This is a genomic window from Burkholderia sp. AW49-1, from assembly GCF_053427845.1.
The window spans coordinates 226,476-273,435 of sequence record NZ_JBSAXF010000007.1; the positions used below are offsets into that span (position 1 = coordinate 226,476).

Consider the following 46,960-nt stretch of genomic DNA (forward strand, 5'->3'; position numbering starts at 1 on the left):
GCGCGAGCGAATTGCTCGGCAACAATGCCGTCAGCGCGCAATTGCTCGGCGCGGTCGTGCCGTCGAAGCGGTTGTAGCGCCAGGGCGGCATCCCGGCTACCCACGACGCGATCGCGCCCGCATGGTTGTGCGCGGGATCGACCGGCACGCCGCCCTCGGCCGCGCCGACGAGTTGCTTGCTGATGTCCGGCGCATAGCTCGGTGCGAGTTGCGCGGCCCAGTTCGTCGCGATCGCACCGCCGGAATAGCCGATCATCGCGACCGTGCTGGACGGCACGAGGCCCGTCGACGGCGTGTTGAGCGCCGCGCGGGTCGAATCAGGCGTCGTCATCCCGTATTCGGCACGACGAAGGCGTGCCGGCCGAAGACAGCCTGCGCGGCATTGTTCACCATCTGTCCGGACCGGCGCGCACGGAGCAGGGATGGCGCGTGAACGCGGATCTCGGTTCGGCGTCGGGCGCGGCCGTCGAGGACCTGCTGTTCCGGCTCGTCGACGCGGGCGCAACGCGGATCACCGTCGGCTGAATTGCCTTCCATCCACAACTCACACGCAAACATGAAAAAGACACTTGCTGCGTTGCTGCTGTGCATCGCATTGCCTGCATCGGCCGAAGTCAGCACCGAGGTGCTGTGCTTCAGGACGACCGGCGACGAACCCGTGCGCTTCGAGTTGCGCACGTATTACGACGACGTGGCGAAGTGGCAAGGTGGCGTCGTCCGCTACGCGAAATCGAAGACGGCGATTCCCCTTCTGTTCAAGCACGTGGATCAGGAGGTACTCGCGGAAGGCCGCCCGTACCAGTTCACGACGACGTGGTGGGAAATGGTCGGCGGCAGGATCAACGGCGAATACGAGATGATGAGCCAGGGTGCGATCGTCTATTCGATGACGTACACCAATGCGCGCACCGGCAAGAAGACCGATTTCGCGTGGGCGCAGGACGTCGATGCGTCCGAGAAGACGGGATGCCGCTGGTAGCGCGGATTCGAGCGGTGTCGGGAGGCGAGCCCGTCACCCGGCGCGCCCTCATCCGCGCCGGTGTCGAGTTGGCTCGGGCGGGCGGTCAGCCTGCGTCGCCTGGGGTATCGACGTCGATCCCGAGTTCGGTCGCCATCCGCTGAACGAGCGCGTTCAGCCGGGCCACTTCATCCGCAAGCCGCTTCTGTTCGGCCTTCAGCGCCTCGAACTCGGACGGCGGAACGGAATCCGCACCGCCGCCCGCATCCGAGCCGGCGAATTCGGCGACGTTCACCTCGCCGCACATCAGATGCATCCAGCGATTCTCGCGCGCACCGGGCGCGCGCGGCAGCCGGACGACGAGCGGCTGCGCACGCGCCGCGAGTTCGTCGAGGAATGCCTCGACCGACGAGATGTCCGCGAAGCCGTGCAGGCGCGCGCTGTTCAGGCGCAGTTCGGCGGCCGTCTGCGGGCCGCGCAGCAGCAGGATCGTCAGCAGCGCGATCGCCTGGCTCGGAATCCCGAGCACACGGTTCATGTTGTGCTCGAAACGCGGCACGCGGCTGCTGCTTCCTTCCATCACGAGGCTCAGGTGCTTGAGCCCGTCGAGCGCGGTCGTGACTTCGTCCTCGCTGACGTTCATCACCGGCGAGCGCGCGGTTTTCTGGTTGCAGCCCGAGGTCAGCGCATTCAGCGAGAGCGGATAGGTGTCGGGCACGGTGTGCTGCTTCTCCACGAGCACCCCGAGAATGCGGGCCTCGAGAGGCGTGAGTTCGCGCAGGGCGCGTGGCGTGGGCATGTCCGGCGTGGTGTTCATGGATGCGTCGCAGCGTGCAGCAAGTGAAAGGAAGCGGTCGCGAATCCGTCCGGCGTCGCGAACGGGCGAGCCATATGATAGCTCGCGACGCGGGGCACCGCGCCACGCGCGGCGATGGCGTGCGGACTTGCCGCAGTCCGCTTTCGTCCAACGTATCGGCCGCACGGCGGCACCCCGCGTTTGCGCGTCGCGCGGGCCGGCGCTACGATACGCGTTCACTTTTGGACATGCCGCGCCGCACGCGGCCGACTTCGCCCGCCACGCCAGCGCCGCGCATCGCCCGCCCCGCACGCCGTGCCGCGGCGCATGCGCGCCACGCGTCAACACGCTTCATCCGTTCACTCATTCACCGCCATGACCGCATCCATTTCAGCGCCACACGTGCGCGCCATCGTCACCGGACACACGCGCGGCCTCGGCGCGTCGCTCGCCGAACAATTGCTGCAGGAAGGCATCGCCGTGCTTGGCGTGTCGCGCCGCCGTCATCCGTCGCTCGCCGCGCAGGCCGGCGACCGCTTCGCCGAAATCGAGCTCGACCTGTCGGACACCTCGGCCGTCGCGGCCTGGCTCGCCGTCGACACGCTGCGCCGCTTCGTCGACGGCGCGTCGATCGTGCTGCTCTTCAACAACGCGGGCATCGTCGATCCGATCGGCTCGCTCGACGCGCAGGACCCGGCGCTCGTCGCGCGCGCGATCGGCCTGAACGTCGCGGCGCCGCTGATGCTGTCGGCCGCGCTCGTGCAGTCGGCGGTGGCGCCGACCGAATGCCGGATCCTGCACGTATCGAGCGGCGCCGCGCGCAACGCGTATGCGGGCTGGAGCATCTACTGCGCGACCAAGGCGGCGCTCGACCATCACGCGCGCGCCGTCACGCTCGACGCGAACCGCGCGCTGCGGATCTGCAGCGTCGCGCCGGGCGTCGTCGATACGGGCATGCAGGCGACGATCCGCTCGACCAGCGAAGCGAACTTCCCGATGCGCGAGAAATTCGACCAGTTGAAGTCGAGCGGCGCGCTGTCGACGCCCGAGGCGGCCGCACGGCAATTGATCGGCTATGCACTGAGCGACGCGTTCGGTTCGGTGCCGACGGCCGACATTCGCGAACTGCCCGCAACCTGATCCGGGATAGAATTTCGCGGTCGCCTTTCCCCGAGGGTCCCCCGATGGTCACGAAGACCACCGCTCCGTTCCAGCAGATCAAGACGCTCGTCCGCCAGAATGTCGACGCGGGGGACTGGCGCCCGGGGGATCGCATTCCGTCCGAACTCGATCTTGCCGCGCGATTCGGCGTCGCGCGCATGACGGTCAACCGCGCGCTGCGCGAGCTGACCGAGGAAGGCGTGCTGAAACGCATCGCGGGCGTCGGCACGTTCGTCGCCGAGGTGAAGCCGCAGTCGAACCTGCTGATGATTGCGCACATCCGCGACGAGATCCGCGCGCGCGGCCACGAGTATCGCTGCCGCGTGCTCAGCCAGTCGCGCGAGCCCGCGTCGTTCGACGTCGCAGCCGCGTTCGGGCTGGCGGTCAACACGCCGGTCTTTCACGTGGTGTGCGTGCACGAGGAAAACGGCCGCCCGATCCAGTTGGAGGATCGCTACGTGAACCCGGCCGCCGCACCCGAATTCATCGATCAGGATTTTCAGGCCGAGCCGCCGTCCGAATACCTGTTCAACAACGTGTCGCACTACGAACTGGAAATCGAGCACGTAGTCGACGCGTCGCTGCCGACCGGCGAACAGGCGCGGCTGCTCGACATGCGCGCCGACGAGCCGTGCCTCACGCTCACGCGCCGCACCTGGACGAACGGACTGCCCGTCACGTTCGTGCACTTCCTGCATCCGGGCAACCGCTACCGCCTCGGCTCGCGCTTCAAGCCGGGCGCCGGGCGGCACCAGACCTGAACCTTCCCCGCCCCTCGAAAACGACCACGCGCGGCGACCGCTTCATCGCGAAACAGTCGCCGCGCGCGTGATGTCACTTGATGTCGTCGCTATCCGCCGCTTACGCTCGGATCGCCCCGACCTGCCCCGCGCCGCGCGACCACACGACCGGAAACAGCGGATGCTCGAGCGGCGCGCCGTCGGGCAGTTCGTCCGCGAGCCCCGGGAAATCGGGCGACGTCTTCCAGCGGCGCGGCGCATGACGGATGTCGTCGCCGACGAAGCGGATCGAAAACGCGCGCCGGCGGTTCTGCGTTCCCCCCGACGCGTGCAGCGTCAGCATCCGGAAGCACACCATGTCGCCGGGCTCGAGCGCCCAGTGGCGGATCGGAAAAGCCGAACGGTCGGCCTCGATGTCGGGCAGGTCGGCGAGGCTGCCTTCCGGGAACCACTTCGCCTCCTTGTCCATGAACGTGCGCGGCATCAGCCACGGCCCTCGGTGCGAACCCGCGACGAATTCCAGCGTCGATTCGAGCGGCACCGGATCGACCGGAATCCACATGCTGACGTTGTCGTCGCCTTCGATGTTGTAGTAGGGCTGATCCTGATGCCACGGCGTGCGCTGCCGCGTGCCGGGCTCCTTCACCAGAAGATGGTCGTGATGCAGCCGCACCGCCCGCGTGCCCATCAGCGCGGCGGCCACCGACGGCGCGGGCGAGCGCACGATGAAGTCGCGGTACGCGTCGTTGTGCTGCCAGTTGCAGAAGTCCTCGAAGAACCAGCCCGGGTCGTCGGGCCGGCTCGCGACCTTCGCGCGCTCGCTGGGCTGCGCGAGGTTCGCATCGATGCCGGCGCGCAGCGCGGCCACTTCGTCGGGCGAGAAGATGCCCTTGATGCAGACCGCGCCTTCTTCACGGAAGGCGGCGATCAGTTCGGGCGTCACGGCTGTTGCGACGCGGTCCTGGATGCTCGTCATGGCTTGCCTGTCGATTGAATGAGTCACGGGGTCACGGTGCGGCGGTCAGCTGCTGCTTCGCGCCGTAGATGTCGAAGTCGAAATATTTCGCGGCGATCTTCTGGTACGTGCCGTTCGCGCGGATCGCGGCGATCGCGTCGTTGAGCCGCTTTTTCATCTCGGCATCGCCCTTGCGCACGCCCATCGCGACGCCGTAGCCCGTGATGCGCACGTCGGTCACGTCGGGGCCGGCGAACGCGTAGCCCTTGCCGCGCGGTGTCTTCAGGAACGAATAGCCGGCCTGCGTCTTGTCCTGGAACGTCGCGTCGAGACGGCCGTTCACCAGATCCTGATACACCTGGTCCTGGTTCTGGTACGACACGATCGTCACGCCCCTGGTCGCCCATTCGGCCTTCGCGTACGCCTCCTGCGTCGTGCCCTGGTCGATCCCGACGCGCTTGCCGGCGAGCGACGCGGCGGTCGGCAGCAGCTTCGAGCCGGCCGGCGCGACGAGCGCGCCCGGCGACGCGTACAGCTTGATCGAGAAGTCGATCTGCTTGAGGCGCTCGTCGGTGGCCGTCATCGCGGACATGATCACGTCGAACTTGCGCGCGCGCAGCGCCGGAATCATCCCGTCGAAGCCCTGCTCGACCCACACGCATTTCGCGCGCAACTGCTCGCAGATCGCGTTGCGCAGGTCGATGTCGAAGCCGGCGAGCGAGCCGTCGGGCTGCTTCGCCTCGAACGGCGGATAGGTGGGATCGATGCCCCAGCGGATCGTCGCCGTGTCCTGCGCGACCGAGACGAGCGGCGCGAACGCCAGCGCGGAAACGACGAGCTTTGCAGTGCGGTTCATGGTGTGTCCTTGTGGTCTCGACGCGGCGGGTGAGCGCCGGGCGTCCGTTGGGGAGCGTCGTGCCGGCAGGCCCGGCGCGGTACGCGAAAGACTGGGACTTCGATGAAACTGCGATGCAGTCTAGACCGCTCGATTTTCGAGCGCAAGCCGAAGGAATGAAGGTGGAGTGGACGGGCGGGAATGACGCGGAGAAATCGCGCAAAAAGAGCGATCTAACCCATCAAATATAGAAACTTGCCTGGAGTTTGCGCGTGTTCAGGCGTTTACCCGGTAATGCGCACAGCCAACGAAGAGCGTATTCGATCGAATATCCACAAGCCGGGACGACCGGAAATCGCCGGCAAATCGGAACGCCGCCCTTCGCGAGTTGCCTGGACCGCGCTTCTGACCTATACCGCATCGATGCTGCGGTCGAAGCGACTCACGTGATCGGCGTTCATACCCACCCGCGGCGCTTCCACATCATCGCCGCCGTGCACCGCAATCAGCCGCGCCGCGCAGCCGGTCCCCCGGGCGCCGGGTCCGGCGAAACCGCGATTGCCCACGGACTCGGGCCATGTTAAAAATCGTCGCGCGTATTTGAAAATGAAATGCTGCAAGCCGAAAAAGTGCCGATATGAATAGACCTTTGTTCGACCTCGACCTGTTGCGCGCGCTCGTGATGGTCGCTGACTGCGGCAGCTTCACGACCGCGTCCGCGCGTCTGCATTCGACGCAGTCGACGGTCAGCCAAAAGGTGCGGCGGCTGGAGGAGATCGCCGGGCATCGCCTGCTCGACCGCGGCACGCGCGACGTGCGGCCGACCGACGCCGGCGTGACGGTGCTCAGCTACGCACGGCGCATGATCGCGCTGAACGACGAGATGCTGGAAGCGCTGTCGGGCGCGACCGTCGCGCTGACGATCCGGCTCGGCGTGCCCGACGATTTCGCGGCGGGCCGCACGACGCATGCGCTCGCCGCGTTCAAGCGCGATCATCCGCAGGTGAAGCTCGAGGTGATGTGCGGGCTGAGCCGCGACATCTGCGCGGCCTACGATCGCGGCGAGCTCGATCTGGTGCTGATCAAGCAGCGGCGTGACAGCCGCGAGGCGGTGGTGCGCTGGCCGGAGAAGCTGCGCTGGATCGACAGTGCGCAACATCCGACGCTCGAGCTCGATCCGGTGCCGATCGTCGTGTTTCCGCCGCGCGGGCTCTATCGCGACGACATGATCAAGGCGATCGAGGAACGCGGCCGCCGCTGGCGGATCAGCTTCACGACGTCGAGCCTGAGCGGCATCCAGGCGGCCGTCGCGGACGGGCTCGGCATCAGCGTACTGCCCGCGCGCGTGGTGACCGACGACCACGTGGTGCTGACCGAGGAACACGGCGGCTTCGCGCCGATCGAGAACATGGACATCGCGATCCTGCATCGGCCGACGGCCGATCCGATGGTCAGCGAACTGACGAAGGCGCTCGCGGCGATGCTGGAGCACGAAGAGGATTGAGCGCGGCGATGCGGGTCGGTATTGACCGAGCAACCGCGTAACCGGGGATTGCACGCGCGTCAGAACATCGTGTTCCCGTTCGCCGCCTGCTCCGGCACCGGCTGGTTCACGTCCCAGTGCTCGACGATCTTGCCGTGCTCCAGCCGGAAGATGTCCATGATCGCGCTGCCGCGCGTGCCGGGTTCGCGCACCGCGTGCACGTGCAGGATCACGTAGTCGCCGTCGACGAACGACCGCTTGATCTCGCTGTGCGACTGCGGATACTTGTCGCGCAGAAACGCGACGAACTTGCGGAAGCCGTCGCGACCATCGGCCGCGTTCGGATTGTGCTGCACGTATCGGTCGCCGACATAGGCGAGCGCGGCATCCGCATCCTTGTCGTTCAGGCCTTTCTCGTAAAACGCGAGCACTGTGCGCCGATTCGCCTCCTGCCGCGCGTCATCAGGGCCGGCCGCCATCGCATGCGCGGCGGTCGCCGCGAACGTTGCCGCGGCCATCCATCTGGCGGCGCGTGCCGCCCTCGTGCGAGTGCATCGCATCGTCATCTCCCCGGAGATCAGGCTGAAGAAGGTCCGATCATACCGGCACGATGCGGCGCTCGGCTCAGACCAGCACGCCGTTGCGCGCGACGATCTTCCCCGACGACACGACAAGCCGCCGCGTCGGCCGCGCGACGACGGCCTCCGCGAACGTCAGCGCATCGACGAGCACGACGTCCGCACGCTTGCCCGCCTCCAGGCCGTAGTCGGCAAAGCCGCAGCCGCGTGCCGCGCCGTACGTCACGCAATCGAGCGCGACTTCGAGCGCGTCGTCGCGGCGGAAATCGTTGCGCATGCCGATCAGCATCGCGCGTTCGAGCATGTCGGGCGAACCGTACGGTGTCCACGTATCGCGCACGCCGTCGTTGCCGCCGATCACGGTCACGCCGGCCGCGCGGCACGCGGCGACCGGCGGCACCGGCACCGCTGCCGGCGCGGTCGTGACGATCGCGACGCCAAGTTCGGCCATCCGCGCGAGCAGCGCGTCGCGCTCGCGCTCGGGGATGTCGCCGAGGCAGAAGCCGTGGCTGATCGTGACCTTGCCGTGCATGCCGAGCGCGGCGGTGCGCTGCAGGATCAGGTCGAGCGAGTACGCGCCCATCGACCCGCGCTCGTGCAGGTGCAGGTCGAGCCCGCGGCCGTGACGCTCGGCGATCCCGAACAGCACGTCCACCGCCTCGACCGGATCGCCTTCGATCGCACACGGGTCGAGCCCGCCGAGCAGGTCGGCGCCCACGCCGAGCGCGTCGGACAGCAGCGCGGCGGTGCCGGGTCGCTTCAGCACGCCCGACTGCGGAAACGCGACGATCTGGATCTCCACCTGGCCGCGCAGCGTCTCGCGCGTCGCGAGCACGCCGTGCAGATGCCGCAGCCCGGCCTCGGTGTCGATGTCCACGTGCGTGCGGATGCGCGTCGTGCCGGCCGCGAGGAACGCGCGCGACAGCGCGAGCGATGCGGCGCCGGCATCATGGCCGCTCGTCGCGCGGTAGTTGCGTTCGTTCTCGATGCGGTCGACGAGGCGCGGCCCCATCGCGTTGCGATACCACGGCATCCCCCAGTGGGTCTTGTCGAGGTGCGTGTGGCCTTCGACGAGGCCGGGCAGCGCGAGTGCGCGCGCGCCGTCCTCGATCGCACAGCCGGCGGGCGCGTCGAGCGACGGCCCGACGCGCGCGATGCGCTCGCCTTCGATCAGGATGTCGCGCACTTCGTCGGCGCGCGTGCGGACGTTGCGGATCAGCAGGTTCGTCATGTCGGTTCCGGTGTGGTCGGTCAGTGCAAGGCCGTCACGATGCACGCACCGCGACGGCAGTCAGGTCGTTATCGCGTGAAACGCTGTGCCGGCGCGAACGGCGCCCCGGTATCGCTTTCGCCACGTCGGAACACCCAGCGTTCGGCCGGCACGCCGGCGACGGCGGCCGCCGCATTCGGCGCGCGCACCGCGACGAAGCTCGCGTCGCAGCCGACCGCGATGCCGTAGTCGGCCTTGCCGATCGCGCGCGCGCCGGCATGCGTCGCCATGTCGAGCGCGATGCCGAGCGCCTCGTCGGTGTAGAAACCGGAGCGGTAGCCGACCATCATCGCGCGCTGCAGCATGTCGCCGTTGCCGTACGGCCACCACGCATCGCGGATGTTGTCGTTGCCGGCGAACACGTGCACGCCCGCATCGCGCAGTTGCCGCACCGGCGGAAATGCGCAGTCGCCCGGCGCGTTGGTCAGGATCGACACGCCGGCGTCGGCGAGTGCCGCGGCCGCATGCTCGACGTCGCCATGATCGACCTGGCCGAGCGCATACGCGTGGCTCACGTTCACGCGGCCGCCGAGCCCCGCCGCGCGCGTGCGCGCCGCGATCCGCAACAATTGCGCGATGCCGGTTTCGCCCGGTTCGTGCAGGTGGATGTCGATCTTCGCGCCGCGCTTCTCGGCGATGCCGAACACGATGTCGAGCTGGCCGTCCGCGTCGCCGTCGAGCGTCGTCGGGTCGATCCCGCCGACCACGTCCGCGCCTTCGCGCACGGCCGCATCGAGGATCGCGGCGGTGCCCGGGCACGTCACCACGCCGGCCTGCGGAAACGCGACCAGTTCGATGTCGACGATCCCGCGCCATTGTTCGCGCGCGGCCATCACGGCCTGCAGGTTCGACAGGCCCGTCGTCGCGTCGACGTCGACGTGGCTGCGCATCGCGATCGTGCCGAACGCGGCGGCCTGCGCGATCAGCGCATTCGCGCGTTCGACGATCGGCGGCGCGGCCGCAAGCTGGCGCTTCTCGACCGCGAGCCGCTCGCGCAGCGAGCCGACCGGTTCGTGCGGCACCCAGCGGTCGCCGACGAAGCTCTTGTCGAGATGGATGTGGCCGTCGACGAAGCCTGGCAGCACGACGCGCCCGCCGAGGTCGATCGTTTCCGCGCCGGGCGCGGCCGTGCAATCGGCCCCGATCGCGACGAAGCGGCCGTCATGGACGGCGAGATTGACGGGCTGGCCGCCGGCATCGACGGCGTTGGTGAAGAAGCGATCGGTCATGACTCGGAATGTGTGGGGCGGTCGCTGCGCGACGCCGGCGCGGACGGCGGAAGAACCGCGGCGGCACGGCCCGACCGTTGGCAGGGAATGCGGTCACGATATCGGACAGGGCGGCCAGTGGCCAATTAAATGTCGCGATACGGCGCATTCGATTTCGCGATGCGCGGACGGGCGGCCGTCGGGCCTGGCGCGGCGATGGGGTGCGATCATCGGGGCGGCACCCGCATTGCCGATAAGCGTGCGCCGGCGCGGGCGCGGCCGGGCGTATCGCGCCGCCGCGCCCGGCCGCGATTTGCGCGGCAACAGACTTTACACGTTGTTACCCGGCCGCACCGGACGCGCATCCGCCCTTTCCTTATACTCACGCCGAGTTCGCCACCCGTCCCGGAATTCGTCGGCGAACACGTTGCCGATGCAGGAAACATCATGATGCGCATGCCTTCCACGAAGACCGTTCTGTTCACATCGCTCGTCGCCGTGGCGGCGCTTCCGCTGACCGCCTGTGTCGCGCCGGGCTACTACGGCGCGCAACCGGGCTATCCGCAGCAGCAATACGCAACGCCCGGTTACGCGCAGCCCGCGTATTCGCAACCCGGCTACGTGCAGCAGCCGGCGTATCCGAGCCAGGCGCCGCAGTACGACCAATACGGCAACCCGCAGTCTTATGGCGGCCAGTACGGCAACGGCTACGGCACGCAATACGGCACCGTTGCGAACATCCAGCCGATCAGCGGCTCGATCGGCACGTCGGGCGTCGCCGGCACCGTCGTCGGTGCGCTGGTCGGCGGCCTGGTGGGCAACCAGTTCGGCCGCGGCCACGGCCGCGATGCAGCCACCGTGATCGGCGCGCTCGGCGGCGCAGTCGCCGGCAACCAGATCGGCCAGCAGATGGGCGCGGCCCAACCGCCAAGCAGCTATCGGATCGACGTGCAGGTCAGCGACGGCTCGACGCGCTCGTTCGACGTACAGTCGCCGGGCAACCTGCGCCCGGGCGATCGCGTCCAGATCAACGGCAATCAGCTGTCGCGGTATTGACGTGGGGCGCATGCGCCTGAGCTGATCGGGCGCATCGCAGACGCCTCACGTCGCGTCGGTATTTCGCGCGTCCGACACCGTGCGCCGCTTCGGCGCAGCGCACGGGCGCGCATCGCTTCATCCCGTTCCTTCCGTCAGCACGGCATGCTTGTCGCGCACGGCACGGCGTCGTCACGCTCGTCACGTCGCGCGGCGCCCGCGGTCGGCCTCGCATCGAATGCAGCGGCCGGTACGTCCGCATCCGGCTCGTTTCCGCTAGCATTCGTGCGGCGCCGCGTGCGCGATTGCCTGCAGACACCGCGAACGCTCATCGATTCTCCACCCGTCATCTCCACCGCCCTTCGCACATCGATGCGGTGTTGCTTCGCGCATGCCGCTGCGGCACGTCGATCGCACAAGCAACTGCACGCGTTTCCGCTTAGCATTGCCGATGCCCAGCCGCGCGTCGCGCCGCAGATTCCGATATCCCGGCACACCAACGACAATCCCGACCGATGATCACGATCCGCCTGCTCGACGCCGCCGACGCGGCGCAATTCCAGTCCGTCCGCCTCCGCGCGGTCGACACGTCGCCGACCTCGTTCCTGCCGACCCGCGACGAAGAAGCAGGCGTCCCGATCGACGAATTCGCGGCGCGCATCACCCCGACCCACGAGCGCGCCGTGTTCGGCGCGTTCGACGACGCAACGCTCGTCGGCATCACGGGCGTGCGCCGCGACGCGCGCGCCAAGGTCGCGCACAAGGCGACGATCTGGGGCGTGTTCGTCGACGCCGCGTATCGCGGGCGCGGCATCGCGCAATCGCTGCTCGACAGCGCGACCGCGCACGCAGCGCAAGCGTGGCAGTGCACGCAACTGGTCCTGTGCGTGAACGAGATCAACGGCACCGCGGAACGGCTGTACGCGTCGCAGGGGTTCGTCCGGTTCGGCACGGAACCGCGTTCGCTGTTCGTCGACGGCCGCTTCTACGACGAACACCACATGGTCAAGACGCTGGCATGACGCGTCGCGTTCGCGCGCACCGGCAGGCGGCGCGCGAACGCTCTTCCACGCCGTTACGACACCGCTCGTCGGTGATCGTCGTGTTGATCGCCTGCCCGGCGGATGTCGGCGGCATGCCGTTGTAGTCGAACGCGACGATGCCGCCCTGCGCGGCCGACGGATTGCCGGCCGCCTGCGTGACGAAGACGAGCGGCACGCGCACGTTGATCGAGCCGTCCGCGCGCAGCGCGCTGCCGTAGAGGCCGCCCTTCAGATTCATGCCTTTCGGCAGTGTGATGTCTTTCACGGGCGAGTCCTTCACGTCGCTGCGGCACGCTCCGACTTATACGTCGTCATACTACGTTGCGTGATCCAGACGCGGCCGAAATCAGGGAAAATTCTGCCTCCAGTTTAATTTCACATATGTGAGCGCACACTCACACAGAAGCAGAGAGATACGTTGTCGTATATTTATGCGCACAAACTTCGATTGAAAGTCCCTGCCCGATCACGCCTGACCGCGGCACGGTCTTCCTCGCCGATGTCGGATAAGCAGCTCGACCAGCAACGATGCCTTCCAGCGGACCGCATGCGCCACGGCATACCACTACGATAGGCGCGAAACCTCATACCCGAAATTCGCCGCGAACATGCCGCATTCACATGCGCATCGGTTTCGGTGATTCCGCGTCTGTTCACCCCCCGTTCGCCACGCTATCGTTTCCCCATCTTCACAGCCCAGGAGTTGCCTTTGCCTTCCCGCCACGGAGTCGACCTCATCCGCGCCCGCGCACTGTTCGATCGCGAGCGCCGTGCATTCACCGAAGCCATGCCGATCTCCCGCGCGTTGTCCGCGGAAGCGTCCGAGCATTTGCTGTTCGGCGTGCCGTTGCACTGGATGCAGGACTGGTCGACGCCGTTCTCGCTGGTCGTGAAGGAGGCGCGCGGCGCGACGTTCATCGACGTCGACGGTCATCGTTACGCGGACTTCTGTCTCGGCGACACCGGCGCGATGTTCGGCCATGCGCCCGAGCCGGTCGCGCGCGCACTTGCCGAGCAGGCGACGCGCGGCTACACGACGATGCTGCCGAGCGAGGACGCCGCGTGGGTCTCGCGCGAACTCGCGCGCCGCTTCAAGCTGCCGGTCTGGCAATTCGCGCTGAGCGCGAGCGACGCGAACCGCTTCGTGCTGCGCTGGGCGCGCGCGGCCACCGGCCGCAATACGATCGTCGTGTTCAACGGCTGCTATCACGGCACGGTCGACGACGTATTCGTCGATCTCGTCGACGGCCGCCCGGTGCAGCGCGACAGCCTGCTCGGGCAGTCCTACGACCTGCTCGCGAACACGCGCGTCGTCGAGTTCAACGATCTCGACGCGCTCGAAACGGCGCTGAAGGACGGCGACGTCGCGTGCGTGCTCGCCGAGCCGGCGATGACGAACATCGGGATGGTGCTGCCCGATCCGGGCTTCTGGGAAGCCGCACGCGAACTGACGCGCCGCTACGGCACGCTGCTCGTGATCGACGAAACGCACACGATCAGCAGCGGCCCCGGCGGCTACGCGGCCGCGCACGGTCTCGAACCGGACGCGCTGGTGGTCGGCAAGCCGATCGCGGGCGGCGTACCGTGCGCGGTCTACGGGTTCAGCGCCGAATTCGCGGCCCGCGCAAAAGAGGCGAAGTTGAACGCGCCGCCCGGCCATTCCGGGATCGGCACGACGCTCACCGCGAACATGTTGGCCATGCATGCAATGCGCGCGACGCTCGCCGAAGTCGCGACCGATGCCGCGTATGCGTACATGTTCGAACTGGCCGCGCGACTCGCGACCGGGCTCGAACGGGCGATCGCGAAACACGGGCTGCCGTGGTGCGTGACGCGCATCGGCGCGCGCACCGAGTTCCAGTTCACGCCCGTGCCGCCGCGCAACGGCACGATCGCGGGCGAACAGCTCGACAGCGAGCTCGAGCACATCGTGCATCTGTACCTGCTGAACCGCGGCGTGCTGATCACCCCGTTCCACAACATGATGCTCGTGTGCCCGCAAACGACGGCCGACGACGTCGATACGCTCGTCGCGCAGTTCGACGCATGCCTGGGCGAACTGGCGTGACGTGATGCAGCGTGCGTTCGGCTCGCCCGCGGCGGCAAGCCGAACGCACGCCCGGTGCTACTTCGGCAGATCCGTCGGATCGACCTGCGTGCCGGGCACGCCTGCGGTGCGCGCGCTCGCTTCAAGCTCGTCGCGCAGCGCCGCACGCGTGCCGCTGCCGCCGGAATCCTGCCCCGACGCACTGCCACCATCGAGTGCCGGCAGGATGTAGCCATTCACCATCCGGCGGAACAGCTTCACGTTCTCCGCGTCGCGCAGGCCGCCGTCCACCGGCAGCACGCCGGTCATCACGATCACTGCATTGCGCTTCGGCAGCACCGTGATGAATTGCCCCTTGAAGCCCATCGCGTCGAATTCGGGCTCGCTCGCGACGATGTTGTTGATCCACCAGTAGTAGCCGAAATGCGGCGACACGCGCGGCGACGTCATCTGCGCGATCCACACCTGCGGCACGACCTGACGCCCCTGCCAGCGCCCGCCGTCGAGCACGAGCATGCCGATCTTCGCCATGTCGACCGCGCGCAGCCGCAGCCCCCAGCCGGCCGATACGAGCCCCGTGCGGTCCGCGCGCTCCCATGCGGCGCGCTTCATGTCGAGCGGGCCGAACAGATGCGCCTGCGCATAGCGCTCGACGGGTTCGCCGGCCGCCGCGCTCAGCATCGCCGACGCGAGGATCGGATTCACGTCGGTGTACTCGAACGTGGTGCCGGGCGCGACCTTCGGTGCCGCCGACGCGGCGAGCTTCAGCCGGTCCGGCGCGGTGTAGTAGATCGGGTCGTCCTTCGGGCTGAAGTCGTAATGCAGGCCGCTCGACATCGACAGCACGTGCTTCAGCTCGATGCCGCGCTTGTCCGCGAGCGCGTCGCCGAGATCGGGGCGCCATGCGGCGAGCCGCGCGGCCACCGGCTCGTCGAGATGCACGGCACCGCGACCGACCAGGATGCCCGCGACGAGCGACGTCACGGCCTTCGTCACCGAATACAGTTCGTAGGTCGAATCGCGCGACGCGTTCGCCCCGTAGCGCTCGAAGATCAGCTTGCCGTCCTTCACGACGAGCAGGCTGTACACGTCGAGCTTCTGCTCCCGAATCCAGCGCGACAGCTCGACGAGCTTGCGCGACTCCACGCCGACGTCTTCGGGCGCGGCCGCCGCAAGGCCGGCTTCATGCAGCGGCGGCAGCGCATCGTCCGCATGCACCACGGACGGCACCGGCGCCGACGCCAGCACGCCGCCGCCGATCAGCAGCGCCGCCACCCGCGCGAGCAGCCGTCGCATGAAAGGCGCCGCGGGACACCGCCCATCGCGACGCCACGTGGACGAAGGGTCAATTACATGTGCAATCCTCATCAAATCTCCGGCGCATCGTTGAACGCGGCGGCGGTGCCGGGCACCCCCTTCGTCCGACGGCTGCGCGCGAGTTCGTCGCGCAGCGCCTGCGTGGTTTCCGCGCGCTCGACCGGCGGCTGCGCGGGCGTGAGCGCCGGCAGGATGTAATCGCCGACCATCCGTCGATACAGGTTCAGATAAGTCGCGTCGCGCAGGCTGCCGTCAGTCGGCAGCAGGCTCGTCATCACGACGACCGCGCGTTGCGCGGGCAGCACCGTGATGAACTGCCCCTTGAAGCCCATCGCGCCGAATTCCGGCGTGCCGTGTTCGACGACGTGGCTGATCCAGCAGTAATAGCCGTAGTCGGCCGCGGCCGGCGACGGCGTCGTCATCTGCCGGACCCAGCCGGCCGGCACGATCTGCTTGCCGTCCCAGCGGCCGTTGTCGAGCAGCAGCATGCCGATCTTCGCCATGTCGACGGCGCGCAATCGCAGGCCCCACCCGCCCGCCACCGCGCCGGTGCCGTCGGCGCCGCTCCAGCGGTAATGCGCGAAGCCGAGCGGCTCGAACAGACGCTTGCGCGCGAAGTCGTCCTCGCGTTCCCGCGCGGCGATCGACACGGCCGTGCCGACCAGCACCGGGTTCACGTCGATGTAGTCGAAATGCGTGCCGGGCGCCTGCGCGGCCCGGCTCGTCACCGCGACGCGCAGCCGGTCGGGCGCGTCGTAGTACAGCGGATCGGTGCCTTCGCGCGTCGTGTAGCGCAGGCCGCTCGACATCGACATCAGATGCCGCAGTTCGATGTCCTGCTTGTCCGCGAGTTCGCTCGCGAGATCGGGCCGCACGGCCGCGATCAGCGGCGCGACCTTCGTCGACGGGCCGAGCTTGCCCTCGCCGTCGAGAATGCCGGCGAGCAGCGCGGTGATCGTCTTCGTCACCGAATACAGCTCGTAGTTGTTGTCGCGCGTGAGGCCGTCGCCGTAGCGCTCGAACACGATCTTGCCGTCCTTCACGACGACGAGGCTGCGCACGTCCATCCGGTCGCGGCGCAGCCATTCGGACATCCGCACGAGCGGCGCCGAATCGACGCCGGCCGCTTCGGGCACGACGCTCGGCAGGTCCTGTGGCGCGCCGCCCGCAGCCAGCACCGGGCCGCCGCACGATCCGGCGACGATCGCGGCGGCCGCGATGCCGCGCATTGCGAGGGAAACGCTCATCCTTGCTCCTGTTGAAACGCGCGCCCGCCGCATCCGGCGGGCCGTTGCGTCGAATCCCGCGAAGTCAGTCGAGACACGGCTTGCCGGCCGGCAGGAACCGCCCGCGCCCCGGCTCCGCCGCGAGCAGCCGGCCGTCCTCGACGAGCAGCTCGCCGCGCGCCAGGCAATGACGCGGCCAGCCCGTCACCTCGATCCCCTCATAAGGCGTGTAGTCGACCGCATGATGCAGCGACGCATTCGCGATCCGCACGCGCTTGTCCGGATCCCACACGACGATATCCGCATCGGCGCCGACCGCGATCGTCCCCTTGCGCGGATACAGCCCGTACAGCTTCGCGGGCCGCAGCGACGTCAACTCGACGAACTGATGCAGCGACAGATGCCCCTTGCGCACGCCGTCGAACAGCAATGGCAGGCGCGTCTCCAGGCCCGGGATTCCGTTCGGGATATGGTCGAACGACACAGCCTGCCCGCCCGGATGCTTGCCACACGGGTCGTCGTAGTTGAACGGCGCGTGATCGGACGAGAATACCGAGAATACGCCCTGCTTCAGCGCCTTCCACACGGCCTGCTGGTTGGCCGGGTCGCGCGGCGGCGGGCTGCATACGCATTTCGCGCCTTCGTAGCCTTCGTGACCGTGATGACCGAGGTCGGCTGCCGTCAGATACAGGTACTGCGGGCAGGTTTCGGCAAGGATCGGCAACCCGCGCGACTGCCCCCAGCGGATCTGCTCGATCGCCTCGGCGCCCGACACGTGCACGATCAGGATCGGCACATCGACGAGTTCCGCGAACGCGATCGCGCGATGCGTCGCCTCGCGCTCGACCACCGCCGGCCGTGCATGCGCATGGAAATGCGGCGCGACGTGGCCGTCGCCGAGCAGCCGCTCGGTCAGCCAGCCGATGCAGTCCGAGTTTTCCGCATGCACCATCACGAGCGCGCCGTGCTCGCGCGCGACCGACAGCACGTCGAGCATCTGCCGGTCGTTCAGCTTCAGGTCGTCGTAGGTCATGTACACCTTGAACGACGTGTAGCCGTTCGCGATCAGCCGCGGCAACTCCTCGGCCAGCACGTGCGGCGTCGGATCGGCGACGATCAGGTGAAAGCCGTAGTCGATCAGCGCGCGCCCTTCCGCGCGCCGGTGATAGTCGTCGACGGCCGCCTGCAGCGACTGCCCCTTCGCCTGCGCGGCGAACGGCACGACGGTGGTCGTGCCGCCGCACAGCGCGGAGCGCGTGCCGGACAGGAAGTCGTCGGCCATCTTCAGCCCGTCGGGCATCGGCTGGTCGAGATGGCAGTGCGCATCGACGCCGCCCGGCATCACCAGCATCCCGGTTGCATCGAGCTCGCGCGGCGCGCGCGGGAGCCCGTGGCCGAGCATGGCCACGCGCCCCGCGCGGATGCCGATGTCGCACGAGAACCGGTCCGCCGCCGTCACGACATCCGCGTGACGGATCACGAAATCGAGATCGTTCGACATGGCGCGCGCCTCAGATCACGTCGCTGAAGAGACGCCCCCAGCCCTTCACCTGCCGCGTGTCGTAGTCGGCGAGCTGCAGCGACTTCCACACCACGGTCGAGATGGTGTCGTAGATCGGAATGCCCGTCTCTTCCTCGAGCGCCGGCACCAGGTGCGCGGCGTTCAGGTTCGTGCAGAAGATCGAGATCGCGCGCGGGCCGGCCTTCGCGACTTCGCGCACCATCCCGCCGATCTGGTCGCCCGTCACTTCGGAGAACGAGAAATTGACCTTCAGGTTCAGATGGCGCTCGGCGATGCAGTTCAGCCCCGAGCGGCGGTAGTTGTCGACGATCTTCGTCTGCACGTCGTCCAGATACGGCGTGACGAGGCCGAACTCGTGCGCGCTGGTCTTCTTCAGGATCTCGTTGAGCGCGAGCACGGAGGTCGTGGCCGGAATGCCGGTCGCTGCGGTGATGCGCTGGCACAGCCGCTCGTCCGCCTCGAAGCCGAGCCAGCCGGACGACGTGCCGTTCCACGCGATCACGTCGACCTTCGCGTCGGCGAGCAGCATCGCGGCCTGGATGATCTTGTCGTCGTCGAACTGGCCAAGCGCGTGGCCCGTCAGCGAAATCTCGGTGACGGGAAAGCGCGCGAAGTGCGCGGACACGCCCGGCAGGCCGGCGACCATCGCGCTCGTCAGCGGTTCGAGCGACGTGTTGGACGACGGGGTAAGCATGCCGAGCAGGGTACGTTTCTTCATGATGGGTTTCTCTCTACCAGTGAATGCAGTCGATGCAGTGAAAGGGGTCGGTCAGACCGGGAGCTTGTTTTCGTAGTCGATCGCGCTGGAGCACACGAGCAGGCCGACGCCGGCCGCCGCGAACACCATCAGCGCAAGGAAATAGGAACCGGTGAACTGCACGATCGCGCCGACGACGATCGGCACGGTGATGCCGCCGATGTTGCCGCCGAGGTTCATGAAGCCGCCGAGGAAGCCAATCTTGTTGCGCGTGCCGAGCGACGACGGAATGCACCAGTACAGCCCGCACCAGCGCAGGAAGAACAGCGTCGACGACAGCAGCGCGACGCACACGACCGGGCTCTTCACGTAGGCGACGGAAAAGATCGACACGGTCGCGATCACGGCCGCGATGCCGAACAGCGTGCGCATCACGACGTTCGGACGGCCGCCTGCGGCCTTCCACTTGTCGGCGATCCAGCCGCCGAGCAGCTCGCCGACGAAGCCGCAGAAAAAGATGATGAAGGTCGAGCCGCCCATCTGCTTGATGTCGAAGCCGTGCACCTTGTGCAGGTAGTTCGGCATCCACGTGAGCAGCCCGTAGAACACGCTGTTGAAGCACATCCAGCCGAAGAACATGCACCACACCGAGCGGTACTTGAAGAAGTCGCGGGAGCGGCCCGACGCATCGGCCGGCTCGGCCGCGAGATCGCTCGCGTGCGACGCCTCGATGTAGTCGGCTTCGAGATCGTTGACGCCCGGATGTTCGCGCGGCGTGTTGCGGATGTAGTACCACGCGAGGAAACCGGCCAGCACGGTGCCGACACCGGCTACCGCGAACGCGAGCCGCCACGAGCCCAGCAGCGCGATCAGCCCGGCGATCAGCACCGCGCCCAGGGCCGCGCCGAGCGGCGCGCCGCCGTCGAGCAGCGTGGCGCCGCGGCCGCGCTCGGTCTGCGTCATCCAGATCGCGTTGAGCTTGCCGCCGGCCGGATAGATCGGCGCTTCGGACGCGCCGAGGCCGAGGCGCGTGAGCAGCAGCGCCGGCGCGCTCGTGCACAGCGCGGCGATCGCCTGGAAGAAGCCCCAGAACACGGTCGCCGTCGCGATCACGATGCGCGGCTTGAACCGGTCGGCCAGCATCCCGCCCGGGATCTGCATCACCGCATAGGTCCAGAAGAACGAGCTGAGGATCAGACCCTCCATCGCCGGCCCGATGTTGAACTCCTGCGAGATGTAAGGCATGGCGACGGACAGCGACGCGCGATCGACGTAATTGATCGCAATGAGGCTCAGCATGACGACGAATATCTTCCAGCGGACGGCGGATTTGCCGACCGTCAGGGCGGCGACACCGGAGGTTGAAGACATGGACGGACTCCAGGAGTGAACGAGGATGGTCAGGACGTCGCGCAACGTGGAACCGAGTATAGGATTAGAAATTTATAATTACCGTTAGCGTAAACACTTGGTTTCATTGAATTTGTTCAATCACTACGATGGTGCAGGGTAAGCCCCGATATCGTGATAAGCTTGCCCCATCATGAGCCAGACACCCCGCAATCCCCTGCTTCTGCGCACCCGCGGCATGGCCGCGGAGATCGCCGCGCGCCTGCGCGTGATGATCGATGAAGGCGAATTGCCGCCCGGCGCGCGGATCGACGAAAAGGAACTGAGCCTCGCGTTCGACGTGTCGAAGACGCCGCTGCGCGAAGCGCTGAAGGTGCTCGTCGCGGAAGGCGCCGTCACGCATCGCCAGTACATCGGCTACCGCGTCGCCCCGATCGACGTCGCCGACCTCGTGTCGACGTTCGAGCTGCTGCACGGGCTCGAGGCGATGGCGGGAGAATTGCTGCACAAGCGCATCGCCGCGTCGACGCTCGCCGCGTTGCAGGCGAAGCACCGGCGGATGGTCGAGTGCCACGAGGCCGGCAAGCGCGTCGAATATTTCCGGCTGAACCAGCAGATTCATCAGATGATCGTCGACGCGGCGGGCAACCCGGTGCTGTCGGGCATCTATGCGTCGCTGATGTCGAAAGTGCACCGCGCACGCGGCGCCGCGAATGCGGACACGCTGCGTTGGGCCGAATCGCTGCACGAGCACGAAGCCATCATGGCCGCGCTCGCCGATCCCGAGCACACGCAGCTGCCGCAGGTGCTGCGCAGCCATTCGGAAAACACCGCGCGCGAAGTGCTGGCGATCCTCGATCGCACGAGCACGGCCGACGCGCCGGGCAAGCGGGCGGCCGAAGCGTAAAGCCGGCTGCGCGCAGGCCGCCCTGCTCCGGCGGCCTCGTCGGTCGTCAAGTCGTTCGGTCCGCTCAGGCCATCGCCGTCGCATGGCTCAGCCAGTCGCGCTGGCGCGCGAGCACCGCGTCGGCCGTGTCGCCGACGCACTGCCGGTAAACCGACGGCGCGGTCGCGCCTTCCGTGTTGATCGCGAGCACGCGCGCGTTCGCGTCGAGCCCCGTCTGCCGCGCCAGCGCCGGATCGCGCATCAGCACGGTCAGCCCCGCGATTCCCGCCGCGCCCGACTCGCCGGACACGAACGGCACGTCGCGTTCGCTGCCGGCAGCAAGCCCGCGCATCGCCTGCACCGCATCGTCGTCGTCGATCAGTCCGATCCTGGCCGTGCGCAACATGGATCAGTACAACGCGCTCACGCACGAGCTGTTCTTCTCGAACGACAACGTGAAGCGGTTCAAGACGCTGGTGAGCATGAGCCGCGTGAAGGTCGGGCTCGCGGTGCCGGTGGAGATCGGCGAGTGACGACCGGCGTCAGCGCCGGTCGGCGGCCAGTGAACCGAAAAACGTCGCGACCCTGGCCTTGCTCGTCGTCTGCAATCGCGACATGAGTCCGTGATCGACTTGTCTCAGCCCGTAAGTCTCGCCGATGTCGCGCTGCATCCGGCACCACAGATGGCTCGCGATCTCCGCATCGACCATCGCGCGGTGGGCGCGCCCTGCCTTCGGCAGCCGCAGCATGTCGGCGAGGCTCGACAGCCGGTGACTTTGCGCGTGCGGGTAGATGCGCCGCGCGACGAGCATCGTGCACGCGAACGCGTGCTCGGCCGCCACGCCGAGCATGCCGAGCTCGGCCTGCCAGAACCGCTTGTCGAAGCCGGCGTTGTGCGCGACGACGGGGTGGCTTCCGACGAATGCGGCGGCTTCCTTCATGACCTTCGACACCGGCGGCGCCGACGCGATCATCTCGTTCGTGATTCCGGTGAGCGCGACGACGTCGGACGGAATGCGGCGCCCCGCGTTCATCAGGCTCTGGTAGCGGTCGACGATCTCGCCGTCGCGCAGCAGAATCACGGCGATCTCGGTCGCCCTGTCTCCCATGTTCGGGGACAGCCCGGTTGTTTCGAAGTCGAGTACCGCTACGGTTTGCATGGTCGAATCGGAGGAAGGATACCTGGCGCGCCACGTCGATCAGGACGCGTCGCGCCGACGGAAAAGCGCCATAGTATCCCCGGATGCGGTGTGCGGCGGCAAACACCGTCGTCGTGCGTGGCTCATCTCCATGTCCGTTCAGGCCGGCACGCTCGCCGCTTCCGCCGCAAAACAACGGCGAATGCACCGATGCCCCCGCGCATCGGTACATTCGCACGCCCGCTACGTCAGCGACAACTGAAGCTCGCCGCCGAATTCACGTCGCCCGAACCGTTGTAGCGCGCGACCTGCGGATACGGACACAGCGGACGCGTGCGTCCCGCTCCCCACGACGTCGGCACGTCCGCATTCGGCACCGCGTTCGTCGTGTCGCGGGCCGTGGCGACGATCGCCTTGGGCGCCTGCCCCTGCTCGACCCACGCGACGAGCGGCGTCAGCATGTCGAACTGGTCGGCTGCCGGCCCGCCCGAGCAGTGGTTCATGCCCGGCACCGGATACAAGCGCGCGAAGTCCGACGCGTCGCCGCCGTTCGCCTGCGCGAGCCGTCCGTACCAGTCGCTCGTGTCGTTGTACGAGAACACCGGGTCGCCGGTGCCGTGATAGACGAGCAGCTTCGCGCCGCGCGACTTCAGCGCGGACAGGTTGGTCTCGTCGGGCGGTGTCATGAACGACCACGAGGATTGCGTGTAAACGCCGTTCGTCGCGAAAATCGCCGGCGCGTCGTTGTCCATGTCGAAGCCGAGCGCGAAGCCGGCGAGGTTCGCGAGCGTCGCGGCGGTTTTCGGCGGCGTCGTGAACGTGAACGCCATCGCGGCCGGATCGAGCGTGACCGAATTCGACTGCTTCCACGCGGCCCAGCCGCCGGCCGCGATGCCCGGATCGTACGGAAAGCTAGCGTAGAGTGCCGTGCCCGCGCTGTTGCGCGCACCCGCGAACACGTTCTCGAGCGCGCTCTTCTGCGCGGTCGTCAGGCAAGCGCCGGTGCGCGTGCCGTTCGCGCAGGTCGGGATGTCCGTCTCGACGCTGAAATGCGCCTGGCATGCGGCGACGTCCTGCACCATCCCGTCGGCCACGCCGTCGAGCGCATCGCACTTGTCGAGAATCGTCGCGCCGACGAACTTGCGCTCCGTGTCGGTGAAGCCGCTACGGATGTCCGGCAGGCCGTTCGCGCCGGTCGCCGATGCGATCTTCGCGAACTGCTGCGCGCCGTACATCTCGCCGATCGCCGCCTTCGGCAGGTGGAAGCCCGGGTCGCCCGCGATGATCCCGTCGTAGTCGGCCGCGTTGCGCACGGCCGTGACCATCGCGTGACGGCCGCCGTTCGAGCAGCCGCCGAAATAGCTGCGGTCGGGCATCTTCCCGTATGCGAGCCGGATCACCTGCTTCGCCATCGGCGTGAGCGCGTCGACGGCGCCGTAGCCGTAGTCGAGTCGCGCCTGCGGGTCGAGGCCGAACAGCGGGTTCTGCGCGGCGCTGTGCCCGGAATCCGAGCTGATCACCGCGAAGCCCATGTTCAGCGCGTCGGTCAGCGGCCCGCCGCCGCCGATCTCGCCGGTCGCGGTCGTGACGTTGCCGTCGAGCCCGCCGTTCGCCTGGTAGAAGAAGCGGCCGTTCCACGCTTTCGGCAAACGCATCTCGAAGCCGATCGCATAGGTCTGGCCGTCCACCGCGCTCACCCGCTCGTTCATTTTCCCGTCGATCACGCAGTGTTCGGCGATCGGCTTGCCGGCCACCTTCAACGCGCCGGCGGCCGCGGTGGTCACCGACGTGAACGACGTGTTCGCATACGACAGCTTCGCGGCGAGCGCGTCGCACGTCTGCGCCATCGCGGCCGGCGTCGCGGCGCTCAGGTGCGTCGGCGTGGCGCTGACCGAATCGTCGCCGCCGCACCCGGCGAGCATGGCCGCGGCCGACAGCGGTGCAATGCAAAGGAATGCAGATTTCCTGTTCAAGATATTTCCCCTTCTTCAGGCTGCCGGATCAGAACATGTGCCGCACGCCGACCATCGCGCCGAGCTGCCCCATCCCTGCGCCGGGCGTCGTGCCGGGTCCGCCGCCGCTGACCGCGTAGCGTGCATGCGCGCTGTTCCACAAATACGACGATTGCGCGTAGACGGCCGTGCGCTTGGTCAGCAGATAGGTCGCGCGCAGCGTGGCCATCGTCGCGCGCGTGTCGTGCGCGCTGTTGACGATCCGGTAACCCTCGCCGTCGACGACGAAGTCGGGCTTGATCGCATACGACGCACCGAGGAAGAACAGGTCCGAATGCGCGCCGGGTGCGGCCGGCGAACCGGTCGACACGCGCCGCCCGATCCAGCCCGCGCCGATCCGCGCGCCGGCCGCCTGCGCATATGCGCTCACGTGCGTGCGCGCGTCCTTGCCGCCGCTGCTGGTGAAGGCGACCGGCGCGATGCCGTCGAAGAAGTTCGCGGCCGCGCCGGTGCCGCCGCGCTGCTCCTCGTACGATGCCGCCGCGCCGAAATACGCGCTGTCGTACTTGAGCATCACCGACCAGTTGCGGCACTGGACGGCATCGCCCGGCACCTGCCCCGCGCACGTGCCCTGCCCCGGCGAGTTGCCGGTGCCCGCGCCGTCGCGGCCGAACGAATACGCGGCGCCGAGCGTCACGCCGCGATACGTGCCGACGTAGGTCACCGCGTTGTCGGCGCGGCCGTTCGGCACGTATGCGTCGAACGAGCCGAGCCCGTAGATGTCGGGGCCGATGATGTCCGCGCCCTGCAGCGCGAGGTAAGTCATCGTGTACTGGCGGCCGAACGCGAGCGTGCCGAAGCCGCTCTTCAGCCCGACGAACGCCTGCCGCCCGAATAGCCGGCCGCCCTGCCCGAGATCGCCGCCGCGCACGTTGAAGCCGCTTTCGAGCGTGAATACCGCCTGGTAGCCGCCGCCGAGATCCTCGGTGCCGCGCAAGCCCCAGCGCGACGGCAGTTCGCCCGTCACGCCCGGCATGCGCACGACGTGATCGCCCGCCGCGTTCGCGTGCGACACGAACTCGACGCCCGTATCGATGATCCCGTACAGCGTCACGCTGGACTGCGCGTGCGCGCCCGGCGCGGCGAGCGCGCAGCACGCGCCGGCGGCCAGCAGGCCGTTCCTTGTCTTCGTCTTCATAGCGTTGCGTCTCCAGACCATGTTGAATCGCGCGCTCTGACGGCGCGCATTGAAAAAACGAAACCTCAGTCGCCGGCTTGCGGGCGGCGAATCAGCACGAATGCAGCGAAGGCCGCGACGAGCGTGACGGGGATGCTCGCGCCGATCACGACGGGCGCGCTGCGGCCGGCGGCCAGCAGCGTCGCGGCCGCGAGCGGCCCGACGACGGAGCCGAGCCGGCCGACGGCCACCGCCGCGCCGACGCCGGTGCCGCGCATCGCGGTCGGGTAGTAGATCGCCGCGAGCGCATACAGCACCGACTGTCCGCCGACCACGAACATCCCCGCCGCGAACGCGGCCGCCGAGAGCGATGCGAAGCCGGGCGCGGCCGCGAGCGCGGCGAGCGACAGCACGATCCCGACATACATGCCGCCGACCACGCGCGACGCGCGCATCCGGTCGAGCGCCGCGCCGATGCCGAGCGCGCCGAGCCCCGCGCCGACGTTGAACGCGATCTGCACGAGGCCGACGTGCGCGCGATCGAGCCCGCGCGAGGCCATCAGCGACGGCAGCCAGTTCAGCAGGAAGTAGAGGACGATCAGCGTGCAGAAATAGCTGACCCACAGCGCGACCGTCGACGTCGTGCGGCCGTCGCCGAACAGCGTGCGCGCGACGCTGGTGCGCGCGGCCGGCGTGCCGGCGACGTCGAGATACGCGCGCGATTCCGGCAGGAACAACGCCAGCAGCGGCACGAGCAGCAGCGGCCCCACGCCGCCGACGTAGAAGATGTGCCGCCATTCGGTGTCGCCGGCGAGCAGCACGCCGATCAGCGACGCGATCACGCCGCCGAACGGGATGCCGCAGTACATCGCCGCCACCGCGCTGCTGCGCGAGCGCGGCTCGACCGCTTCGGACGACAGCGCGATCAGGTTCGGCATCGCGCCGCCGAGGCCGATGCCGGTCAGCACGCGCACGACGACGAGCATCGCGAAGGTCGACACCTGCGCGGTGGCGATCGACAGCAGTCCGAACAGCACGGCCGACGCGATCAGCACGCGCTTGCGTCCGATCCGGTCGGCGAGGCGCCCGCCGAGCATCGCCCCCGGCAGCAGCCCGAAGGTGCCCGCGCTGAACGCGATGCCCATCTGCGACACGGAAAGCCCGAATTCGCGCGCCATGCGCGGCGCGGCGACGCCGACCGACTGCAGGTCGAGCCCTTCGAGGAGTGCGATCGCGAAACACAGCGCGAGCGTGGTCGCGACCGTGGGTTTTTCGGCAACGTAAGTGTTCATCGTGTCTCCAGTCCCATGTCTTGTAGTCGGTCGGCCTGTACCGGCCGACCTTATCAGGCAGCCTGATTCACTGGCCGCAAGAATGCCTGCCGGTATCCTGGCCGGCAGGTCGTTGTTCCTGCTTGCTTCGGTTTGCTTCGCTTCCGCCTACGCGTAAATCACGTCGGGATCGCGCCGCGCCGGGTCGTACAGCGCGTCGATCGTCGCCGCGCGGTGCTTCTGCACGGCCGCCTGGTTCAACGAACCCTTGTCGGTCACTTCGCCGAGATCGAGCGATGGCGGCGTGTCGATCAGCCGGATGCGCGCGACGAACGTCGAACCGCCGCTTGCATGCCGGTTCAACGTGACGAGCCATTCTGCGAACGCCGCGCGCACGGCCGGCGCGCGCAGCACGTCGGAAACCGGTGCATCGGCGGCGAGCCCAGCCAGCGCGCGGCATGCGTCGATGCGCGGAAACACCAGCAGCCCGATGTCGTCGCGATTGATCCCGGTGACGACCACGTCCTGCACGTACGGCGCGCCGCTCGACACCGCGTTCGCGCGCAACGGCCCGACGCTGACGAAGGTGCCGCTGCTCAGCTTGAAATCCTCGGTCAGCCGGCCGTCGAACAGCAGCCCGAGTTCCGGCCGCTCAGGATCGGCGAAGACCCCCGCGTCGCCGCTGCGGTAATAACCCTCGTCGTCGAATACGTCGCGCGGATCGACGTCGGCATGCCAGTAGCCGCGCATCACGTTCGGCCCCTTGAAGCGCAGTTCGAGCTTGCCGCCGCACGGCACGAGCTTCGCATCGCAGCCGGGTGCCGGCAGGCCGATGTAGCCGGCGCGCATCAGCGGCCCGGTCGTGAACAGGCACGACGGCGACGCCTCCGTCATCCCGAGGCCGGCCATGATCCGGATGCGCTCGCCGCAATGCGCGTCCGTCACGCGGTCGAGCCGGTCCCACGCGGCCTGCGACAGCCCCGCGCCGCCGAAGAAATACAGCTTCACGCGCGAGAAGAACGTGTCGCGCAGCACGGCATCGCGCTCGAGCGCGACGGTCAGCTCTTCCCAGCCCTTCGGCACGTTGAAGTAGATCGTCGGCGCGATCTCGCGCAGGTTGCGCACGGTTTCGTCGAAGCGGCCCGGCACCGGGCGTCCGTCGTCGATGTACAGCGTGCCGCCGTTGTACAGCGCGATGCCGAGGTTGTGACTGCCGCCGAACGTGTGATTCCACGGCAGCCAGTCGACCAGCACCGGTGGTTCGCGCGTCAGCTCGGGCATCGTCTGGCGCAGCATCTGCTGGTTGCTGCAGAGCATCCGGTGCGTGGTCGGCACGGCCTTTGGCAGCTTCGTCGAACCCGACGTGAAGAGAATCTTCGCGAGATGATCGGGGCCGATCGCGTCATGGATCGCATCGATCGTGCGTGGAACGGTCGCGAGCAGGCGCGACAGCGGCACGACGCGGTCCGCCGCGGCGCCATCGGCATCCGCATCGTTCGCGACGATCAGCGCCGCATCGGCCGGCAGCGTCGCGTCGAGCGCACGCGCGAACGGCGCGCGCTCGGCGACGAACACCGCGCCCGGCCGCAGCACGCCGAGCGTGTGACGCAGCTTGCCGTAATCGGTCGACACCAGCGAATACGCGGGCGAGATCGGCGCATACGGCACGCCGGCCAGCATCGCCGCGAACATCAGCTGCAGATGCTCGAGATCGTTGCCGGACAGCACCGCGAGCGGTCGATCGACCGACAGCCCGAGATCGACGAGGCCCTGGCCGAGCGCGCGGGCGCGTTCGAGCATCTGCGCGTAGGTGATCTCGATCCAGCGGCCGTCGGCGCCGCGCCGTGCGGCCAGCACGCGGTCGGGATGCGCGTGCGCGCCGCGCACGAGGCAGTCGGTCAGGCGCGTCGGGTAGTCGCCGAGCGGTTCGCGCGAGCGCAGGTACCACGTGCCGTCTTCCGCGCGACGAATCTCGGCCGCGCCGACCGCGACCGCCGCCGCGCGATAGCGCACGCCGCCCGTGTCGTTCGCCGGCCCGCTTACGGGCGTCGCAACATTCATCGTCGGCTCGCTCATATCGGGTAGTGACGCGGTGTGGTCTGCACGGTGATCCAGCGCAGCTCGGTGAATTCGGCGATCGACGCGCGGCTGCCGAAGCGGCCGTAGCCGCTCGCTTTCGTGCCGCCGAACGGCATCTGCGCCTCGTCGTGCACGGTCGGCCCGTTGATGTGGCAGATCCCCGATTCGATCCGGCGCGCGACCGTCATCGCGCGTGCGATATCGCGGCTGAACACGCTCGCCGACAGCCCGAACTCGCTGTCGTTCGCGAGCGCGACCGCTTCGTCGTCGCTGTCCGCGCGCAGGATCGCCACCACCGGCGCGAACGATTCCTCGCGATACAGCCGCATGTCGCGCGTGACGCCGTCGACGATCGCGGGCTGCATCGTCGCGCCCTCGATCCGGCAGCCGAGCGGCAGGCGCGCGCCGTGCGCACGCGCATCCTCGACCAGCGATGCCGCGCGCGCGGCCGCGGCCGCATCGACCATCGTGCCGAGCGCATGGCCCGCCAGCGGATCGCCGGCGACCAGCGTGCGCGCCTTGTCGGCCAGCCGTTCGACGAGCGCATCGGCGATCGGCCGCGCGGCGATCACGCGCTCGGTCGACATGCAGATCTGCCCCTGGTTGAAGAACGCGCCGAACGCGATCGCGTCGACTGCCGCATCGAGATCGGCATCGTCGAGCACGAGCACCGGCGCCTTGCCGCCGAGTTCGAGCAGCACGGGTTTCAGGTGCGCGGCCGCATGGCGCGCGATGATGCGCCCGACGTGCGTGGACCCGGTGAAGTTGATCCGCTTCACGTGCGGATGCGCGATCAGCCGCTCGACGAGTTCGGGCGCGTCGGCCGCCGCGTGCGTGATCACGTTCACGACGCCCGCGCCGAGCCCGGCATCCTCCAGCACCGCGCCGATCAGCGCGTGCACGCCCGGGCACGCTTCGGACGCCTTCAGCACGACCGTGTTGCCGCATGCGAGCGGCATCGCCAGCGCGCGCGTGCCGAGGATCACCGGGGCGTTCCACGGCGCGATGCCGAGCACGACGCCGCACGGCACGCGCATCGCCAGCGCGAGATTGCCGGGCACGTCGGACGGGATCACGTCGCCGTCGATCTGCGTCGTCATCGACGCGGCCTCGCGCAGCATGTTCGCCGCGAGCGTCACGTTGAAGCCGAGCCAGCCGGGCGTCGCCCCCGTTTCGGCGACGCCGGTCGCGATGAACGCGTCGATGCGTGCGTCCATCAGGTCAGCCGCCTTCAGCAGGCGACGGCGCCGTTCGGTCGGCGCGAGCGCCGCCCATGCGGGGAAAGCGCGATGCGCGGCATCGATCGCCGCGTCGGCGTCGGCCGGGCCGGCCGCCGGCGCGCGCGACGCGAGCGCGCCCGTCGCGGGGTTGAATCGGTCGAAGGTTCGGCCGTCGCGGGCGGTGCACCACTCGCCGGCGATCAGCATCCGTCTGTCGGTCATGTCGTCTCCTGCCTTGCCTGTCTCTGTCGGTTGCGTCGGCGCTTGTATCAGCGCTTGTATGCCTGCAGGCCCGGCTTGATCGTCTTGTCGTCGAGGAACTGCTTCAGCCCCTGCTCGCGGCCGCGCTCCGGATCGCGCAGCTGCGCCTGGTCGAGCTTCGCATACAGGTAATCCTCGCACTGCTCCCATGTGAGTTCGCGCGAACGCTTGAAGCCGTGCTTCGCCGCGCGCAGCACGACCGGGTTCTTGTCCATCAGCCGCGCGGCGAGCGCGATCGTCGCGTCGCGCAGGCCGGCCAGCGGCACGCTGCTGTTCACGAGGCCCATTTCGGCTGCCTCCACGCCGGTGAACGTGTCGCCGGTCATGATGTAGTGAAGCGCGCGGCGATGCCCGACCGTGTCCGCCATCGCCTTGCTGACGAGGTTGCCCGGCGGGATGCCCCAGTTGATTTCGGACAGCCCGAACACCGCTTCGTCCGCCGCGATCGCGAGGTCGCACGCGACGAGCGGCGAGAAACCGCCGCCAAAGCACCAGCCGTTCACCATCGCGATCGTCGGCTTGTTGTACATCCGCAGGCGGCGCCACTGCCATTCCGATGCGTCGCGCCGCACCTTTTCCTGCAGCGCGTCGGAGCCGCCGTCGATCTCGCGGAAATATTCCTTCAGATCCATGCCGGCCGTCCATGCCGCGCCCGCGCCGGTCAGCACCAGCACCTTCGCCTCGTCGTCGAATTCGACCGCGTCGAGGACTTCCAGCATCTCCCGGTTCAGCGTCGGGCTCATTGCGTTGCGCTTCTCGGGGCGGTTCAGCGTGACCCACGCGATGCCGGCCTCCACCTTCACTTCAACGGTCTGCCAGCGGTTGTCGTACTTGCTCATGTCTGTTCCTGTCGTTCGTTCCTGTGCGATTCGGTGCGCAGCATTCCTGCTGCGGACGGCTTCATTTAATATCAGGCTACCTGATATTGCAAGCGGCATGAGCGCCGGTGTAAACCCGGAGCGGAAAGCGGCGGCAACGATGGAATCGGGGAACGGTCAGGCGCCCGGCAGAGCGAACGCGGGCCGCGCAGGCCCGCGCGATGAGGGGGGGCGGAAGGGGTCAGCCGCGCAGGTTGCGCGAGAACAGTTCGAGCGCGCGCTGCACGTGCGCGGCGTCGTCGGCGGATATGTCGCCGAGCATGCGCTTTTCGAGTGGGCGCAGCACGGCTTCGCATTCGCGCAGCATCGCCGCGCCTTCGTCGGTCAGCGTCAGCAGGATGATGCGGCCGTGCGACGGGTCCGCTTCACGCGTGACGAAGCCGCGGGCGGCCATCACGCTCATCACTTCATTCGCCGATTGCGGCGTGATCCATGAGCGCTCGGCCAGTTGCGCGTTCGACGACGCGCCGCGCGCCTCGAGCACCGACAGCGCCGTGTATTGCGCGAGTGTGATGCCGAGCGGTGCGAGCGCGTCGGTCATGTGGCGGCGCAGCAGCCGGTCGAGACCGCCGATCACGTAGGTCAGGCGCTGTTGCACGCGCGGCTTCGGCTTGTCGCCCGTCGCGCGGGCGGCGTTCTTCGCGGCGTTTTTCGGGTTCGCGGGCTTGGTCGGTGCGGAACTCATGGTGCGGGCGGGATGGAATTGCGGGCCATCTTACCAGCACGTCGGGGAGCGAACGGCATGTTCCGGCAAGCCGGACAGCCTCCGTGCGCGTGTGCGTGCGCGGCCGACCGCGCGACGGATCGCCTGCCTCGCTGCGTCAAACGCATCCCATGAACGGGATCCGACACGCGGTCAGCCGCGCGGCGCCCCCGCGAATCGGGCGGTCGGCAGCCCTGTGTAGCGCGTCTGAGCGACGAATACGCCGCCGGCGTGCGCATCGCTCGCCAGCGCGTCGTCGCTCAACCCGACGCGCGCGCTCGTCACGTACAGCCGGCCTTCGCCGTCGAGCGTCACACAGCTCGGCTGCGCGGTCGGTACGGCCACGCGATCCGTCTCGACGCCGTCCGGCCCGTAGCGCACCACGCGCCGGCCGCCCCACTGCGCGCTCCACAGGCCGCCGTCGCGATCGACGATCGAGCCGTCCGGATCGCCGTCGGGATCGGTCAGGCGCGCGAACGGCCGCACGTTCGCGACATCGCCGCCTGCACGGTAATCGCACACGAAAATCTCTCGCACCAGCGAATCGCAGAAATACATCTTCGACCCGTCCGGCGAGAACGCGATGCTGTTCGCGATCGCCGCCGCCGGCAATGCAAGCCGTTCGAGCGTGAGGTCCGGATTGAGCCGGTAGAAGCCGCCGACCGCGCGCGGCGGATCGCCGCCTTCGTCCTTCATACCGAACACGAACGCGCCGAACGGATCGCAGCGGCCGTCGTTCAGCCGCGTCGGCAGATCGGGTTCGACGTCGACGATCCGCGTGAATTCGCCGCTGCGCAGATCGAGGAACGCGAGATGCGTCGCGAGCCCGACGAGCAGCACGTTCGGCTCGTTCGTCAGCGCGAAGCACGCGAGCCGCTCCGGCATCGGCCACTGCGCGAGGTCCGAGCCGTCCGCGCGGCAACGCCACAGCCGCGCGCCTTCGATGTCCGTCCAGTACAGCGCGTGCGTGGCGTCGCACCACGTCGCGCCTTCGCCGAGCGTGTTGCGGCTGTCGACGAGCAGCGCCGCCGCGCCCGGATGAATCTGTTGCATGCCGTCTCCCGATATCTGTCGCCTTCGCGGGCGGACGCGCGTTCGTCAGGGTCAGATTTTCATCGCGCGCCGCTGGTTGCGACGATACTGGTCGAACAGCACCGCGAGCAACAGAATTCCGCCGCGTATCAGATATTGGTAAAAGGTCGGCACGTTCAGCAGGCTCATCGCGTCCTGCACGGAACCCATGATCAGCACGCCGACCAGCACGCCGGAAATCGTCGCGACGCCACCCGTCAGCGACACGCCGCCGAGCACGCACGCGGAGATCACGCCGAGCTCGAGGCCGACCGACGTCTTCGGATCGCCGAGGCTCATCCGCGACGCGAGCATCACGCCGGCGAAGCCGGTCACGAGCCCCTGCAGCACGAACACCGCGATCTTGATGCGCATCACCGGCAGCCCCGCGAGCAGCGCGGCCTCGCCGTTGCCGCCGACGGCCAGCACGTTCTTGCCGAACACGGTCTTGCGCAAGAGGAAACCGAACACGACGAAGCCGACGATGTTGCTCCAGATCGGATACGAAATGCCGAGGAACGACCCGCCGCCGAGATCGAAGAATCGCTCCTCGGAGATCATCACCGCGTCGCCATTCGACGTGATGAACGCGAGCCCGCGCACGACTTCCATCATCGCGAGCGTGACGATCAGCGAATTGATCCGCCAGCGCGCGATCAGCACGCCGTTGACGAGCCCGACCGCACCGCCCGCGAGCACGCCGGCCGCGATGCCGAGCACGACGCTGTGCGTCGCGGTGATCAGCGTCGACGCGACGACGCCCGAGAACGCGACGATCGACGCGACCGACAGGTCGACTTCGCCGAGCGCGAGCACGAACATCATCGTCACCGCGATCGAGCCGATCAGCGTGACGGACAGCAGCAGGCCCTGGATGTTGCGCGGCGTGAGGAAGTCCGGCACGGTCAGCGACAGCGTCGCGAACAGCACGAGAAACACCATCACGATGCCGGAGCGGTTGATCAGTTGCCACACGCCGCCGCGCGCTCGCGCGGGCGCGGCCGCGGCATCCGGGGACGGGGAAGTACGTTGGGGTTGCATTGCCTGGCTCATATCAGTTGCTTTCCGGTTGACTGCGCTAGCGCGGCAGCGCGAGCTTGATCAGCGCGTCGGGCGTCGCCTGCGCCTTCGCGACCTCGCCCGCGATCCGCCCTTCCTTCATCACGACGATGCGGTCCGACACGCCGATCACCTCGGCCAGGTCGCTCGACACGATGATCACCGTGCGGCCCGCTTCCGCGAGCTCGTAGAACAGGTTGTAGATTTCCGCGCGCGCGCCGACGTCGATGCCGCGCGTCGGCTCGTCCATCAGGAACACGTCGATGCGCTCGGCCAGCCAGCGCGCGAGCACGACCTTCTGCTGGTTGCCGCCCGACAGCGCGCCGATCGGCGTCTCGCCGTCGCGGGTCTTGATCGCGAGCCGCTCGATGTAGCGTTGCGCGAGTTCGCGTTCGCGCCGCGCGTCGAGCAGCACGCGCGCCGGGCTGAAATGGCGGCGCGCGCTGATGTTCAGGTTGTCGGCGACCGACGCGATCGCGACGATGCCTTCCTGCTTGCGGTCCTCCGGGCACAGCGCGATGCCGGCACGCACCGCGTCGCGCGGGCTCGCGAACGCGACGCGCTTGCCGCCCAGCTCGACGTGCCCGCCGCTCGGGCGTGCCGCGCCGTACAGCAGCTTCATCAGCTCCGAACGCCCCGCGCCGACGAGCCCGAAGAAGCCGACGATCTCGCCGCGCCGCGCCGCGAACGACACCGGCTCGGACAGGCCAGGCCCCATCAGCCCCTTCGCCTCGATCAGCACGTCGCCGGCCGTGCGCGGCCGGTAGCCGTACACGTCCTCGATCGAGCGGCCGACCATGCAGCCGATCAGCCGGTCCCGGTCGAGATCGGCGACGGATTCGAACGTCTCGATCCGGCGGCCGTCGCGGAATACCGTCACGCGGTCGCACAGCGCGTCGACTTCCTCCATCCGGTGCGTGACGTAGATGATCGCGCGGCCTTCCGCGCGCAGCGAACGGATGATGCGGAACAGCTGCGTGGTCTCGCGCGCGGACAGCGAGCTGGTCGGCTCGTCGAATGCGATCACGCGCGCATCGCGCATCAGCGCCTTGCCGATCTCGATCATCTGGCGCTGGCCGATCGACAGATATTTCACCGGAATGTCCGGATCGATATGCTCGCCGAGCCGCTCCAGCGCGTCGAGCGCGCGTACGGCAAGCGCACGTTCGTCGACCACGCCGAGCCGGCTCGGCAACTGGCCGAGCATCAGGTTCTCCGCGACCGTCAGCTCGGGCACCAGATGCAGCTCCTGGTAGATGATCGCGATGCCGGCCTCGAGCGCGGCGCGCGTCGACGCGAAGCGCTGCACCGTGCCGTTCAGCGTCAGCGTGCCGGCCTGCGGCTGGTTCACGCCGGACAGCACCTTCAGCAGCGTCGACTTGCCCGCGCCGTTCTCGCCCATCAGCCCGTGCACTTCGCCCGCGCGCACCGACAGCGACACGCCGTCGAGCGCGCGCACGCCCGGGAACGTCACGGTGATGCCGTCGAGCGCGAGCAGCGCATCGCCGGCCGTGGCCGCGTCGTCGTTGTCGGACACGGCCGTCATCGTCTGCATCGTCATCGCGTCGTCGCCCCGCACGCTCAGATGCCGAGCTCGGCGCGCACGGCCTGCCAGTTCGCGCGCGTCATCAGCTTGCCGCTCGTCTGCGTGTCGGCGGGCGGCATCTTGCCGTTGCGGATCCAGTCGACGAGGTTCTGCGTGCTGTCCTTGCCGTGGTTCGTCGAGCTGACCGCGATCGTCCCGTAGAAGCCGGTCGGTTCCTTCTTCTGGAATTCGGCGAACGCCTCGCCCGCGCCGTTGATGCCGACGCCGATCACGTCGGCCGCCGGGATGTGCAGCTGTTCGGTCGCGCGCACCGCGCCGAGCACGGTTTCCTCGTTCAGCGCGAAGACCACCCATTTCTTCACGTTCGGATGGCGCGAGAGCACCGGGAAGGCCGCCTCGAGGCCGCCACTGTCGTCGGTCGTCTTCTGCGGCGCGTCGAAGATGTTCTCCTTGCGGAAGCCGTTCGCAAGCAACGCCTGCGTCGCGCCGTCGGTGCGCAGCTTCGCCGTCGGCAGCTCGTAGTTGGTGATGCGCAGCGCGCCGACTTCCTCGGGCTTCCAGCCGCGCCGCTTCATCTCGTCGGCGATCGCCTGGCCGACCTGGTTGCCGATCTTGGTCGCCGACATCCCGAGGTGCGGCACGTTCGTGAGCGGCTTGCCGGTCGAGTCGACGAGCTGATCGTCGACCGTCACGAACTTCATGTTGTAGCGCTTCGCGCGCGCGGCGATCGCCGGCCCGAGGCGGACGTCGGGCGCGCAGATCACGAAGCCCTGCGCGCCTTGCGAGTTGAGGTTGTCGATCGCGGCCAGCACTTTCTCGCCGTCCGGCGTGCCGATCTTCACGACCGAGAAGTTTTCCTTCTGGCCCAGCGCGGACGCCGCGTTCTGCTCGTTGATGAACCATGCCTGCTCGGGCATCTTCACCAGAAAGCCGATCTTCAGCGGCGCGTCGGCGTGCGCCGCGCCGTGCATCCCGAGCGGCGCAATGCAAAGCGCGGCCAGCAGCGCGCGCAGGGTGTGTCGGCGAATCGTGCGGTTCATGCGGTGTCTCCTTGTATTGGCTTGGGTCTTCAACTACCTTCGTGCGCGGTCGCGCTCGCGATGGCGCGCGCCGGCACGGTGTCAGCGGCCGAACGCGTCGGTCCCGACGCGCCGCCCGAACAGAAACGCATCGGCGACGAGCCGCAACGGCCGCACGTCGACGTCACTTTCGCCGCGCGCGATCAGCGCGCGGAATTGCGCATACAGCGCCGGATACTCGCGCTGCGGCCCGATCTCGACCGGCTCGCCGCCGATCGACAATTGCGCGCCACCGCGGCTGATCGCGAGCACGCCGTCCGACGTGTCGACCGCGATCTCCCATTGCTCGACGGGGCCGTGCCGCCAGTCGAATTCCGCCCGCACGGGCACGCCTTCCGTATCGGCGCAATCGAGTTCGGCCGCGATCGGCATCTGCGCGTCGCTCGGCACGTAGAGCGTCGCCTCGCGCAACACGAGTTCGCGCGGCAGGATCCGCGTGACGATCGACAACGCGTTGATGCCGGGATCGAACACGCCGAGGCCGCCGGGCTCCCAGATCCACTGCTGGCCCGGATGCCAGCGCCGCACGTCTTCCTTCCAGCGCACCTGCACCGCGCGGATCGTGCGCGTCGCGAGCCACGCGCGCGCCGGTTCCACCGCGCTCGCGCAGCGCGAATGCCAGGTCGCGAACAGCGTGAGGCCGCGTTCGCGCGCGAGCGCGTCGAGCGCGGCCACTTCGCCGAGCGTCGCGCCCGGCGGCTTTTCGAGCATCACGTGCTTGCCGGCTTCGAGCGCGGCGCGCGCCTGCGCGTAGCGCACCTGCGGCGGCGCGCACAGCGACACCGCGTCGAGTTCGGGCTCGGCGGCCAGCAGCGCGCGCAGGTCCTGATAATTGCGCACGCCGCTGACTTCCGCGTGACGGCTCGCGCACGCGGTCAGCACGAAACCCGGTTCGGCGGCGATCGCCGGCAGGTGCTGGTCGCGCGCGATCTTGCCGATCCCGATCACGCCCAGCGAAATCACGTTGCTCATCTGCGTTCCTCCTTCGCCACTTGCTCAGTGCGCCCAGCGCAGCACGAGCGGATCGAGCCGGCGCGCGATCGCGATCAGCTCCGCGCGCGTGTCCGGATGCAGTTCCGGCATCGGATGCCGCGGCCGCTCGCACGCGATCACGCCGCCTTCACGCATCAGCGCCTTCGCGGTGAGGATCCCGGACTGGCGGTTCTCGTGATTGATCAGCGGCAGCCACGCCTGATAGCGCGCGAACGCATCGTCGTGCCGCCCTTCGCGGAAGGCTTCGAGGATCGGCCGGATGCCGTCCGGAAACCCGCCGCCCGTCATCGCGCCGGTCGCGCCGGCATGCAGGTCGGCGAGCAGCGTGATCGCTTCCTCGCCGTCCCACGGCCCTTCGATCGCGTCGCCGCCGAGCCGGATCAGCTCGCGCAGCTTGTTCGCCGCGCCGGGCGTCTCGATCTTGAAGTACGCGACCTGCTCGATCTCGCGCGCCATCCGCGCAAGGAACGGCGCGGACAACGCGGTGCCGCTCGCGGGCGCGTCCTGGATCATGATCGGGATGTCGATCGCGTCCGACACGCGCGCGAAGAAGTCGAAGATCTGCGCTTCGGGCACGCGGAACGTCGCGCCGTGATACGGCGGCATCGCCATCACCATCGACGCGCCGAGCTGCTGCGCGCGCAGGCTGCGCGCGGCGCACACCTGCGTGCCGTAGTGCGACGTCGTGACGATCACCGGCACGCGGCCGGCGACGTGTTCGAGGATCGTGCGCGTGAGCACGTCGCGTTCGTCGTCGGTGATCGCGAATTGCTCGGAGAAGTTCGCGAGGATGCACAGGCCATCGGAGCCCGCGTCGATCATGAAGTCGACCGCGCGCTTCTGGCTCGCGAGGTCGAGCTCGCCGGTGTCGGAAAACGTCGTCGGGACGACGGGAAAGATGCCGCGATAACGCGGCGTGCTGCTCGATGTCATGGTTCGGTCCTGCGTCGGCCTCGAGGCGAGGCCATCAAGCGTTCACGGTTTCATATCGCCACTTCGCGTCGCGCGGGCCGTTGCCCGCGCCCGCCTGCCGTTCAATGCGAATGACTCGGCACGTCGGCACCGCGCATGCCGACCAGGAAGTCGAGGTCGCACCCCTCGTCGGCCTGCAGCACGTGATCGATGTACAGCCGCGCGTAGCCGCCCTTGCCGAGCTGGCCGGCCACGCCGGGCGCCGCGGTCGGATCGACGTCCGACAGGCGGCGCTGCAGTTCGTCATCCGTAATGTCCAGGTGCAGCGTGCCGGCGTCGCAGTCGAGTTCGATCCAGTCGCCGTTGCGCACGGCGGCCAGCGGCCCGCCCGCGGCGGCTTCCGGCGCGACGTGCAGCACGACCGTGCCGTAAGCCGTGCCGCTCATCCGCGCATCCGAGATCCGCACCATGTCCTTGACGCCCTGGCGCAGCAGCTTCGGCGGCAGCCCCATGTTGCCGACCTCGGCCATCCCCGGATACCCGCGCGGCCCGCAGTTCTTCAGCACCAGCACCGAGCTGGCATCGACGTCGAGTTCTTCGTCATTGATCGTCGCCTTGTAGTGATCGAGGTTCTCGAACACCACCGCGCGGCCGCGATGCTTCAGCAGCTCGGGGCTCGCCGCCGACGGCTTCAGCACCGCGCCGCGCGGCGCAAGATTGCCGCGCAGGATGCAGATGCCGCCGTCCGCGATCAGCGGCCGGTCGAGCGGGCGGATCACCTCGTCGTCGTAGTTCGGCGCTTCGCGCACGTTATCCCACAGCGACTTGCCGTTGACCGTCAGCGCGTCCGGGTGCGGCAGCAGCCCGCCTTCGCCGAGCCGGCGCAGCACGGCCGGCAGCCCGCCCGCGTAATAGAACTCCTCCATCAGGAAGCGCCCGGACGGCATCAGGTCGACGATCGTCGGCGTGTCGCGGCCGATGCGCATCCAGTCCTCCAGCTCGAGCGGCACGCCGATGCGGCCCGCGATTGCCTTCAGGTGGATCACCGCGTTGGTCGAGCCGCCGATCGCCGCATTCGCGCGGATCGCGTTCTCGAACGCGGCGCGCGTCAGGACCTTCGACAGCACGAGCCCTTCGAGCGCCATCTCGACGATGCGGATGCCGGACATGTGCGCGAGCACGTAGCGGCGCGAATCGACGGCCGGAATCGCGGCGTTGTGCGGCAGCGCGACGCCGAGCGCCTCGGCCATGCACGCCATCGTCGACGCGGTGCCCATGGTGTTGCAGGTGCCGGCCGAGCGCGACATCCCGGCCTCGGCCGACAGGAAGTGGTGCAGGTCGATCTCGCCCGCCTTCAGCGATTCATGCAACTGCCACACGGCCGTGCCCGAGCCGATGTTCTTGCCTTCGAGCTTGCCGTTCAGCATCGGCCCGCCCGACACGACGATCGCCGGTACGTCGCAGCTCGCCGCGCCCATCAGCAGCGCCGGGGTCGTCTTGTCGCAGCCGGCGAGCAGCACGACCGCGTCGATCGGGTTGCCGCGGATCGCTTCCTCGACGTCCATCGACGCGAGGTTGCGCGTGAGCATCGCCGACGGCCGCAGGTTCGATTCACCGTTCGAGAACACCGGAAACTCGACCGGGAAGCCGCCGGCTTCCGAGATCCCGCGCTTCACGTGCTCGGCGAGCTTGCGGAAGTGCGCGTTGCACGGCGTCAGTTCGGACCACGTGTTGCAGATGCCGATGATCGGCCGGCCATCGAACTCGTGATCGGGGATGCCCTGGTTCTTCATCCAGCTCCGGTACATGAAGCCGTTCTTGTCGTTCGTGCCGAACCATTGGGTGGAGCGCAGCCTGGGTTTTGTTGCCGACATCGTCAGTCCTGTGGTGACGGGATACCGGCGCAGTCTAGGCAGAATTTTGATAACTGGCTAATGACGTTTTAGGCGATTACGATATCGATTCCGATATCGATATAAACCCGTACGATGCAAGAAGCCAGCCCGTGGGGAAACCGCAACCGCCTGAAGACCCGCCAGCTCCTGCTGCTCGTCGCGCTCGCCGACGAAGGCAGCATTCACCGCGCGGCGGCCGCGTTGAACATGACGCAGCCGGCCGCGTCGAAGCTGCTGCGCGAGCTCGAGGAATCGATTGGCGCGGTGCTGTTCGAGCGGCTGCCGCGCGGGATGCGGCCGACGCTGTATGGCGACGTGCTGATCCGCCACGCGCGCGCGGCGCTCGGCAGCCTCGACCAGGCGCGCGAGGAACTGGCCGCGCTGAAGGCCGGCCATCTCGGGCACGTGGCGGTGGGCGCGATCACGTCGCCGGGGCTGCGGCTCGTGCCGCCGGCCGTCGCCGCGGTGAAGGGCACGCATGCGAACGTGCGCGTGTCCGTCGCGATCGACACGAGCAACGCGCTGCTCGAACACCTCGCGCAGGACAGGCTCGACATCGTGCTCGGCCGGCTGTCCGCCGAACACGACAAGCTGCACCTGCGCTACGAGCCGCTGACCGGCGAGCCGGTCGCCGCGGTCGTGCGGCCCGGCCATCCGCTGCTCGCGCAGGCACCGCTGTCGCTCGCCGACGTGCAGCGCGCCGCGTGGGTGATGCCGCCGGCCGGCAGCGTGCTGCGCCACCGCTTCGAGCTCGTGTTCCAGCGCGCGAGCCTGGCGCCGCCAGCGAACGTCGTCGAGACGGCCGCGCTGCTGTTCATCACGCAGCTGATCGAGCAGAGCGACATGATCGCGGTGCTCGCGGAAGATGTCGCGCTGTACTACGCGCGACACGGGATCGTCTCGGTGCTGCCGCTGGAGATGGATTGCCGGATGGACGATTTCGGGATCATCACGCGCACCGACCGGCTGCATTCGCCGGCCGTCGAGGTGATGGCCGATGCGATTCGGGCGGCGGCGAGGGAGGTTTACGGGGTCGGGGTGTAAGGCGAGGGACAGGGTCCGCCGCCGCAGCGCGGATAACCGGGTCGCCGCTCGTGGCTCTATGTCAACAGCGTCGCGCTCTATGCAATCAAAAAATTGTCATTTCCCGCTCCTCACCGCCGTCCTCCACGACGACGGTGGGCGAGCACCGGATTACGCCCCTTCTTCAGAACTGCGCCGTGACCTGAAAACCCACCGTCACGCGTGCCGTAGGAAACCCGGACGGTTTGTAGATCGGTGTGCCGGCAAACAGGTCGTAACCAAAGGCTCCCATTCGAGTCGCGACGCTGCCCTTCACGCCGATCACCGCGCCCGCAAGCTGCGTGCCGACGAGACCAACCGGCTGCGGACCCCACACGCGGCCGTAGTCGACGCCCGCATAGGCCGCCTGCCCGGTCTGGCCGATCGGCGCCTGCAGTTCGTTGCGCCAGTAGAAGCCGCGCGACGCCGCGAGCATCGTCTCGCCGTCGAATCCGCGCACCGTATAGCGGCTGCCGATCGTCAGGTCATCGATGTAGTACAGCGTATTGCCTGTGTACTGACCGTGGAACGTCGTCACGTAGCGGAACGGCTGCTGTGCGATTGCGAACGGGACTGACAGATTCGCGTCGAGCACGGCCATCCTGTAGCGGTAGGTCGGGCCGCCGTCGGCCGACAGGGTGTCGTCCTGCGCGCCGAACGCGCCTATGCCCTGCCGGTACGCGAACGTGCCGTCGAACTGCGCGTTGCCGAAGTAATGGCGATCGGTCAGGCCAAACTCGACGAACGTGTTGTTGCGGCGCTGCTGCGGGATCTCGGTGTCCTCGATGAAGCTTTGCCCGAAGCGGCGCGACAGTCGGAACTGCGCACCGAACACGTCGTTCTGGCTGCGCGACAGCACGCGGTTCAGCTTGAAGTCGACCGTCTTCGAATTGCCGCTCGCAACGAAGGTCTGGTTTACGCCGGCGATCTGCTGGTAGTACGTGTTCGTGTAGGCCGACAGCGTCGCCGTCCAGTAGCCCCACGGGATCGAATAGAAGCCGTTCCAGCCGTGCGAGCCGAGCCTCTTGTCGCCGAACTCAAGATCCTGGCTCACGCCGATGTTGAAGATGTCGTTTAGGCCAAGGGGATTGTCGATGCCGAGCGACAGGTTGCCCTGCAGGCGGCCGGTCGCGCGCGTACCCGAGTTGTCGATCGACGCGACGACGGTCCACGGCTTGCCGCGTTTCACGTCGAGCACGACGTCGCTTTCACCCGGCACATCGGCCGGCACGATCTTCATCGACACGTCCTGGCTCGACACGCGTTTCATCTGCTCCAGCCCTTGCTCAAGGTCGCGCAGGTTCAGCAGTTCGCCGTCGCCATTCGGGAAGGCGGTCTTCCAGGTGCCGCGGAGCTTTTCGTCGGCGAAGCGCACATGGCGGATTACCCCGGGGATCAACGAGAGATTCAGCGTGCCGCTCGACAGATCCTGCTCGGGCACAAGGACGCGCGTGGTGACATACCCGCGCGCCAGGATCGCTTGCGACAAGCCCTTGACCAGCACGTCGATACCTTGCTTACCGACACACGCGCCTGCGTAATGCGCGAGCCATTCGCGTGCGAAAGCGAAGCGATCAAGCGGCAATGCCGAATCGCCCTGAGCTTTCACTGCGCTGGGCAACGCGTCCGGTACGTCGAGCGCAAACCGTTCAATGCGAAAACAAGGCGTTTCGGCAGGCATGACCGGGTACGCCTCGACACGCGGCACCTCGGAACGGACCGAAGGCGCATGCACCGCAGCGTCGCGCTGCTGCGCGTCGCGTTGCTGTTGCGCCTGGCGATCCTGCTCCGCGTTCGCGCGTGCGGCGGCAGCTTGGTCGGCGGGCGTCGGTGCTTGCTGTGCCTGCACGGTGATCGCCATCAAAGCGGCGAACGGTACGATCGCCAGCTGTTTGGTTATTGTCATTTTGTGGTTAGTTGTTATGCTGGCCCGACACCACGTGGCTATTTGGTCACTTTGACGACATCAATCGTAAACACAAGGTCTTCGAAGTCCGGTTCACCCGTGCCGTCACTGCAATGGAATGCAATATGACCATCGTCCTTTTTCACCAACATTCCAGCATTTCCAATCCACGCGTGGGAAGCGTCATCATATTTCCAAACATTCCAGACTTTAAGGGCGGCCTTTCCACCCCTCTTAATCGTCACATTCATCGGAATATGTTGCGGGCTGTGATCCCCCCATATAACAAAATCCGTCAGAATCTGATTGTTAATCTCAATATTACAATTAACTGCCTTTATATTGACGCCTTGAATTGTCGATTTTTTACTTGATACAAAATCAAGGGACAGTCCTGTTTCCCCAGAAGACACGTCGATCTCATACAAACCGTATATTTCCCAACCGTCAACTTCAATTTTGGGTGCTCTAGCTTCTTGGAAACGCTGCGCTAATGAGATGTTCGTCATGTCAATATCCCGGTCTGCGATACGGATCTACCGTTGCATGGTCTTGCGGCCACCGAGGCACGAATTCCTTCCCTCTGTCACCGGCGGCGATGACTTCGCAACTCAGCTCGATCGATTACGTCATCGCTCTTTCACAGTTTCCGGAAGTGCCGTTCGTGCCAGCGCGAGTTGAATTCTTCCTTTAATGCACCTTTGTTTTCGTTGTCTGCCAGTGCTTGCGAGCCTCATTCAAGCTACTTCGATTAGCGCCCCCCGCGAACGCAGGATCATCTGATTGCACGGGATCGTCCTCCCAGCCGCACACAGAGCATATTTCATAATCGCCTCTTACACTTATGGTCAGGCTCTCGCAACATGGGCAGGGTACGTAACTTGCTTTCTCTTGCTTCATTGCTTGTTCCAATATTCCATTCCAGCCGTCGGTTTGAACATCGTCTTTGGCGCACCGTCTTTGTTTTTTGATGCAAATGTGTTCGTCGCCGGATCATAATACAACGTGTCGCCATTCGGTCTCGTCTTCGTCAGTGTTCCCGCCGGCGGATTGCTTACGAAGTCCTGTGCGGACTGAACATATTGCACCGAGTTCTGATACTCTGGGAACTCGCCACCGTGCTTGGTCGAATGGCCGTAAGCGTTTTCAACGGGCGACTTATCTTTTGTTGAAGACCAGAACGCGCTGTTCTTGCCGTCTCCACCCGCCATCGTAAAGACGTAATCGACCAGATTTTTGACCTGATCCGGAATGATCGCCGTGATCCAGTCGCCGACCGTCTTCGCGTCCGGCATCGGATAGATCAGCGAACCAGTCGGCTTGATCGTCGGATCGAGCTCCGTGGCCGGATCAACAATCACGCCGTCACCCTTGCCCGCCGTCTCACCCTTGTACCCCGGTAGTTTGAACCCGGCGAGCCAGCCGGGAGCCGGCGCCATCGGCGAGACCTGATTGTTCTCGACCTCAATCTTCCCCGCCCCAGCCGCGGTCGCCACATCCTGCCCCGACACCGCTGCAACGCCGGCAACCAGGCTGGTCACCAGATTGTCGCGCGCTTCGCGCTCCGATGCCGACAGATTCGTCGACGGCGCCAGCAGACTACCGAGCACGGAACTGGACGCCGCACCCATCGCACCCGCACCACAGCTCTGACTGCTGGCGGCCGCGCCGGCGCATCCGACAATCGCGTGCAGCGCCGCACGCGCCTCCTCGCTGCCGAGGCTGTCGGCAATCTGCTTCACCTGATTCGCGCCAAGTTGCTGCAGATAAGCCACTGTCGCACTCTGCGCGAATTGGCCGAGCCCGCCCGTCACATTGCCGCCCGCTGCCACCGACAGCGCCGTGAGCACCTGCCGATAGGTGCCGCTCGGTCCCCAGTTGGCGTTCAGTTCATCGGCGCGCTGCTGGGCCGCCGCGCGTTGTTCCGGCGTCAGAGTCGGGTCCTTCGCCGCGGCCTTCGCGGCGTCGGCTTCCGCCGCGCGATTGGCGACGAATGTCCCCGCCTGATTGATGAACTGGCTCGTGATGTCGAAGCCGGCCTGAATCTTGTCTTTGTCGAAAATAGGCGCGAGCGCACCACCCGTGTTCGACGTATCGCGATTGATGCTCGCGACCGACTCCGCGGCCGTCTGGCCGGTCAGTTGTTGCTGCTTCGCGCCGTCGGCGATCGTGACGACGCCACCGCTGATACCGCTCTTGGTCGTCGAGTTCGCATCGCCCGACGCACTAAGCGCTACCGGCGGCGCGACCTGCAGCCCGCCGTCTCCCTTCGGTAGCGACGTTCCCGGCACCGGATTCACGTTATCCGCCGTACCCTTCTGATCCTTGCCGATGGTGCCGCCATAGCCACCCGATAGTCCAACCGACGAAGCGTCGTACGACGCATGGTTCTCGATGTCGCTATGAGTCAGCGTCGCGGTGCTCAGCGTGTTCAGATTGTCCTGAACCGCCTTGTCGCTGCTCGCGATCACACCGCCCTTCAGATCCGTATTGCCATTCACGTCGACCTGGAAGCCGCCGTCGCCCGCCTTGACTCCCGATTGCTCGATCACGCTCGCGTAATCGCTGTTCATCTTCGTCTGGCCGACGCTGCCCGCCACGCTGGACTTCCCGGCGCAAAGCGGCGGCACGCATACGCTCACCGAAACGCCCGCGTTTTGCTGCTTCGAATCGTAGTGATCCTTGTCCTGCAGGCTCTCGATGTTCAGGTCACCGCCTACATCGGCAATCACCTGTTTGCCGGACGCGACCGCGCCCTTCAGATTCGTATCGCCGCCAGACTGAATCGCAAGCTGGTTGCCCGCGGTCACATGCGTATTTGTCCACGTCGATGAATCGCCATCCGCGTGGCCGCGATTGCCGGCAACGCCCGCCGTGAACGCTATCCCGGTCTTGTCGCCGACGGTGATCGACACGCCCACCGACGCACTCGATCCGCTGTTCGTACTGTGCTGACTGCTGGTATTTTCTGCCGCCTTCAGGTTCACATTTCCCTCGGCGGCCAGCTTCGCGTTGTTACCTGCAGAAATCGTGCTGCCGATCACGTCAAGATTGCTGTCCTTGCCGGCACCAGCGGCCGCGATCGTCACGTTGTGCCCCGCCGATACGGTGCTACCCACAGCGCTGCTCGAGTGCGCCTGCATCTGGCTGTCGCTCTTGCTCGCGCCGAGCGATACGTTGATCCCGACGCTCGTGGCTGCCTTCATCGGGTCGCCGCCCATCTGCTTGAGCGAGTCATAGGTGTTCTTCGCCGCAAGGCCCGTCGTGGCGGCAGCCAGCGCGATCAGGCGCGGATCCCCACCGACGCTTTGCGCCGCATTCGCCATCTGCCGTCCCGTCTGCACTGCCGCCAGGACCGGATTGGTCACACCTACAGTCACACCCGCCTGACGGAACTGCTGCTGCTCTGCAAAGTTGGATGTATCCGTCGCTGCGTCGATCTTCACGGTCTTGCCGGAAAGATCGACGTCGTTGCCGGCATGCAGGATGCTGCCGGTCGCATGCAAATCGTTGCCCGCGCTCACGCTCAGGTTGCCGTTCAGCGCGCCGATTGCACTGCGGTTGTTCGTGACCGACGAAGACTGCTGCTTGTCCGAATTCGAACGCGAACCAACCGACACCGAAAGACCCCCATTCGACATCAGGCCAGT

The 46,960-nt window shown here is 67.5% G+C and carries 40 protein-coding genes and 4 pseudogenes (1 of these 44 running past the window's edge); 11 read left to right on the top strand and 33 right to left on the bottom strand.

The window, feature by feature from the left end:
* Positions 1–340 (bottom strand): annotated as a pseudogene (locus ACV22W_RS14300) (lipase family protein); its annotated part reaches 17 nt to the left of the window's first position; the annotation flags it as partial.
* Between the two features lie 5 nt (positions 341–345).
* Here ACV22W_RS14300 and ACV22W_RS14305 point away from each other — a divergent pair.
* Positions 346–525: pseudogene (locus ACV22W_RS14305) on the top strand (hypothetical protein); the annotation flags it as partial.
* A gap of 31 nt (positions 526–556) precedes the next feature.
* Complete coding sequence (locus tag ACV22W_RS14310; RefSeq protein ID WP_448019995.1) at positions 557–979, top strand: hypothetical protein; 423 nt, start codon at positions 557–559, stop codon at positions 977–979.
* Positions 980–1,064: 85 nt separating this feature from the next.
* Here the strand turns inward: ACV22W_RS14310 and ACV22W_RS14315 are convergent, their stop codons facing one another.
* Positions 1,065–1,775 (bottom strand): YceH family protein, encoded by a 711-nt coding sequence (locus ACV22W_RS14315; protein WP_448019997.1) that lies wholly within the window; start codon positions 1,773–1,775, stop codon positions 1,065–1,067.
* A 354-nt stretch (positions 1,776–2,129) separates the two neighbouring features.
* Here ACV22W_RS14315 and ACV22W_RS14320 point away from each other — a divergent pair, with 354 nt between their 5' ends.
* Together ACV22W_RS14320 and hutC are read left to right on the top strand one after the other, a co-directional pair.
* On the top strand, positions 2,130–2,894 hold the full coding sequence (locus ACV22W_RS14320; protein ID WP_448019999.1) for an SDR family oxidoreductase: 765 nt from the start codon (positions 2,130–2,132) through the stop codon (positions 2,892–2,894).
* Between the two features lie 44 nt (positions 2,895–2,938).
* The gene (gene hutC / locus ACV22W_RS14325; RefSeq protein WP_448020000.1) at positions 2,939–3,676 is read left to right on the top strand and encodes a histidine utilization repressor; all 738 of its coding nucleotides are present in this window, start codon (positions 2,939–2,941) and stop codon (positions 3,674–3,676) included.
* Between the two features lie 100 nt (positions 3,677–3,776).
* Here the strand turns inward: hutC and ACV22W_RS14330 are convergent, their stop codons facing one another.
* Positions 3,777–4,631, bottom strand: coding sequence for a phytanoyl-CoA dioxygenase family protein (locus tag ACV22W_RS14330; protein ID WP_448020002.1), 855 nt, complete (start codon positions 4,629–4,631; stop codon positions 3,777–3,779).
* Positions 4,632–4,662: 31 nt separating this feature from the next.
* Positions 4,663–5,466 carry an ABC transporter substrate-binding protein gene (locus tag ACV22W_RS14335; RefSeq protein WP_448020004.1) on the bottom strand — a complete coding sequence of 268 codons (804 nt, stop codon included), beginning with the start codon at positions 5,464–5,466 and terminating at the stop codon, positions 4,663–4,665.
* A gap of 616 nt (positions 5,467–6,082) precedes the next feature.
* Here ACV22W_RS14335 and ACV22W_RS14340 point away from each other — a divergent pair.
* Positions 6,083–6,949, top strand: a complete 867-nt coding sequence (locus tag ACV22W_RS14340) for a LysR family transcriptional regulator (RefSeq protein WP_448020006.1) — start codon at positions 6,083–6,085, stop codon at positions 6,947–6,949.
* Positions 6,950–7,008: 59 nt separating this feature from the next.
* Here the strand turns inward: ACV22W_RS14340 and ACV22W_RS14345 are convergent, their stop codons facing one another.
* The 3 genes from ACV22W_RS14345 to ACV22W_RS14355 form a co-directional block, all read right to left on the bottom strand.
* Positions 7,009–7,446, bottom strand: a complete 438-nt coding sequence (locus ACV22W_RS14345; protein WP_448020007.1) for a nuclear transport factor 2 family protein — start codon at positions 7,444–7,446, stop codon at positions 7,009–7,011.
* Between the two features lie 106 nt (positions 7,447–7,552).
* Positions 7,553–8,737, bottom strand: coding sequence for an amidohydrolase family protein (locus ACV22W_RS14350; protein WP_448020009.1), 1,185 nt, complete (start codon positions 8,735–8,737; stop codon positions 7,553–7,555).
* 68 nt (positions 8,738–8,805) lie between these two features.
* The gene (locus ACV22W_RS14355) at positions 8,806–10,005 is read right to left on the bottom strand and encodes an amidohydrolase family protein (RefSeq protein ID WP_448020011.1); all 1,200 of its coding nucleotides are present in this window, start codon (positions 10,003–10,005) and stop codon (positions 8,806–8,808) included.
* Positions 10,006–10,431: 426 nt separating this feature from the next.
* On the opposite strand from ACV22W_RS14355, the gene ACV22W_RS14360 reads away from it, so the two are divergent.
* Both ACV22W_RS14360 and ACV22W_RS14365 read left to right on the top strand, forming a co-directional pair.
* Complete coding sequence (locus tag ACV22W_RS14360; protein ID WP_448020013.1) at positions 10,432–11,040, top strand: glycine zipper 2TM domain-containing protein; 609 nt, start codon at positions 10,432–10,434, stop codon at positions 11,038–11,040.
* Positions 11,041–11,534: 494 nt separating this feature from the next.
* Positions 11,535–12,041, top strand: a complete 507-nt coding sequence (locus tag ACV22W_RS14365) for an N-acetyltransferase family protein (RefSeq protein WP_448020014.1) — start codon at positions 11,535–11,537, stop codon at positions 12,039–12,041.
* Here the strand turns inward: ACV22W_RS14365 and ACV22W_RS14370 are convergent.
* Positions 12,025–12,327, bottom strand: a complete 303-nt coding sequence (locus ACV22W_RS14370; protein ID WP_448020015.1) for a hypothetical protein — start codon at positions 12,325–12,327, stop codon at positions 12,025–12,027. The two genes, ACV22W_RS14365 and ACV22W_RS14370, sit on opposite strands and share 17 nt — an antisense overlap.
* Before the next feature lie 444 nt (positions 12,328–12,771).
* On the opposite strand from ACV22W_RS14370, the gene ACV22W_RS14375 reads away from it, so the two are divergent.
* Positions 12,772–14,130 (top strand): aspartate aminotransferase family protein, encoded by a 1,359-nt coding sequence (locus tag ACV22W_RS14375; protein WP_448020017.1) that lies wholly within the window; start codon positions 12,772–12,774, stop codon positions 14,128–14,130.
* A gap of 57 nt (positions 14,131–14,187) precedes the next feature.
* Here the strand turns inward: ACV22W_RS14375 and ACV22W_RS14380 are convergent, their stop codons facing one another.
* The 5 genes from ACV22W_RS14380 to ACV22W_RS14400 form a co-directional block, all read right to left on the bottom strand.
* On the bottom strand, positions 14,188–15,405 hold the full coding sequence (locus ACV22W_RS14380; RefSeq protein ID WP_448020018.1) for a serine hydrolase domain-containing protein: 1,218 nt from the start codon (positions 15,403–15,405) through the stop codon (positions 14,188–14,190).
* 71 nt (positions 15,406–15,476) lie between these two features.
* Positions 15,477–16,673 (bottom strand): serine hydrolase domain-containing protein, encoded by a 1,197-nt coding sequence (locus tag ACV22W_RS14385; RefSeq protein ID WP_448020020.1) that lies wholly within the window; start codon positions 16,671–16,673, stop codon positions 15,477–15,479.
* A gap of 64 nt (positions 16,674–16,737) precedes the next feature.
* Positions 16,738–18,153: a dihydropyrimidinase gene (gene hydA, locus ACV22W_RS14390; protein ID WP_448020021.1), complete on the bottom strand. Its 1,416-nt coding sequence runs from the start codon at positions 18,151–18,153 to the stop codon at positions 16,738–16,740.
* Between the two features lie 10 nt (positions 18,154–18,163).
* A complete protein-coding gene (locus tag ACV22W_RS14395; RefSeq protein ID WP_448020023.1) occupies positions 18,164–18,892 on the bottom strand; it encodes a maleate cis-trans isomerase family protein in 729 nt (242 codons plus the stop codon).
* A gap of 51 nt (positions 18,893–18,943) precedes the next feature.
* Positions 18,944–20,242 (bottom strand): MFS transporter, encoded by a 1,299-nt coding sequence (locus ACV22W_RS14400; RefSeq protein ID WP_448020025.1) that lies wholly within the window; start codon positions 20,240–20,242, stop codon positions 18,944–18,946.
* A gap of 172 nt (positions 20,243–20,414) precedes the next feature.
* On the opposite strand from ACV22W_RS14400, the gene ACV22W_RS14405 reads away from it, so the two are divergent.
* Positions 20,415–21,128 (top strand): GntR family transcriptional regulator, encoded by a 714-nt coding sequence (locus tag ACV22W_RS14405; RefSeq protein ID WP_448020027.1) that lies wholly within the window; start codon positions 20,415–20,417, stop codon positions 21,126–21,128.
* A 64-nt stretch (positions 21,129–21,192) separates the two neighbouring features.
* Here ACV22W_RS14405 and ACV22W_RS14410 read toward each other — a convergent pair.
* A pseudogene (locus tag ACV22W_RS14410) lies at positions 21,193–21,489 on the bottom strand (diaminopropionate ammonia-lyase); the annotation flags it as partial.
* Positions 21,490–21,493: 4 nt separating this feature from the next.
* Here ACV22W_RS14410 and ACV22W_RS14415 point away from each other — a divergent pair.
* A pseudogene (locus tag ACV22W_RS14415) lies at positions 21,494–21,640 on the top strand (AsnC family transcriptional regulator); the annotation flags it as partial.
* Between the two features lie 9 nt (positions 21,641–21,649).
* Here ACV22W_RS14415 and ACV22W_RS14420 read toward each other — a convergent pair.
* The 15 genes from ACV22W_RS14420 to ACV22W_RS14490 all read right to left on the bottom strand — a co-directional run bounded on the left by ACV22W_RS14420 (position 21,650) and on the right by ACV22W_RS14490 (position 40,321).
* On the bottom strand, positions 21,650–22,267 hold the full coding sequence (locus tag ACV22W_RS14420; RefSeq protein WP_448020029.1) for a 3'-5' exonuclease: 618 nt from the start codon (positions 22,265–22,267) through the stop codon (positions 21,650–21,652).
* A 227-nt stretch (positions 22,268–22,494) separates the two neighbouring features.
* Positions 22,495–24,219, bottom strand: a complete 1,725-nt coding sequence (locus ACV22W_RS14425; protein ID WP_448020030.1) for a tannase/feruloyl esterase family alpha/beta hydrolase — start codon at positions 24,217–24,219, stop codon at positions 22,495–22,497.
* A 28-nt stretch (positions 24,220–24,247) separates the two neighbouring features.
* Positions 24,248–25,396 carry a porin gene (locus tag ACV22W_RS14430; RefSeq protein ID WP_448020032.1) on the bottom strand — a complete coding sequence of 383 codons (1,149 nt, stop codon included), beginning with the start codon at positions 25,394–25,396 and terminating at the stop codon, positions 24,248–24,250.
* A 65-nt stretch (positions 25,397–25,461) separates the two neighbouring features.
* Entirely contained in the window at positions 25,462–26,667 is a 1,206-nt protein-coding gene (gene mhpT, locus ACV22W_RS14435) for a 3-(3-hydroxy-phenyl)propionate transporter MhpT (protein ID WP_448020034.1), read from the bottom strand.
* Between the two features lie 147 nt (positions 26,668–26,814).
* Positions 26,815–28,722, bottom strand: coding sequence for a feruloyl-CoA synthase (locus ACV22W_RS14440; RefSeq protein WP_448020035.1), 1,908 nt, complete (start codon positions 28,720–28,722; stop codon positions 26,815–26,817).
* On the bottom strand, positions 28,719–30,167 hold the full coding sequence (locus ACV22W_RS14445; protein WP_448020037.1) for an aldehyde dehydrogenase: 1,449 nt from the start codon (positions 30,165–30,167) through the stop codon (positions 28,719–28,721). Before ACV22W_RS14445 ends, ACV22W_RS14440 begins: the two co-directional genes overlap by 4 nt.
* A gap of 47 nt (positions 30,168–30,214) precedes the next feature.
* Positions 30,215–31,045 carry a p-hydroxycinnamoyl CoA hydratase/lyase gene (locus tag ACV22W_RS14450; RefSeq protein ID WP_059448873.1) on the bottom strand — a complete coding sequence of 277 codons (831 nt, stop codon included), beginning with the start codon at positions 31,043–31,045 and terminating at the stop codon, positions 30,215–30,217.
* A 220-nt stretch (positions 31,046–31,265) separates the two neighbouring features.
* Positions 31,266–31,769: a MarR family winged helix-turn-helix transcriptional regulator gene (locus ACV22W_RS14455; RefSeq protein ID WP_448020039.1), complete on the bottom strand. Its 504-nt coding sequence runs from the start codon at positions 31,767–31,769 to the stop codon at positions 31,266–31,268.
* A 171-nt stretch (positions 31,770–31,940) separates the two neighbouring features.
* On the bottom strand, positions 31,941–32,840 hold the full coding sequence (locus tag ACV22W_RS14460; protein WP_448020040.1) for an SMP-30/gluconolactonase/LRE family protein: 900 nt from the start codon (positions 32,838–32,840) through the stop codon (positions 31,941–31,943).
* Between the two features lie 51 nt (positions 32,841–32,891).
* Positions 32,892–33,911: an L-arabinose ABC transporter permease AraH gene (araH, locus tag ACV22W_RS14465; protein ID WP_044847378.1), complete on the bottom strand. Its 1,020-nt coding sequence runs from the start codon at positions 33,909–33,911 to the stop codon at positions 32,892–32,894.
* Positions 33,912–33,936: 25 nt separating this feature from the next.
* Entirely contained in the window at positions 33,937–35,478 is a 1,542-nt protein-coding gene (gene araG / locus ACV22W_RS14470; RefSeq protein WP_448020042.1) for an L-arabinose ABC transporter ATP-binding protein AraG, read from the bottom strand.
* A 20-nt stretch (positions 35,479–35,498) separates the two neighbouring features.
* Positions 35,499–36,503 carry an arabinose ABC transporter substrate-binding protein gene (locus ACV22W_RS14475; RefSeq protein ID WP_448020043.1) on the bottom strand — a complete coding sequence of 335 codons (1,005 nt, stop codon included), beginning with the start codon at positions 36,501–36,503 and terminating at the stop codon, positions 35,499–35,501.
* Between the two features lie 81 nt (positions 36,504–36,584).
* Positions 36,585–37,514: a Gfo/Idh/MocA family protein gene (locus ACV22W_RS14480; protein WP_059689236.1), complete on the bottom strand. Its 930-nt coding sequence runs from the start codon at positions 37,512–37,514 to the stop codon at positions 36,585–36,587.
* Positions 37,515–37,538: 24 nt separating this feature from the next.
* Entirely contained in the window at positions 37,539–38,468 is a 930-nt protein-coding gene (locus ACV22W_RS14485) for a dihydrodipicolinate synthase family protein (RefSeq protein WP_059528961.1), read from the bottom strand.
* A gap of 101 nt (positions 38,469–38,569) precedes the next feature.
* Positions 38,570–40,321 carry an IlvD/Edd family dehydratase gene (locus ACV22W_RS14490; protein WP_448020044.1) on the bottom strand — a complete coding sequence of 584 codons (1,752 nt, stop codon included), beginning with the start codon at positions 40,319–40,321 and terminating at the stop codon, positions 38,570–38,572.
* A gap of 114 nt (positions 40,322–40,435) precedes the next feature.
* On the opposite strand from ACV22W_RS14490, the gene ACV22W_RS14495 reads away from it, so the two are divergent.
* A complete protein-coding gene (locus ACV22W_RS14495) occupies positions 40,436–41,386 on the top strand; it encodes a LysR family transcriptional regulator (protein ID WP_175910787.1) in 951 nt (316 codons plus the stop codon).
* A gap of 163 nt (positions 41,387–41,549) precedes the next feature.
* Here the strand turns inward: ACV22W_RS14495 and ACV22W_RS14500 are convergent, their stop codons facing one another.
* From ACV22W_RS14500 to ACV22W_RS14515, 4 genes are all read right to left on the bottom strand, one after another.
* A complete protein-coding gene (locus ACV22W_RS14500; protein WP_448020046.1) occupies positions 41,550–43,310 on the bottom strand; it encodes a ShlB/FhaC/HecB family hemolysin secretion/activation protein in 1,761 nt (586 codons plus the stop codon).
* 38 nt (positions 43,311–43,348) lie between these two features.
* Positions 43,349–43,819: a hypothetical protein gene (locus ACV22W_RS14505; protein WP_448020047.1), complete on the bottom strand. Its 471-nt coding sequence runs from the start codon at positions 43,817–43,819 to the stop codon at positions 43,349–43,351.
* A 181-nt stretch (positions 43,820–44,000) separates the two neighbouring features.
* Positions 44,001–44,210, bottom strand: coding sequence for a CPCC family cysteine-rich protein (locus ACV22W_RS14510; protein ID WP_448020049.1), 210 nt, complete (start codon positions 44,208–44,210; stop codon positions 44,001–44,003).
* The coding region (locus tag ACV22W_RS14515) for a hemagglutinin repeat-containing protein (RefSeq protein WP_448020051.1) at positions 44,207–46,960 on the bottom strand (2,754 nt) is incomplete at its 5' end. The genes ACV22W_RS14510 and ACV22W_RS14515, both read right to left, overlap by 4 nt.

Bases quoted from the DNA above. Each gene is read 5' to 3' on its own strand.
- hydA (WP_448020021.1), bottom strand. From the start codon at position 18,153: ATGTCGAACGATCTCGATTTCGTGATCCGTCACGCGGATGTCGTGACG.
- ACV22W_RS14400 (WP_448020025.1), bottom strand. From the start codon at position 20,242: ATGTCTTCAACCTCCGGTGTCGCCGCCCTGACGGTCGGCAAATCCGCC.
- ACV22W_RS14460 (WP_448020040.1), bottom strand. From the start codon at position 32,840: ATGCAACAGATTCATCCGGGCGCGGCGGCGCTGCTCGTCGACAGCCGC.
- ACV22W_RS14475 (WP_448020043.1), bottom strand. From the start codon at position 36,503: ATGAACCGCACGATTCGCCGACACACCCTGCGCGCGCTGCTGGCCGCG.
- ACV22W_RS14380 (WP_448020018.1), bottom strand. From the start codon at position 15,405: ATGCGACGGCTGCTCGCGCGGGTGGCGGCGCTGCTGATCGGCGGCGGC.
- ACV22W_RS14310 (WP_448019995.1), top strand. From the start codon at position 557: ATGAAAAAGACACTTGCTGCGTTGCTGCTGTGCATCGCATTGCCTGCA.
- ACV22W_RS14445 (WP_448020037.1), bottom strand. From the start codon at position 30,167: ATGACCGACAGACGGATGCTGATCGCCGGCGAGTGGTGCACCGCCCGC.
- ACV22W_RS14420 (WP_448020029.1), bottom strand. From the start codon at position 22,267: ATGCAAACCGTAGCGGTACTCGACTTCGAAACAACCGGGCTGTCCCCG.
- ACV22W_RS14350 (WP_448020009.1), bottom strand. From the start codon at position 8,737: ATGACGAACCTGCTGATCCGCAACGTCCGCACGCGCGCCGACGAAGTG.
- ACV22W_RS14315 (WP_448019997.1), bottom strand. From the start codon at position 1,775: ATGAACACCACGCCGGACATGCCCACGCCACGCGCCCTGCGCGAACTC.
- ACV22W_RS14510 (WP_448020049.1), bottom strand. From the start codon at position 44,210: ATGAAGCAAGAGAAAGCAAGTTACGTACCCTGCCCATGTTGCGAGAGC.
- ACV22W_RS14320 (WP_448019999.1), top strand. From the start codon at position 2,130: ATGACCGCATCCATTTCAGCGCCACACGTGCGCGCCATCGTCACCGGA.
- ACV22W_RS14440 (WP_448020035.1), bottom strand. From the start codon at position 28,722: ATGAGCGAGCCGACGATGAATGTTGCGACGCCCGTAAGCGGGCCGGCG.
- ACV22W_RS14495 (WP_175910787.1), top strand. From the start codon at position 40,436: ATGCAAGAAGCCAGCCCGTGGGGAAACCGCAACCGCCTGAAGACCCGC.
- ACV22W_RS14330 (WP_448020002.1), bottom strand. From the start codon at position 4,631: ATGACGAGCATCCAGGACCGCGTCGCAACAGCCGTGACGCCCGAACTG.
- ACV22W_RS14505 (WP_448020047.1), bottom strand. From the start codon at position 43,819: ATGACGAACATCTCATTAGCGCAGCGTTTCCAAGAAGCTAGAGCACCC.
- ACV22W_RS14365 (WP_448020014.1), top strand. From the start codon at position 11,535: ATGATCACGATCCGCCTGCTCGACGCCGCCGACGCGGCGCAATTCCAG.
- ACV22W_RS14385 (WP_448020020.1), bottom strand. From the start codon at position 16,673: ATGAGCGTTTCCCTCGCAATGCGCGGCATCGCGGCCGCCGCGATCGTC.
- ACV22W_RS14485 (WP_059528961.1), bottom strand. From the start codon at position 38,468: ATGACATCGAGCAGCACGCCGCGTTATCGCGGCATCTTTCCCGTCGTC.
- ACV22W_RS14405 (WP_448020027.1), top strand. From the start codon at position 20,415: ATGAGCCAGACACCCCGCAATCCCCTGCTTCTGCGCACCCGCGGCATG.
- ACV22W_RS14430 (WP_448020032.1), bottom strand. From the start codon at position 25,396: ATGAAGACGAAGACAAGGAACGGCCTGCTGGCCGCCGGCGCGTGCTGC.
- ACV22W_RS14455 (WP_448020039.1), bottom strand. From the start codon at position 31,769: ATGAGTTCCGCACCGACCAAGCCCGCGAACCCGAAAAACGCCGCGAAG.
- hutC (WP_448020000.1), top strand. From the start codon at position 2,939: ATGGTCACGAAGACCACCGCTCCGTTCCAGCAGATCAAGACGCTCGTC.
- ACV22W_RS14450 (WP_059448873.1), bottom strand. From the start codon at position 31,045: ATGAGCAAGTACGACAACCGCTGGCAGACCGTTGAAGTGAAGGTGGAG.
- ACV22W_RS14395 (WP_448020023.1), bottom strand. From the start codon at position 18,892: ATGAAGAAACGTACCCTGCTCGGCATGCTTACCCCGTCGTCCAACACG.
- ACV22W_RS14480 (WP_059689236.1), bottom strand. From the start codon at position 37,514: ATGAGCAACGTGATTTCGCTGGGCGTGATCGGGATCGGCAAGATCGCG.
- ACV22W_RS14340 (WP_448020006.1), top strand. From the start codon at position 6,083: ATGAATAGACCTTTGTTCGACCTCGACCTGTTGCGCGCGCTCGTGATG.
- araH (WP_044847378.1), bottom strand. From the start codon at position 33,911: ATGAGCCAGGCAATGCAACCCCAACGTACTTCCCCGTCCCCGGATGCC.
- ACV22W_RS14345 (WP_448020007.1), bottom strand. From the start codon at position 7,446: ATGGCCGCGGCAACGTTCGCGGCGACCGCCGCGCATGCGATGGCGGCC.
- mhpT (WP_448020034.1), bottom strand. From the start codon at position 26,667: ATGAACACTTACGTTGCCGAAAAACCCACGGTCGCGACCACGCTCGCG.
- ACV22W_RS14355 (WP_448020011.1), bottom strand. From the start codon at position 10,005: ATGACCGATCGCTTCTTCACCAACGCCGTCGATGCCGGCGGCCAGCCC.
- ACV22W_RS14360 (WP_448020013.1), top strand. From the start codon at position 10,432: ATGATGCGCATGCCTTCCACGAAGACCGTTCTGTTCACATCGCTCGTC.
- araG (WP_448020042.1), bottom strand. From the start codon at position 35,478: ATGACGATGCAGACGATGACGGCCGTGTCCGACAACGACGACGCGGCC.
- ACV22W_RS14490 (WP_448020044.1), bottom strand. From the start codon at position 40,321: ATGTCGGCAACAAAACCCAGGCTGCGCTCCACCCAATGGTTCGGCACG.
- ACV22W_RS14500 (WP_448020046.1), bottom strand. From the start codon at position 43,310: ATGACAATAACCAAACAGCTGGCGATCGTACCGTTCGCCGCTTTGATG.
- ACV22W_RS14335 (WP_448020004.1), bottom strand. From the start codon at position 5,466: ATGAACCGCACTGCAAAGCTCGTCGTTTCCGCGCTGGCGTTCGCGCCG.